Source organism: Streptosporangium sp. NPDC000563, from assembly GCF_040299985.1.
GTDB lineage: Bacteria > Actinomycetota > Actinomycetes > Streptosporangiales > Streptosporangiaceae > Streptosporangium.
Map to the genome: position 1 here is coordinate 57,672 of NZ_JBEPDA010000002.1, position 55,920 is coordinate 113,591.

The window sequence follows — 55,920 nt, forward strand, 5'->3', positions numbered from 1 at the left end:
CGCGCGCAGATCAAACCCGCCGGGCCGCAGGAGCGCATCAGGCCCCAGACGGGGGCGGGTGCGCCGTCGATGTGGCCCATCGCGCCGCGGAAGCGCAGCACGTCCTCCGGCAGGGTCCAGGTGTGGGTCAGGCCGAGCGGCTCGATGATCTGCTCGCGCAGCGCGGCGTCCCACACCTTGCCGGTGAGACGTTCGACGACGCGCCCGGCGATGACGAACCCCGAGTTGCAGTACGACTGGGTGGCGCCCAGGGGGTGGTTCTGCGCGAGGTCCGCGCAGGCCTCGACGTACTTCTCGACGCAGTCGTCGCCGCGGCCGGTGTCGAGGAAGAGGTCCCCGTCGATGCCGGAGGTGTGCGAGAGCAGGTGCCGGATGGTGACGGTCTTGGTCACCTCGGGGTCGGCGACCCGGAACTCCGGCAGGACCTCGGCGACCGGGGTGTCGAGCGTGAGCGCGCCCCGCTCGACGAGGAGCATGATCTGGGTGGCGGTCCAGACCTTGGTGACCGAGCCGATCTGGAAGAGCGAGTCGGTGGTCGCCTCCACCCCGGTCTCCACGTTGAGCACGCCCGCGGCGAACTCGTGCACCTCCCCCTCGTGCAGGAAGGCCAGGCCCGCGCCGGGTACCTCGTACTCGGTGATCAGCTCGGCGAGACGGGCGTGCCAGCGACCGGGATCCGCTGCTCCAGCCATTCGACGATCCTTTCTTCGTGGTCCACCCGAAGGCGAGGCATGTCCGAACGTTAAGCCCACCCGGGCTGCGCTTCTTCGGCCTTCACGACGAACCGGGCCCGATCCGTTGTGTCGTTCTCCAACCGCCTCGCGGGAGCGCCCGTTCTCCGGCCCCGCGCGAGGGGCGCCTCCGGCGAGGGCTCGAGACCAGTGGGACCCGGCGACGGCCCACGGCCCACGGCCCACGGCCCACGGCGAGGATGTGCCGTGAACGACGAAAACGGATGTGCCGCCGGAGCCGTGGTGGCTCCGGCGGCACATCCGTCGGGGAACCTTACTCGCCGGTCTTCTCCGCGAGGGTCACCGTGACGCTGTGGGGCTGCCCGTCCCGGACGTAGGTGATGCTCACCTGCTGGCCGGGCTTGAAGCCGCGGACGGCTCCGACCACGGTGGCGGCCTCGTCCACCGCCGTGTCGTTGATCTTGGTGATCAGATCGCCCTGCTGGATGCCCGCCTTGGCCGCGGGGCTTCCCTCGGTGACCTGGCCGACCAGGGCTCCGCCCGCGTCCCCGGTGGCGTCGGTCATGCTCACGCCCAGGAAGGCGTGGGAGACCTTGCCGCTCTCGATGAGCTGCTGGGCGACCTGGTTGGCGGTGGTGATGGGAATCGCGAAGCCGACGCCGATGCTGCCCTCCCCGCCGTTGGTGGCGATGGCGGTGTTGATGCCCACCACCTGGCCGGCCGCGTTGACCAGCGCACCTCCCGAGTTGCCGGGGTTGATCGCCGCGTCGGTCTGGATGGCGCCGCCGATGGTGGTGCCCGCGCTGCCGCTCTGCTGCTGCCTGCCCCAGCCGGGCGGGAGCTGCTGCCGGCCCTGGTCGCCGCCGACGGTCAGGGTACGGTTCAGCGCGCTGACGATACCGGCGGTGACCGAGCCGGACAGGCCGAGCGGGCTGCCGATCGCGAGGACGGAGTCACCGACCTTCAGCCGGTCGCTGTCGCCGAGCGATGCCTTGGTCAGGCCGGAGACCCCCTCCGCCTTGATGACCGCGAGGTCGGTGGCCGGGTCGGTACCGACGATCTTCGCGGTGGCGGATTTCCCGTCGCTGAACTTGACGGTCACCTGGCTGCCCGGACCCCCCTGGCCTCCGGCCTCCACCACGTGGTTGTTGGTCAGGATCAGTCCGTCCTCCGACAGCACCACCCCGGACCCCTCGCCCCCGCCGGCGGCGGTCCTGATCTCGATCGACACCACGGAGGGCTGGACGGCCTGGGCGATGTCGGCGACCGTGGTCACGTTGCCGACCTGGCTCACCACCGGGCCGGCCGACGAGACCTGGGCGACGGCGCCGCCGTTGAGACTCGTCGCGGCGAAGGCCCCCGCGACCCCACCTCCGACGGCCATGGCCGCCAGAGCGAGACCGGCGCCTACCTTCTGCCCGACGCTGAGTCTTCCTCGCTGCGGGGGGACCGCCCCCGATCCCCCGTACCCTCCGGCTCCTACCGGCGCCTCGGCGGCGAGCTGTTCCGGCACCGGGTGGATCAGCGTCGGCTGCGGTCCGGTGTCGGCGTCGGCGCGGTAGGCGCCGACGCGTGGCGGCACCTTGCCGAACTGGGTCCAGCCGTCGTTCCCGGGGGTCGCCTCGGCCGGTGTGCCCTGCTGCTCATTCCTGTTCGGGTCCATGTCTTCCCCCAAGTCCTACATCCCCCACGATTCGACGGGGCGGAGGCCGGTACTCACCGGTTAGGGAAAACAATGCCCGACCGCACGTAAGACCAGGTTAAGAGCCTGATCGCGTCGGGCGGGATCCTCTGACAACGGCTTTATCCGCCGTGCTCAGCGGGCACCCCGCGGCCCGGAGACCAACGTGAAGATCTTTTCCAGACTCGGCGCGCGGACGGGGATGCCGAGGACCACCCGCCTCTCCGGCCGGGAAATGCGGCGATCACCCGTGAGGACACCACCGGCATTTCGCCTCGCTCTCTTGTTCTCAGCCCATCTCAGCTCCATACTCATAAATATGAGTATTAATCACCATGACTGTGGTGGCTAGTCGATGGCCTTGCGACACGCGGTGCTGGCCGCGCTGCTGGACGGCGAGTACAGCGGTTACCAACTGACCAAGATCTTCGATGTGGGGGTCTCCAACTTCTGGTACGCCGCCCCCCAGCAGCTCTACGCCGAGCTGGCCAAGCTGGAGTCCGACGCTCTGGTGACGGGCCGCGAGGTCGTGCAACGAGGACGTCCCAACAAGCGGGTGTTCACCGTGACCGAGGCCGGGATGAGCGAGCTCGCCGCCTTCGCCGCGAGCCCGGTCAAGCCCCTGCTCATCCGCGACGACCTGGCCGTGAAGGTCCACGTGTCCGACCTGCTCGACCCCGAGATTCTGATCGCCCAGCTCCACGAGCGCGCGGAGGCGGCGGCGGCCAAGCTCGCGCTGTTCGGCAAGATGCTGGTGCGCCTGCGCGGCGACATGGACGAGGAGTCGTTCCTGCGCGAGGGGGAGCGTGTCGGCCCGTACCTCACCTGCCTGGGAGGGCTCCGGCTGGAGCGGGAGATGCGCGACTGGTGCCTGCAGACCGCCAGGACGCTGGGTGAACGCGCCGTACACAACGAGGGAAAGCCGACGTGAAGACCTACCACCGCTACGTCGCGCTCGGCGACAGCCAGACCGAGGGCCTCGGCGACGGCGACGACGTGAGCGGGTACCGCGGCTGGGCCGACCGGCTCGCCGAGCACCTGGCCGCCGCCAACCCGGACCTGCTCTACGCCAACCTCGCCGTACGCGGCCGCCAGGCCGCCCGGATCCGCGACGAGCAACTGCCGGTCGCCCTGGAACTGCGCCCCGACCTGGCCACGGTCGTGGCCGGCATGAACGACGTCATCCGGCCCGGATACCGGGCCGCCGAGGTCGCCGGCGCCCTGGAGGACATGTTCGCGGGCCTGACCGCCATCGGGACGCACGTGGTCACCTCGACCTTCCCCGACATCACCAGGGTGGCGCCGCTCACCCGCCCGCTCCTGCCCAGGGTGGTCGACCTCAACGAGCGCATCCGCGAGGCCGCCGCCCGTCACGGCGTCACCGTGGTCGACCTGTATCCGCTCGCGTTCGTCACGGATGCCCGGATGTGGCACGAGGACCGCCTGCACATCAGTTCCGTGGGGCACGCCAGGCTCGCCGCCGCCATGGCGCACGCCCTGAGCCTGCCGGGTAGCGATTCCACCTGGATGTCTCCGCTCCCCACGCTGCCCGTCCCCGCCGCCTGGCGGACCGCGGCGACGGAGCTGCGCTGGCTGGTCACCTTCGCCAGGCCGTGGATCGGCCGTCGTCTGCGTGGCCGATCCTCGGGTGACGGCCGCACGGCCAAGCGTCCCCTTCTCGCTCCACCGGCAAGGAACGATCAGCCGATGCCCGGCAGATCGGGCATCGGCTGATCGACGGGCTCGCCCCGCGGGTTCGGCGGGAGGTGCCCGTACGCGACCGGGCCGCGATCTCGCGGACGAGATCGCGGCCCGGCGGACGGTCAGGCCCCGCGCGGGGCCCGGCCGGATGGATCAGGCGTGGCTGTAGATGTTCTCCCAGCCACTCTGGTAGCCGTTGAAGTGGCCGTGGTTGCCCCGCCCCACCTTGACGTAGATGTGCTCGGCGTCCTTACCGGAGAAGGAGTAGAAGCCGGGCCGCTTGGAGCAGTTCTTGAAGCTCTTGAAAGTGGTCGAGCCGTCGAAGCCCACGACCTTGAAGGTCTCCCACGCGCAGAAGTGCCTGGGCTTGCCCCACCACTTGTGGTTGGTGAGCTTACTGTCGACGGTGTAGTGGTATGTGTCCTCCCACTTCCACGCGCGCTTCTTGAACCACTGCTTCACCCACTTGCACTTCTTCTCACCCTTGTACCAGGTGCACTTCTTGACGATCTTGTGATACTTCTTCCAGTACCACTTCTTCTCCGACTTCTTCTCCACGGTGACCTTGCCTTCGGCCTCCGCCTTCTTGTCACCGGAGTAGTACGGTCCCCAGCTGTCGGCGTAGAAGGGGTCCGCGGAGGTGGTCGCGGCGACGGTCTGGACGGGGGTCACGGTCTCGGCGTTGGCCATCGCCGGGGTAGCTGTGGCGAACAGGGCGGCGACACCGGCGCCCAGGAGGATTCGGCTGGCGAATCGCATTTCGAGGGTTCCTCTCGGGAGTGAGGATTTTGACACCCACGTTGTACGATGCGCCGATTGCCCGTAACTTTCACTTCACTTAAAAGGCGAGGCCACATCAATGATCAAATAAAACTACTTGCCGGATAAATCATAAAACAGGGGTAAATGATCAGTGCGACAATCCGGTCAGTTACGCGCGAGACGGCGGGCGACGGTGTCCCCCAGGGTCTGCACGAGTTGCACCACGACGACCAGCACGACAACGGTGACGATCATGAGCGTGGTCTCGAAGCGCTGGTAGCCGTAGCGGATGGCCAGGTCCCCCAGTCCTCCCCCGCCGATCGCCCCGGCCATCGCCGAGTACGAGATCAGCGCGACCACGGTCACCGTGAGCCCCGCGACCAGGCCGGGCATCGCCTCCGGCAGCAGGACCTTGCCGACGATGGTCACCCGCCCCGCCCCCATGGCCTGGGCCGCCTGCACCCTGTCCCTGCCGACCTCGCGCAGCGCGGTCTCCACCAGCCGGGCGAAGAACGGCGCCGCGCCGAGGGTCAGCGGGACCACCGAGGCGATGGTGCCGATGGTCGTGCCGACGATGAGCCTGGTCAGCGGGAGGATCGCGATCATCAGCACGATGAAGGGCAGCGAGCGGCCGATGTTCACGATCAGCCCGAGCACCCGGTTGAGCGCGGGCGAGGGGAACAGCCCGCCCCGGTCGGTGGCGACCAGCGCCACCCCGAGCGGGAGGCCGAGGATCACCGTGAACAGGGTCGACCACAGGACCATCTGGACGGTCTGGCCGGTCGACTCCAGCAGCAGCGGGAGCATCTCTTCCCAGGTCATCGGGCCTCCTCGACGAGCAGGCCGCGTCCGGCCAGGTAGGTGAGCGCGGCGGCGCGCTCGTCACCGGTGACGAGCAGGCGCAGCCGTCCCGTCGAGAGGCCCGCCACCTCCTCCAGCGCCCCGCCGAGGATGTTGACGTCGACGTCGAACTTGCGGACCACCTGCGAGACCACCGGCTCACCGGCCTGCCCGGTGAAGGTGATCGTGACCTGGCCCGGCTCCGGCTCGGGGAGAGGGAACAACTCGGCGGCGAGCCTGGAGCCGGGCCTGGAGATCAGCTCGGGGATGGTCCCCGACTCCTCGACCACGCCGTCCCGCATGATCGCGACCGAGTCGCAGATCGACTTCACGACGTGCATCTCGTGGGTGATCAGCAGGATCGTCAGGCCGAGCTCGCGGTTGAGGCGCTTGAGCAGGGCGAGGATCGACTGTGTGGTGCCCGGGTCGAGCGCCGAGGTGGCCTCGTCCGACAGCAGGACCGGAGGGCTTCCCGCCAGCGCGCGGGCGATGCCGACCCGCTGCTTCTGCCCGCCCGACAGCTGCGCGGGGTGCGCCCCCGCCTTGTCGGCCAGCCCGACCAGCTCCAGCAGCTCGGCCGTACGCCTGACACGCTCGGCCTTGGCCATCCCCATCACCTCCAGCGGGAAGGCGACGTTCCCGGCGACCGTACGGGAGGAGAGCAGGGCGAAGTGCTGGTGGATCATCCCGATCCGCTGCCGGGCCCTGCGCAGCTCACCCTCCTTCAGGCCGGTCAGCTCCTGCCCGGCCACCGAGACGGTGCCGGAGGTCGGCCGCTCCAGGAGGTTCACGCAGCGCAGCAGGGTGCTCTTACCGGCGCCGCTCTGCCCGAGCACGCCGAAGATCTCGCCCTCGCGGACGTGGAGATCCACCCCGTCGACGGCGACCACCTCTCGGCCCCGATCCTGATAGACCTTCCGCAGGCCCGACACATCGATCACAACCGGTTCCCAACGCGCCCGCTATTTACCTCATTCCCGACATGTTAGGTGAGATCAATCACTTGTCAGAAATATCGGCATATGGCGCCACCGACCACGACCGTACCCGGTCACGCCGAGGTCCGGCCGGGGCCGGTCATGCCGATACGGGTCCCGAAGGATCGTCTCGGTGAACGGCCCCGTGTCCGACCACCGGCTGGAGCACCGGTCAAGTAAGGACCAGGCGGTGTCCGGCCTTCGGGTGAACCGCGGGTCGCAACAGGTCGACCTGACCGCATCTGGTGTTGATCAACACTTTGTGCGGTTACCTGACCGGCTCCCTAGTCATGCCGGTACGGGTCCCGCAGGGGGGTGATCCGCTGGGCGAAGTCCTCCTTGATCACCCGCATCCTCTCCCCGGGCGCGTAGAAGCGGCCCTTGGTCTCCCCGTACGGCGTCAGCCAGCCCTTCGCCGCCAGATCGCGCAGGTCCCTGACCGCCTGTCCCTGGCTGAGCGACTCGTCCAGCTGGTATCTGCTCCGGCGCAGCCGTCGGTTGACGAACACCTCGTACAGCGCCGAGACCGTGCGGGGGTTGAGCCCGTCGGCGTCGATCCGCTCCTCCAGGAGCATCCACACCTCCCCCGCCTCCGAGAGTCTCCGTCGGACCTGCTGGGCCTGGAGGTGGTGGGCGCGCAGGCAGAAGCGCACCCAGTGCAGCGTGTCCTTGTGCGGACTCCAGGTGCGCCTGCCCACCGCGGCCAGCGTCCGGTAGTAGTCGACGGTGTTCTCGGCGCCCCCCAGCCACTCCTCGATGGAGGAGAACTCCGGGGTCGTGATCCGGTCCCTGCCGAGCACGAGCGTCTGGAGCGCCCGCGACATGCGGCCGTTGCCGTCGCGCCAGGGATGGATGCTCACCAGGTTGAAGTGGGCCATCGCCGCCCGCACGTAGCTCGGCGCATCCAGATCGCCCTCGTTGAGCCAGGCGACCAGCTCGGCCATCAGCTCCGGCACCCGCTCGGCGTCGGGCCCCTCGTAGACGACCTCCCCGGTGGCGGAGTTGCGGATGTAGATGACACCGGGCCGCACCGTGCCCGGGGTCTTGTCATGGTGATGACCGATCATCATGAAGTTGAGCGCGTGGAGCAGTCCGGCGTCGAACGCGAACACCGGGGCGCGGGAGAGCGTCTGGATGTAGGTGAGCGCCTGCTGGTAACCGGAGATCTCCCTGGCGACCGCACCGGAGGTCTCCAGCGGCTCCTCACCGGCCATGATCGACTCGATGTCCTCGACACTGGCTCGATAGCCTTCGATCGAGTTGGATCCCTGGATGGCCCGCGCCTGGAGCTGGCGCCGGAGCTGGCCGTCCCAGCGGTGGCTCTCCGCGAGACGGTATTTCAGGTCGCGGCGCATCTCCTCGATCTCGCCGAGCACCGCTTCGTCGACGGCCTCCAGGGAAGGCGTTCCGTACAGCATGGAGACCATGCCACCATGACCAGATCATTTGGTCAATCGACTTGATGATTCGTTCATTTATATTCGCTACGTCCGTTTCATCCGGGAATGACGCGGACGGCCCGCCCTCTCGTCGGAGAGAACGGGCCGTCTCGGGGAGCGCCGGTCAGGCGGCGGCGTGCTCGGCCACCTTGGCCGGGGTGAGCGCGATCTCCAGGACCTCGCGCACGTCGCTCACCGTGTGCACGGTGAGCTCGTCACGGACGGCCTGCGGGACGTCGTCCAGGTCGGGCTCGTTGCGCGCCGGGATCAGCACGGTCGTGATGCCCGCCCGGTGGGCGGCGAGCAGCTTCTGCTTCACCCCGCCGATCGGGAGCACCCGGCCGGTGAGGGAGACCTCGCCGGTCATCGCCACATCGGCGCGGACCTGACGGCCCGACAGCAGCGAGGCGAGGGCCGTGATCAGGGTGACGCCCGCGGACGGGCCGTCCTTGGGAACGGCTCCGGCCGGGAAGTGGACGTGCACCGAACGGTCCTTGAGGGAACCGACGGGCAGCTCCAGCTCCGCGCCCCGCGAGCGCAGGTAGGAGAGCGCGATCCGGGCCGACTCCTTCATGACGTCGCCGAGCTGACCGGTGAGGGTCAGACCGGTGTCGCCGGTCTCGGGGTCGGCCAGGGACGCCTCCACGTAGAGGACGTCGCCTCCCGCTCCGGTGACCGCGAGGCCGGTGGCCACGCCGGGCACCGCCGTACGCTGGCTGGACTCCGGAAGCGAGGACTCCGGCACGTTGCGCGGGCGGCCCAGGTAGGGGACCAGATCCTTCACCGTCACGGGCAGCTCGCTCTCGCCGAGCGCGACGTTCGCCGTCACCTTGCGCAGGATCCTGGCGATCGAGCGCTCCAGGGAACGGACCCCGGCCTCCCTGGTGTACTCACCGGCGAGCTTGCGCAGCGCGTCCTCGCCGACGGTGACGTCCTCCGCGGTGAGACCGGCCTTGTCGAGCTGGCGCGGAAGCAGGTGGTCGCGGGCGATGGCGACCTTCTCGTCCTCGGTGTAGCCGTCGAGCGTCACGATCTCCATGCGGTCCAGCAGCGGGCCGGGGATCGCCTCCAGCACGTTCGCGGTCGCCAGGAAGAGCACGTCGCTGAGGTCGAGCTCCACCTCCAGGTAGTGGTCGCGGAAGGTGTGGTTCTGCGCCGGGTCGAGCACCTCGAGGAGCGCGGCGGTGGGGTCGCCCCGGTAGTCGGAGCCGACCTTGTCGACCTCGTCGAGCAGCACGACCGGGTTCATCGAACCGGCCTCGCGGACGGCCCGGACGATCCGGCCGGACTGTGCCCCCACGTAGGTGCGCCGGTGACCGCGGATCTCGGCCTCGTCGCGCACGCCGCCGAGGGCGACCCGGACGAACTTCCTGCCCATCGCGCGGGCCACGGACTCGCCGAGGGAGGTCTTGCCGACCCCGGGAGGGCCGGCCAGCGCGAGCACGGCGCCGCTGCGGCGCCCGCCGACCACGCCGAGGCCCTTCTCCGCCCTGCGTCCGCGGACGGCCAGGTATTCGATGATGCGGTCCTTGACGTCGTCGAGGCCGGTGTGGTCGGCGTCGAGGACGGCGCGGGCCGCGGCGATGTCGTAGGAGTCCTCGGTCCGCTCGTTCCACGGGATGTCGAGGACGGTGTCGAGCCAGGTGCGGATCCAGCCGGTCTCCGGAGACTGGTCGGAGGTCCGCTCCAGCTTGTCGACCTCCTTGAGCGCGGCCTCGCGGACCTTCTCGGGCAGGTCGGCGGCCTCGACGCGGGAGCGGTAGTCCTCCTCCTCGGAGGCGGAGGTGTCACCGTTCAGCTCGGCGAGCTCCTTGCGGACCGCGGCGAGCTGCTGGCGGAGCAGGAACTCGCGCTGCTGCTTCTCCATGCCCTCCTGGACGTCCTTGCGGATCGTCTCGGCCACGTCGAGCTCGGCCAGGTGCTCGCGCGACCACTCGACCAGCTTCTCCAAGCGGTCGGCGGGGTCGGCGGTCTGGAGGATCTCGGCCTTGCGCGGGACGCTCAGCCAGGGGGCGTACCCCGAGTTGTCGGCGAGGATCGAGGGGTCGTCCATCTGGTTGACCGCGTCGACGACCTGCCAGGCGCCCCGCTTCTGCAGGATCGTGGTGGCCAGCGCCTTGTACTCCTTGGCGAGCTCGTGCGCGCGCTCGCCCGCCGCGACGGCGGGGATGCGGGTGGCCTGCACCCACAGGGCCGCGCCGGGGCCGGTCGTGCCGGTGCCCACGCGCACCCGGTCGACACCGCGCACCACGGCCGCCGGCTCGCCTCCGGGGAGCCTGCCCACCTGCTCGACGATCGCCCGCACGCCCACCGAGCCGTATCTGCCGTCGATCCGGGGAACGAGAAGGACCTCCGGCTTGTTGTCAGCGAGAGCCTGCGCCGCGTCGATCGCGGCCCGGACCTCGGTCTCCGACAGGTCAAGCGGGACCACCATGCCCGGCAGCACGACCTCGTCGTCGAGCGGCAGGACCGGGAGGATCAAGCTCTCACTCATGTGAACTCCAAGGGTTGAGTTATACACACTCAATTAATGGGAGTCCGATAATGTTCCCGGCGTTGAGCCTGTTCGCTGTGAGCGATCGTAATTGTGTAATCACGGCTGCTCGGACAACCCGGCCGCTTCAGGAGTGCGTGTACGCCGGACCACGTCGGCGAAGGGGTGAGGAAGATCGCGCCTCAGCGCCGGAGGACGGCCGATACGCCGCCGGGCGCCCCTCGGGAGGGGCGCCCGGCGGCGAGACGTCCGGCGCTGAGGCGCGGAGCCGTCTCACCGTCATCGAGCACGAGGCCGACGCGGGGCACGTCCGGTGCCCGCGCGCGGAGCCGTCAGGGGTGCGAGGGGTTCTGGGGCGAGACGACGGGGAAGACCGGAGGTTCGAAGCCGGCCCCGGTGAGCGGATCCCCGGTCGACTGGGTCAGCAGCAGGCGCGTGGTCTCCAGCAGATGATCGTGCATGGCCTGTGCGGCCCCCTGGTTGTCACGGGCCTGAATGCGCTCCAGGATGCGCTCGTGAACTCGCCAGATGTCGGCGAGCGTCCTGGTCTGGGTCGTGGACAGACCTCGGGCGGACATCTGGGCGCGTGTCGTCGCGACGCTCTGGGTCACCCGCTCGTTGCCCGCTCCTTCCAGGATCAGCTGATGGAACTTCACATCCTCCTCCTGGAAGAGGCGCTCGTCCCCGATCTCGACCGCCTTGCCCATCTTCTCCAGTGCCTCCGAGACCGATGCGATCTGGTCGTCGTTCATCGTGGTCGCGGCGCGATAGACCGAGGGGACCTCGAGCAGGAAACGGATCGAGTAGATCTCCTCGATGTCACGCGTCGTCATCTGGAGGATCCTGACACCGCGGCTGCGTTCGAAACTGACGACCCCATGGGTGGCGAGCTGGAGGAGAGCCTCCCGGACCGGCGTCCGGGACACTCCCAACTGGGCGGCGATCCCCACCACGGAGTGCAACGTGCCAGGTGCCAGCTCGCCCGTGAGGATGGCCCGGCGGATGACTTCGAACGTCTGAGTCGTCAGCGTTGTCTTATCCGTCGAAATCTGTTCCATCCGGCATGGCTCCTGGTGTTTTTGATCTACAGCGTCTGACGTGACGCTCAATGATGCCCCTGCTGATTCAGGGACGCATCCAGAGAGCGACATGCGGCGTGTGGCATGGCAACCGTTTCAGAGAAATGATAGATCGGCTCCCTCGGTGGCCGGGAGCACCGTCTGCGCGTACAGTCGCCGCCAGCCGCGTGCCGGCAGCTCGGGCGGGACGAAGTCCGCACGGCGCCGCTCCAGTTCGTCCTCGTCCACGAGCAGGTCGAGTCGCCGGGCCGCGACGTCCAGTCTGATGAGATCACCGTCACGGACCAGCGCGATCGGTCCCCCTGCCGCGCCCTCCGGGGTGCAGTGCAGCACCACGGTGCCGTAGGAGGTGCCGCTCATCCGCGCGTCGGAGACCCTGACCATGTCCCGGATCCCGGCGCGGGCCAGCTTGGCCGGGATGGGCAGGGCACCGGCCTCCGGCATCCCCGCGGCGACGGGTCCCGCGTTGCGCAGCACCAGCACGTGATCCGGCGTGACGTCCAGATCCGGGTCGTCCAGGATCCGGGCCGCGTCCTCCGCCGAGTCGACGACCAGCGCGGGTCCGGTGTGGTCCATCAGGTGAGGGCTCGCGGCGGCGGTCTTGATGACCGCGCCGCCCGGGGCCAGCGTGCCGTGCAGCACCGCCAGACTCCCCGCCGCTCCCAGGGGGTCCTTCAGCGGGCGGATCGTGGTCTGCCAGTCCTGCCGGGCGGGGGTCCGCTCGATCAGCGATCCCAGGGTGTTCCCCGAGACCCCGACCGTCTCCGGTTCGAGCATGGGCTCCAGGACCTTCAGCAGCGCCGGAAGTCCTCCGGAACGGTGGAAGTCCTCCAGGTAACCCGATCCGGCGGGCTTGCAGTCGACCAGGAGCGGCACCTCGGCGCCGATCGCGTCGAAGTCACCGAGGTCGAGCGGCACCCCGGCCCTTCGTGCCACGGCGGTCAGGTGGATCAGCGCGTTCGTCGATCCGCTCAACGCCGAGAGCACGCGGATGGCGTTGCGGAACGCCGCGGGGGTCATGATCTCCCTCGGCAGCGGGCCTCCCGACCGGCCGAGTTCGACGGCGCGGCGGCCGGTCTCGACACCGTGCCGGAGGCGGGCGCCGGTGGCGGCGGGCGGCGTCGCGCCTCCCGGCAGCATCATGCCGAGGGTCTCGGTGAGGCAGGCCATGGTGGAGGCGGTTCCCATGACCGCGCATGTTCCCGCGGTCGACACCAGTTCGTCGCGGACACCGGTGATCTCCGCCTCGTCGAGTTCACCACCGCGGTGCCTGCCCCAGAAACGCCGGCAGTCGGTACAGGCCCCGAGCCGCTCGCCCTGCCAGCTGCCCGTCATCATCGGCCCGACGACCTCGAGGAGCACCGGCTTGTCCGACGAGGCCGCGGCCATCAGCTGGGCCGGCACGGTCTTGTCGCATCCGCCGAGCAGGACCGCGGCGTCCATCGGAAGCGCGCGGATCATCTCCTCGGTGTCCATCGCGAGCAGGTTGCGGAACAGCATCGTCGTCGGGGACGTCAGGATCTCCCCGAGCGAGATGGTGGGGAACTCCATGGGAAGGCCGCCGGCCTCCAGGACCCCGCGCCTGACCGCCGCCAGCAGGGCGGGCATGTCGCGGTGGCAGGTGTTGTAGTCGGACTTCGTCACCGCGATCCCGACGATCGGCCGGTCCAGCGCCACGTCGTCGTACCCGCTGGAGGCCAGGAAGGCACGCCGGAGGTACTTGCTGAAACCGTCGTCACCGTATGACGTGCGAGCCCGGTCGATGACCGATTCGGTCGGGGGCGTCGTATTCATGGTGGGTGGACCTCCGGGGGTCAAACCGATCGGGGGGAAGGAAAAAAGGGGGCGTCAGTGTCGGAGAGGCATGGCGAGCGGACGCGTGGGAGCACCGGTCGCGCCACGGAGCTTCAGGGAGGCGGCGACGAAGGCGAATTCGTGGAGCCCGTCCGCCGAGAGCCGCTCGCAGTCGACCACCTCCATGATGGGGACGCCCGCCTCTCCCATGAGATAGGTGTGGACGACCTGCCAGTTCTCCTCGTCCGCGGCCGGCATCTGCTCCAGGGCGAGGGTGTCGCCGCCGATGACCGAGGCGCCGAGCCGGGCGAGGAACCGGGCCCCCTCCAGGTTCAGGCCGGGACTGTTGTCGATGTAGGCGTCGATCTTCGGCCAGGCACGCATCCGGCCCGTGCGCACCAGCGCCACGTCACCGGGCCGGAACTCGACGTTCTGACGTCGCAGCGCCTGGCGGAGGTCCTCCTCGCCGATCCCGTGGTTGTCGGGAAGCATGTCGACGTCGTACAGCGCGGCGACGTCGAAGAGCACGCCGCGGGCGATGATGGGAGGGATCTTGTCCGCACCACACCTGGTCCAGTGCCGGGAGCTGATGTGGTCCTGCGCGGAGAAGCCGTTCCAGATCCGGCCGTTGTACCCGAAGTGGTTCAACGTGTCGATGTGGGTTCCGCAGTGCGTGTACATCGAGATGGCGTCGCCGGAGTAGGAGACCAGTTCGTTCTGCTCGCGCCCCATTCCGGTGATGTCGTCCAGGACCGTACCGGCCGGGGTGTGCGTCATCCACTGCTGGAAGCCGGGGTCGCCCGCCTTCGTCCACGAGGGCATTCCGACGAAGTAGTCCACCGACAGGTCGATGGCACCGCCGCCGTCCGCCCGTCGCAGCACCTCGCGCGAGGCCTCGGGGGTGAGCAGGTTCAGCATGCCGATCTCGTCGTCGGGGCCGAATGGGCTACGGGTGACCTCTCGGAACGTGGCACAGTACGCCGCGATCTTGTCCCTGGTCGCCTCACTGATGAGCGCGGGCCCGCACATGGTGGTGTCCGCCTTCCTGTTCGCTTCGCTTACCGGCCCGGGGGCACCGGGCGGGTGATCTCGCCGTACATCTCGGGGCGGCGTCCGGAGAACACCGGGAGTTCGAACCGGCCGGGCTCGATGATCAGTCTCTTCGTCCGGGCGTCCCGCACGTCGATCTCCGCTCCGAACAACCCCTCCTCCTGCCCGGCGTCCACCAGCACCGCTCCGGAGGGCGCGATGATCTGGCTCCTGCCGATGAAGGGGGTGCCGGCCTCGGAGTCGGGGCGGTCGGCCACCGCGAGATAGGTGAGGTTCTCCAGCGCGCGCACCCGTGTCACGTGGTCGGCGAGGAAGTCCGACCCCGCGGGCCAGTTGGTGGGCATCGCGATGACGTCGGCGCCCTGGAGCGCGAGCTCGCGAGCGGACTCGGGGAACCTCAGGTCGAAGCAGATCATCACACCGACCCTGCCGAAGGGGGTGTCGACCACCCGGGGCTCGGTGCCGTCGCCCTGTTCGACGAAACGGTCCGCACCGAGGTAGGGCAGGTGTTGTTTACGGTAACGGCCGATGATCCCGGAGGGCCCGATCACCAGGGCCGAGTTGTGGACCACCCCGTCCGTCTCCTCCAGGAGACCGACCACCGCGTGGATGGAGTTCGCGCGGCAGGCGTCCACCACGCGGCCGATCCGCGGATCCGCGACGTTGAGCGCGGCGGCGTAGGTGTCGGCACGGGAGTCGAACAGGTAGCCGGTGAGCACGCATTCGGGGAAGACCACCAGCCGGTGCCCGGCCGTGGCGCCTGCCCGCAGGATCTCAACGACTCGATCGACGTTCGCCGCCGCATCCGTTCGGTCGACGCTCATCTGAGCCACGCCGATCGGGATGCCGGACCCCGTATCCAAACCGGGCAATGTGCACCTCTGATGTCCATGAGGGAGTGAACACGGCTCAGAGTTGCATGCAGCATGCTGCACGTCAAGCGCAGCATTCACCATTGACATGCAAAGTGCTGCATGCAATGGTGGCCCGACCTGATTCGGACATTGCACCTGAGAGGTAACGGTCATGCCAGAAGTAGTTGTCCTCGCCGGTGCCGTGGGCGGGATCGGCGCCGCGACGGCCCGCGAATGCGCGGCGGCCGGCATGTCCGTCCTACTGACGGATCAACGGGCCGAGCTCGCGGAGCGGCTCGCCGCCGAACTCCGCTCGAACGGCGCGGACGCGGTGGCACACGGACTGGACGTCACCGACGAGGAGGCCGTCGCCGGGACCGTGCGGATCGCTCTCGACCGGTGGGGCCGGATCGACGGCCTGGTGAACTGCGCCGCCACCATCGTGGCGAAACCGCTGGTCGACACCACACTCGCCGACTGGGAGCGGGTCATCACGATCAACGCGACCGGCACCTTCCTGCTGAACAAGCACGTGGTGCGCGCGATGCTCGCCCAGGGGTCACCGGGCTCCATCGTCAACCTCTCCTCGATCTCGGGGACCGTCGGCCTGGCCAACCAGGCCGCGTACTGCGCCTCCAAGGGTGCGGTGACGCAGCTGTCCCGCCAGATCGCCGTCGACTACGCCGCCGCCGGGATCCGGTGCAACGTGGTCAGCCCCGGGTCCGTGGTCACCGAGCAGCTGGAGACCTACCTCGGCTCCCAGCCCGATCCCGAATCGGCTCGGCGGCGCCTCATCGAAGGCCATCCGATCGCGCGTCTCGCGGAACCGCGGGAGGTGGCCAAGGTGATCCTTTTTCTGCTGAGCCCCGCCGCCGGCTTCATGACCGGGGCGGACGTGGCCGTAGACGGCGGCTACACCGCCGTCTGAGAGCACCGGCGTACCTCCCCCATCCCCGGCTCGCGCAGTTTCCAGAAAGGGAATCGGAAATGTCCCGGCATACGACCTTGCCGCCGACGAGGCGCACCGCTCCCGGTGGACCGATCGACCCGCGCCGCCTCCTGACAGGCCGGTTCTCCTCGATCTGGCTGATCACGCTGCTGCTCTTCGCCGCCAGCCCGCTGATCTCCCCCGGCAGCCTGTCCGGCTCCGCCGTCCTGTCGATGCTCCCGTTCGCCGCCGTGATGGCGATCGCCGCGCTCGGCCAGACCCTCGTCGTCTCCCAGGGCGGCATCGATCTGTCGGTGCCGGGGGTGATGGCGCTGGCCGCGGTCCTGGCGACCAAACTGCCGACGGTCACGAGTGTGCCGGTCTGGGCGGCGGTCGCGATGGGGATCGCGGTGGGCGCGGTGAGCGGTCTGGTCATCGGCATCGCCGTGGTGCGGCTGTCCATCGCCGCGTTCGTCGCCTCCCTCGCGGTGAACTCCATCCTCATCGGCGTCGTCCTGCAGGTCTCCAAGGGGTTCCCCGCCTCCGCCGCACCCGGCCTGAGCGCCTTCGCCGTCGGATCCGTGTGGGGCGTCCCCAACCTGCTGCTGGTCGCCGTCGTGGTGGTCACCTTCGCGCACTGGGGGGTCCGGCACACGGTGCTCGGCCGTCGCTTCGTCGCGGTCGGCGCCGGGCGGCCCGCGGCGCGGCTGCTCGGTCTGCCCACCGGCTCCTACGAGGCGGGTGCCTACGTGACGGCGGGTATCTGCTACTCGCTGGCCGGCGTCCTGCTCGCGGGTTACCTGCGGACTCCGGACATCCTGCTCGGGAACACCTACCTGCTCCCCACGATCGCGGCCGTCGTCCTGGGCGGAAGCCTGCTGTCCGGCGGCATCACCAGCCTGGCCGCCACCGCCGTCGCCGCCCTGTTCCTCACCCAGCTGGACCAGGTGGTCCTCGCCGCCGGCGCCTCCACCGCCACCCAGCTGCTCGTCCAGGCAGGCGTGCTCGCGCTGAGCGTGGTGTTCCGCGGAGTGCCCTGGGGCACCGTCCGCACGCGGCTGAGAACCCGTTCCCCCGCTACCCGATCCATGCCGTCATCACCGTGAACGGCGAGCTTCCTCCCTCCCCAAGAAGTGTCACCCCCGACAGGAGATCGCAATGCCTCCCACCAAACCTCGATTCCGGGCCCGCCACTCGGCCGCCGTTCTGGCACTCGCGCTCCTCGGCGCGGCGGGCTGCGCCGGCGGCCCGGGCGAGACGAAGGCCGCCGGCGGTGTCCAGGACGTCTACAGCGACGTGGCCCGGACCGGAGACGTCTCCCAGCTCCGCCCCATGACGGACTTCTGCGGCACCAAACCGGTGAAGGTCGCGCTCGCCGACGGTACCGGCGACAACGCCTTCAGGAAGACGGCCCGCGCCGAGTTCGAGGACGAGGCGAGCAAGTGTCCCAACATCACCGTGCTGCCGTACGCCGACGGTCAGAACAACCCGCAGAAGGCGATCAGTGACATCAAGGCCCTGGTCGCCCAGGGTGTCGAGGCCCTGGTCGTCTTCCCCGACGCGGGCGAGGCACTGCTGCCGACCCTGCGCGAGGCCTACAAGGCGGGCGTGCAGGTGGTGCCGTGGACGGCGAACCCGGGAGGCAAACCGGGCCAGGACTACACCACGTTCGTCGGCCACAACACGGTCAACGACGGCGTGACGTGGACGCGCTGGATGTGCGAGAACCTCGGGAGCAAGGGCGGGAACGTCGTCTTCCTCGGCGGTACCCCGGGCAACACCCAGAGCATCACCGAGATGGTCGGCATCGAGAAGGAACTCAAGGAGAACACCGCCTGCGCGGGCGTCAAGCTGCTGAACGAGCCCGGCAAGCCGATCGACACGAACTGGAACCCGGCCCAGCTGCAGAAGGTCGTGTCCGGACTGCTCACCAAGTACCCGACGATCGACGGTGTGATCACCGACTCCGGTGACGCGTCGCTGGGTGGCATCCGCGCCTTCCTCCAGGCCGGTCGGCCCCTGCCGTTGTGGACCGCCAACGACCTCAACGGCTTCGCCTGCGCCTGGAAGGAGAACTCGGCCAAGCAACCGACCTTCCAGACCGTGACCGTGTCCTCGCGTACCTGGATCATCCGCCTCGCACTGCGCAAGGCCGTCGCCGCTCACCAGGGCATCAAGAACGACGAGCCCGAGATCATCAACATCCCGATCTTCGAGAACACCCTGGACGAGACGAAGCCCCCCAAGTGCGACCCCGATCTTCCCGCCAGCGCGATCCTGTCCTCCGAGCTCACGCCGGAGCAGCTCAAGCAGGCCTACAACTGATCACTCGTTGTGCTCCGCCGGGCGCGCGCCCGGCGGAGCGCATTGAGCCTGAGTGAGGAGTGATCCTTCGCATGGCCGATTCGAACGCTGGACTGGTTCTCCGCGGGGTGACCAAACGCTTCCCCGGCGTCGTCGCGCTCGACGGCGTCGAGTTCCAGGCCCGTCCGGGCGAGGTGCACGCCCTGGTCGGAGGGAACGGCGCCGGGAAGTCCACGCTCATGGCCGTGGCCTCCGGCGCACTGGCACCCGACGCGGGCACCGTCGAGATCGCGGGCTCGCCGATGCGGCAGCGGTCCCCGATCGCCGCCCGGGAGCAGGGCCTGGCCATCGCCTTCCAGCATCCGGCGCTTCTCCCCGACCTCACGGTCACCGAGAACCTCCTGCTGAGCGTGCCGAAGCGGCTGCGGCCGTCGTTCGGCGACGCCCAGGACTGGGCTCGGAAACAGCTGCTCGTCATGGGGATGGACATCGACCCGGCCGTCGCGGCCGGGCGGTTGACCCTGGCCGAGAAGCAGGCGGTCGAGATCTGCGGTGCCTTCGCCTGCGAGCCCGGCGTCCTGATTCTCGACGAACCGACCGAGCCCTTCATGGCGGCCGAGATCGAGAGACTCTTCGAGCAGGTCAGGCTCGCCGCGGCCCGCGGCATGACGGTGATCTACATCAGTCATCGGCTGCCCGACGTGATGGCACTGTCCGACCGGCTCACGGTACTGCGCGACGGGCAGGTGCGCGGAACCTTCCTCTCCTCCGAGGTGTCCGAGCAGGAGGTCATCACCCGCATCGCGGGACGCGAGATCGAGGCGCTGTTCCCACCGCGTCCCTCGTCCGTCGGCGACGTCGTGATGGAGGTCAGGGACCTGCGCTCGGACCGGCTCCGGGGGATCACCACCACGCTGGCCCGCAACGAGGTTCTCGGCCTCGCCGGCGTGGAGGGCAACGGACAGCGCGACTTCATCCGGTCACTCGGCGGCGCCGACCCGGTGACCGGCGGCGACGTCATCGTCTCCGGTCGCCGGGTCGATCTCGGCAGCCCACGTCGTGCCCGGCGTGCCGGCGTCGTGCTCATGCCCCAGGAACGGCACGTCGAGGGCGTCGCGACCGTACTGTCGGTCAAGGAGAACCTGGGCGTCGCCGCCACGGGTGAGACGGCGGTCGCCGGTGTGGTGCGAGGCTCGGCGGAGAACTCGATCGTGGCCGAGGAGATCAGCCGGCTCGGCATCAAGGTGGCCTCGCCCGACTCCGCCGTGGAGCACCTGTCGGGAGGAAACCAGCAGAAGGTCGTGCTCGGCCGGGCCCTGCTCTCCGCGCCCAAGGTGCTGCTCTGCGACGAGCCCACCCAGGGCATCGACGTCGGTGTCCGCTCCGACATCTACCACCGGCTCCGCTCCACCGCCGAGTCTGGAACACCCGTCGTGGTGCTCAGCTCGGACAACGTCGAACTGGCCGGGTTGTGCGACCGGGTACTGGTCTTCTCCCAGGGGCGGGTCGTCCGCGAACTGACCGGCGACGAGATCTCCGACCATTCCCTCACCGAGGCGTCCCTGACGGCCGCGACCTCGGCGCGGACGGCGGAGTCCTCGGTACGGACACGAGGCACGGGCCTGTTCGGCGGAGTGCGGCGCCTGCTCTCCAGCGAGCAGGCACCCAGCGCGTTCCTCGCGATCGCGATCGTGCTGCTCGCCGCGGTGAGCGCGACCCGTAGCGACCGCTTCCTGTCCGAGTTCAACATCGCGAGCATGCTGGGACTGCTGGCACCGGTACTCTTCCTCGCCGCCGGCCAGCTCGTCGTCATCCTCACCGGGGGGATCGACCTCTCCGTCGGCCCCCTGAGCGGGGCCCTCGTGGTCATCGCGTCGTTCTACGTCCTCGACGGGTACGGGGCAGGCTGGTGGATCCTGGGCTTCCTGCTGATGATCCTCATGGCGACCGGTGTGGGGCTGGCCAACGGAGCGATGGTCAGATTCGCCAGGGTGACACCGGTGGTCGCCACTTTGGTCACCTACACCGCGCTCCAGGGATTCTCCCTGTTCATGCGGGACTCGCCCGGAGGCTCCATCGCCACCTCCGTCACCGAGGCGCTCAGCGCGCGCATCGGCCCGATTCCCTGGGCTGTGATCGTCGGTGCCGTTCTCCTCGTCCTGCTGGAAGTGATGTCCAGGCGCTCCATGACGGGGCTCAGGTTGCGGGGGGCCGGCTCGTCGGAACACGCGGCACGGAACCGGGGCATCCCGGTGGAACGCGTTCACCTGGTCGTCTATCTGGCCAGCGCGCTCTTCACCGTGTGCGGTGCCCTGCTGCTGATGGCGCAGATCGGCGTGGGCGACCCGACGGCGGGGATCAGTTACACGATGGCCGCCATCACCGCGGTCGTCCTCGGTGGGGCCTCGATCTTCGGGGGCAGGGGCAGCTTCGTCGGCGTCCTGTTCGGAGTCGTGCTCCTGCAGCTCATCCAGAACACCACGGTGTTCCTCGGTCTGTCGCAGTCGTGGCAGTACTGGATGCTGGGTCTCATGGCACTGGGCGCGACGGCGATCTACTCACAGGTCCGCACCGCGCGAGCGTGACAGGCGGGCGGTCACGCGCCTCCCGGCGGGCAGCCCGGATCACGGGTGCCCGACATCGCGACCGGCTGCCACCGGGACCACCGGGGCCCTCTTCGGCTTCCGGTCACGCTGTCGGGCACACCTTGACCGTTCAGAACGGACGTGTCATCAGACCGTTCTCTCCCTCACCCCCGGCTACACACGATCCCGTTGATCTGGAAGGCCGCCGGGGTGGGGTTGGCTCCGCCATGGGTTCCCTGGAAGCCGATGAGCCGGGACTGCCCGGGAGACAGGTCCTTGTTCCAGGCCAGGCTCTTGGCCGTCACCGCGGTCCCGGTCTGCGACCAGGTGGCCTCCCAGCCCGAGGTCACCCGCTGACCTGAGTCGGCGAAGGTGAACGTGAGCCGCCAGTCGGTGAGGGGGGTGGAGCCGGTGTTGGAGATCTTGATGTGCGTGCTCATTCCGGTGCTCCACGGCCAGGAGGTGTACTCCACCTCGCAGCTGCCGGTCGGCGTCGGCGTGGGGGGCATGGGGAGGTCGTTGTAGATCTTGACGGCCACCGTTCCGGACGGAGGGCTCACCTCGTTCAGGGGGTCGACGGCCACGACGTACAGGTGGTACGTCACCGACTCGACGCCGCGCGGGGGAAACGGAAGGTAGACCGTCCCCTCGGTCGCCGCGGACTGGAAGGTGGCCACCCTGACGGCCGTGCCGTTCCTGTCCTCGTACACGTAGTAGCAGGCGATGCCCTGCGGGTCGCTGGAGGCGGCCCAGCTCAGGCGTGCCGAGTTGAGCACGACGCTCAGGACCGTCGGCGTTCCCGGCGCGGTCGGCGGGCTGCTGGAGGGCGCCGGGGTCACCGGGCCCGTATGGCACGGAGGGGCACCGGACGGAGCGGGCGACGGCGCCGGTGCCGGTGCGGCCGTGGCGCTCCCTGCCGCCATGAGGACGAGAGCCGCGGCCGTCAATCCTCCGGTGACCCAACCGGCCAACCATGTCCTTACTCGCATCGACCTACCTCCCCGTACCGATCAGTCTTTTCCACGAAAATCACCCTCAGGATGGGAATGGTCAACGCCGCGCGACCACCACGCCCGGCTGTCCCTGATGAACGAGGTCGGCCGATGAAACGTTCAGCGAAGACGGGTGCCGACGGAGAGCCGGAGAAGATCCTCGGCCCGCGGTGAGGACACGGGAGCTACCAGGGCAAGGCCACCGCTCCGGGTGGACCGCTCTTCCGAAAGACCCCGGGTGGTTCCTGCGGGTGATGCCGGGATCTCGCCCCACGGTGGCCGAGTGGCTCCTGCGGGTGATGCCGAGGTCTCACCCCACGGTGGGACGCGGAGTGGGCCCCACCCTGCCTAGGCTGTTCCGGTGATCTCCAGCTCCGCCCGGCGGTTCCTCTCGCGACGTACGTGGCGGGTGCGGGAGATCGCCGTACCGCTGGTCCGGCCGCTCACCGAGGCGCTGGTGACCGGGGTGTCCGACCCGGCCCGTCCTCGGTCGCGCCGCCTCGCTCCCCGGATGCCGGGAGTGCTGGGACTGCTGCCCTTCCGCAGGGTGGACCTGGTCCTGCTGGGTGACCTGCTGCTCGCCTTCCTGTTGTTCAATCTGGCCCTGTCCGACCTCCAGGACCGGGTGGTCGCGACGCGCTCTCCCCTCGATCCCCAGGGGATCGTGTTCGCGGCCCTCGCCTTCTCCCTGCCGCTCGCGCTGCGCGACCGGTGGCCGCTGGCGGCCTGGCGGTCGGCCTTCCTTCTCATCCCGCTGGGAACGGTCGTCTCGCGGCAACTCCTCATCGGCATCCCCTACACCGCGTCCACCACGTTCATGTACACGCTCGTGGTCTACGCGGTCGCGGTCCGCTGCGAGCGGCACATCACCATCGGTGTGTGGATCGCCTCGGTCCTGGGCTCCTGGATGATCCATCCCGACTCGGTGACCGTCATCACCGGCATGGTCACGGTGACCGTCCTGTTCGGCCACAACGTGCGCGCCCGGCGGCTGGCCGCCGGACTGCTGGCCAGGGAGGAACGGCGCAGCGAGCGCGCCCTCGCGGCCCAGGCCGCCCTTGAGGAACGGGCCAGGATCGCCAGGGAGCTCCACGACGTCGTCGCCCACCACATGTCGGTGATCGCCATCCAGGCCGAGGCCGTCCCGATGCAGGCTGCCGGGGACGCGCGGCGCCTGGAGGACGGGCTGAGGGAGATCCGGGCGCTGTCCCTCTCGGCGATGACCGAGATGCGCCGCGTGCTCGGCGTCCTACGGGAGGGGGACGAGCACGCCGACACCGCGCCGCAGCCGGGCCTCGGCCGCCTGGAGGAACTCGTCGACACCGCGCGCTCCGCCGGGCTCGACGTGACGCTCAAACTGGCCGGCAACCTGATCGAGCTGCCCACGGCGGTGAGTCTGTCCGCCTACCGGATCGCCCAGGAGTCTCTCAGCAACGCCATGCGGCACGCCCCCGGCTCCGCCGTCTCGCTGCGCATCGCCCGATACCGTTCCGAGCTGCACATCCACGTGACGAACAACACCGGATACCGCTCCCCCAGGCAGCGAGGGGCCAAGGGGCATATGGGACACGGCCTGATCGGGATGCGCGAACGGGTGTCCATGCTCGGCGGGAAACTCTGGGCCGGTCCGACCGGGACGGGCTTCGCGGTCACCGCCATACTGCCGATCACCGAGGACGTATGAACCCTTCCCTCAAAGGCTCCCCGCTCAAGGAGATGCGATGACGATCCGGGTGCTCATCGCCGACGACCAGGGCATGGTGCGGACCGGTTTCACGGTGTTCCTGAGCTCGCAGCCCGACATCGAGGTCGTCGGCGAGGCCGCCAACGGCGCCGAGGCCGTGGCACGGGTGGCCGAGTTGCGGCCCGACGTGGTGCTGATGGACGTGCGGATGCCGGTGATGGACGGCCTGACCGCCACCCGCCACATCCTCACCCCCGGAACCTCTTCTCCTCCCGCCCCTTCCTTACGGGCGAGCTCCGGGCTCGCCGCACCCACGCACTCCTCCGTACGGCCGGACTCCCCCGCCTCCCCCGGCCCGCCCGACGATCCCGGCGCGCGTCCTTCCCTGCCGAAGGTGCTGATCCTGACCACGTTCGACCTCGACGACTACGTGTACGAGGCGCTGCGCGCGGGGGCGAGTGGCTTCCTGCTCAAGGACGCCTCCGCGCAACAACTCGCCGAGGCGGTCCGGGTGGTGGCGGCCGGGGAGGCGCTGCTGGCACCTTCGGTGACCCGGCGGCTGATCGCGGAGTTCGCCCGCGTCGGCCCGAGCCGCCCGCGCGGGCGACTGGACGACATCACCGAGCGGGAAACGGAGGTGCTCGCGCTCATCGCGCGCGGCAGGTCCAACCAGGAGATCGCCGAGCAGCTCATGCTCTCGGAACAGACGGTCAAGACCCACGTGGGCCGGATCCTCGCGAAGCTGAACCTGCGCGACCGCGCCCAGGCGATCGTCCATGCCTACGAGACGGGCCTGGTCCGCCCCGGCGAGTGACCCCGGGATCGGTCCCTTCGTGCCCGAGGGGGACGGGGAAGGTGACCGCCTCGGGGTGACGCGGGTTAGGGGCTGTGATTCCTAGCGTTCTGTCTGGTTCTTCAGACCGGACAGGAGGCTCGCATGTTCCGCCGTACGCTCGCCGTGGTCGCCGCCGCGGCGTTCGCCTACGTGACGGTTCCGCCGCCGGCGGGCGACCGGGTGGTGCAGGTCTACGGCGACCTCGGCACGGCCGAGCTCGTCGCGGTCATCGTTCCCGGCACCGACACCACGGCCGCCACCTTCGACGGCGGCCGGGCGAGGCCGTACAGCACGCCGGGGGGCGGGGCGCGGGCGTTGCTGGCCGAGGCGCGGGCGCTGGATCCGGGGGCGCGGCTCGCGGTGGTCGCCTGGCTCGGCTACGACAGCCCGGCGATGCTCAGCCTGCGCGCGGTGACCGGCGAGGCCGCGGAGCGGGGCGCGGTGGAGTTGCGGCGGTACGTCACCGGGGCACTCGGCGGGAAACGGGTCAGCCTGCTGTGTCACAGTTACGGATCGGTGGTGTGCGCCGGGGCCGTGCCCGGTTCCGGGGTCGCGGACACGGTCGTGTTCGGCAGCCCTGGGCTGGGCGTCTCGTCGGCCGCCGAGCTGGGCGGCACCCGGTTGTGGGCGGGCAGCGGCACCCGCGACTGGATACGTGAGGCGCCCAAGCTCAGGATCGGGCCGCTCGGATTCGGCCCCGACCCCGCCGGCCCGGCCTTCGGCGCCCGCCTGTTCGGTACCGGTTCCGCAGATCACAGCGAGTATCTCCGGCCGGGTGGCGAGTCTCTGCGCAACCTGGCCCTGATCGCGCTCGGCCGGGTCGGCGAGGTGTCCCGTGGCTAGCCTCGCGGCCCGGATCGGGGCGACCACCCCCGAGGGCAGGGATCGTGGGGTGGACGCGCTTCGGGCGCTCGCGATCGTGGGTGTGGTGCTGGGGCACTGGCTGGTGACGGCGTGGGATCGGGGCGCGGCGGGGGCCGTTCACCTGTCCAGTCCGCTCGCCCACCTGCCGGAGTTCACGCCGATGTCCTGGGTGTTGCAGACGCTGGCGGTGTTCTTCCTCGTCGGCGGCTACGCGGCGGCCCGCGGCCTCCGCTCGGCGGCCCGCGTCCCGGGGAGCCGCCCCCGAAAGGTGCATGGACCGGTGCCCCACGAACCGGAGATCCACAGACCGGAGACCCGCGGACCGGACTCCCCGTCGCACGCTGCGGATCCCGTGGCGGCGCGCGGTCCGCGTCGGGGGACGGCGAGCGGTGCGTACCCGTCGGGGAGCTGGGTGCGGGCCAGGATGGGGAGACTGCTGGGGCCGGTGGTGCCGCTGGTCCTGGTCTGGGCGGGGATCTCGGTGGGGATGGCGCTGCGCGGGTCCTCGGCGGGAACGATCAGGGTGATGGTGCTCCCGGCGATCGGGCCGCTGTGGTTCCTCGCCGTCTTCGCCCTGCTGACCGCGGCCACCCCGCTTCTCCTGCGCGCGCATCCGGTCTTCGTCGCCGCCGTGGCGTTCGCGGTCGTGCTCGGGGTGGACCTGGCCAGGTTCCGGTTCGGCGCCCCGGCCTGGACGGGATGGGCGAACCTGACGGCCGGGTGGCTGGTGCCGTACGCGCTGGGGATCGCCTGGGCGGGCGGGCTGCTCGCCTCGCGGCGGGTGGCCGCGGCGCTGCTGATCGGCGGCGTGGCCGGGGCCGCGCTGCTGGTCGGCGCGTTCGGGTATCCGGCGAGCATGGTGGGCGTGACCGGGGACGCGGCCTCCAACCTCAGCCCGCCCAGCCTGGCCGTGGTCTGCTTCGGACTCGCCCAGGTGGGGGTGGCGCTGCTCGTACGCGCGCCGCTGGCCCGGTTGATGCGGCGCCCCCGGTTGTGGGCGGTGGTCGCGCTGGCGAACCTGTCGGCGATGACGCTCTTCCTGTGGCATCAGAGCGCGGTGAGCGCGATCGCCGTCGCCGCCCTGCGTTTCGGCGACGTACCCGGCCTGCTGGCCACACCCGACGAGCCTGTCTGGTTGCTGCACCGGCTGGCCTGGATACCGGTGTTCGCGGCCGTTCTCGCGCTCGCCTGCCTTCCCGGATCAACTCGGGGGCGATTTAATGACAGGGTGTCGTCATCGGCTTGACGATGTGGCGCGATTTTTGTGACACTGTGTCATGAAAGTGTCCCTCGTCGCGGAGTGATCATGAGCGATTCGCCCTTCTCCGAAGTCCTCAGGAACGCCACCTGGGGTGACCACGAATCCGCCGAGGACGAGAGCTACCTCAAGGCCCTGATGGCGGGCCGCCTCAGCCCCGAGGCGTACGGCGAGATGGTCGCCCAGCACTACTTCGCCTACGTCGCCCTGGACGGCGCCTCGCGTTCGCTCGCCGAGGACCCCGTCGCGGCACCGTTCGTCCTCCCCGAGCTCTACCGGGAGGAGGCCCTGGTCCGCGATCTGGAGACGATCTACGGCTCCGGCTGGCGCTCCAGGATCGAGCCCTCCAAGCCGACCCTTACCCTGGTCGCCCGGATCAACCAGGTCGCCACCTGGCCCGCCGGCTACATCGCCCACCACTACACCCGCTACATGGGCGACCTGTCCGGCGGCCAGTTCATCCGGATGGAGCTGCAGAAGATCTACGGCTACCAGCCGGGGGGCGGCGTCGACTTCTACCTGTTCGACGAGATCGGCAGCCTGCCCCGGTTCAAGAACGAGTATCGGGCCCGGCTGGACGCGCTGCCCCTGGACGAGGCGGAGAAGCAGCGCCTGATCCGCGAGACCAAGCTCGCCTACCTGCTCAACACCGAGGTCCTGGGCGAGCTCGGCCGGGTGGCGAGGGCCGAGGTCGCCGCCTGAACCCGGCCCCTCCACGCCATCGGTGGACGCTCCGGCACGCATGTACCCGTGCCGGAGCGTTTCGCGGGTCGATGACCGGCTGATACCCGCTCTTGCTGGAGTACGGATGTCCCCGCGCCGGAGCGTTCACCCGTCCGGCGTCAATCCTCCGGTCCCGGAGAAAGTCCCGAGAGGCGTACGGCACTCAGAAGGCGTACGGCCCGAAACGCCCCCAGGCCACGAAGGCGGCCAGCAGGAGAAGGATCACGTTCATCACAAGCGCCGAATACTCGTTGCGCCTGACGTGCACGACGATGGCGCCGATCATCGTGATCACCAGGCCGGCGGCGGCGAGCGGGGTCAGCACGGGCAGGATGCCGGAGACGGCGGGCAGAACCAGCCCGATCCCGGCCAGCACCTCAAGCACACCGATGCCCTTGATCTGAGCGGCGGAGAAATCCTCCACCCATCCCCCCAGTTTGGGGATGAGCTCCTCGCGCGGCTGGGTGGCCTTGGTGAGACCCGCGATGAGAAACATCCCGGCGAGCAGGATCTGCACGGCCCAGAGGGCAATATTCATCAGGAACTCCGAAAACAGGTAAAGGCACGGCTTCGTTCGCCGCCACCGTAGCGCGGGCGCTGAAGGCGCCCGACCGGGGATCGGCCCAACCCTCGACGCCCGCCGCGCCTACCACGCCGGACCCACGTTCCCGCCCACTCCCGCCCTGCTCCACGGGGTTCCGATTCCGCCCCTGCCAGAAGGCGGGGTCTCCTCGGAGATATTCGATGACCCGCGTCTCGCCATGGACCCGGGCAACGCCCGACCCCGAAACGACCTGACAGCCGGGGACGGCATTGTGCGACCATGGGGCCATGCCCCGGATTTCGGCCGCGACCATCGGCGAGCACCGCGCCCAGACTCAGGATCGCATCCTGCGGGCCGTCTCGCGTCTCTCGCGTGACCAGGGCATCGACGCCATCTCCATGACCGACGTGGCGAGCGAGGCCGAGATCACCCGCACCGTGCTGTACAACTACTTCCCGGACAAGGCCGCGCTGCTGCTCGCCTTCACCGAGCGGGTGACGCACTACTTCATCGACAGCTACGAGCGGGAGCTGCCCGACCGGGCATCGCCCGCCGAGCGCCTGCGGGTCTTCGTCAGGCTCCAGCTCGACGGGTTGCTCGCCCACCCGCACCCCGGCCCCGCCGACCTGTCCGCGGCGCTCGGCCCCGACGCCTACCAGCGCCTGGCCGACCACGTCGAGCCGATGCAGCGCATCCTGACGGGCATCATCGAGAGCGGTGTGTCATCGGGTGACTTCCAGACCCCCGACGTGGCCGCCGCCGCCCGGATCATCCTCGCCGTCATCGGCGCCGAGCGGGTCCCGCTGCTCAGCGGTGAGGTGACGCCCGAGGAGGCCGAGAGGATCGTCTCGGGTTTCGTGCTCCGCGGCCTCGGTTGCCCGAGCGCCCCCGCCCCCGCCCCCGAGCCCGAGGACGGTATCTGAGCCGCAGAGTCCTCGTATCTCTCCGGGCTCCCCGGGCTCCCCGGGCTCCCCGGGCTCCCCGGGCTCCCCGGGCTCCCCGGGCTCCCCGGGCTCCCCGGGCTCCCCGGAACGGTATCCGACCTTCCCGGAGACCGCCGGACCCTCCGCTCAGCCCGGCGGCAGGAGGGCGGGAATGCGCTCAAGGACTCCCCCGGCGAAGACGTCGTACAGGCCGGTCGTCTCCAGGTGCACGTAGCCGATGTGGCAGTCGCACACCGCCACCGGGCACGCCGCGGCCCTCGGGGCGAACGTGCCGTCGTAGAGGTTGCCGAGCACGGCCGGGACGAAGTGGCAGCGCCGCACGGTGCCGTCGCCGTCGACGGAGATCACGCTGTCTCCGGTACGGCAGGGCAGGCCAGCGCTCCGGTGCGGGGTCCTGCTGTGCTGGAACAGCGGGTCGATCTCCGTCCAGGCGTCCGCCTCGTCGTCGGTGTAGACGGTGCCCTCCGCGGCGTTCACCCAGAGGTACACCTCCGGCGGCAGGTCGGCCCGGAGACGGCGAGCCTGGCCGAGGTGCTCGGGCAGGCCGACGACGCCGACGCTGAAGCGGACCCCCCGCTCGAGGAGGTCACGGCAGCGGCCGAGGAAACGCTGGTAGGTGACCTGTCCGGGGTGGTAGGTGACCCAGAGGGCGAGCGTGTCCAGGTCGGCCTCGGCCAGCCAGCCGGACCGGCAGCTGAAGTTGGTCTGGATGGCGACCCGCCGCACGTGGGGCAGGTGGCTCAGCTCGACCATCGCCCGGCGGTACCACGAGCGGACCAGGCCCTCGCCCCAGGGGGTGAACAGCACCGAGACCGGATGGTCTCGCCCGGCCACCCACGCGGTGAAGCGCTCCAGCGCCACCCGGTCCCGGCTCAGCTGCTCCGGGTTGTCACGCCGCTTGGCGAACGGGCAGTAGGGGCAGTCGTAGTCGCAACTCGCCAGCGGCCCCCGGTAGAGGATCGTCAACTCACCGTGCTCCCTGCCGGGCATCGCCGGACGGTCGCGCTCCCGGTCGAGGATCGTCAGATGATCGCGCTTCCGGCCGCCGGTGCGTGTCTCCCCCGCGCCTTCCCCATGCGGTGCGCTCGGTCCGCCCGGCTGTGTCCTCATCAGTCATCACCGATTCTCGTATCGGGCCATCAGCGCGCGGACCCTGCCGGAGAACAGGGCGGGGCCGATCGCGTCGGAGTGGGCCAGGCCCTCCGCGGTGAGCCGGAGCCATCCGGGCCCGGCACCCCCGGGCGGTGGGGCGTCGCGCTCCAGCAGGCCCCGCTCCGCCAGACGCTCCAACTCCTCGCCGAAGTGGGTCTCCACCTCGGCACCGAAGCGGTCTCGGTAGACGGCGCGATCGAGACCCTCCGCCTGGAGGAGCGACTGGATGAGGTGGCGGCGACGGCGATCGTCGTCGTCCAGCCGGAATCCCACGTTGGCGACCGCGAACTCCTCCGGGGCGAGACGCACGTAGTCGTCGATGATCGCACGCACCTGACCGGCGCCGACCGCGTACTCGTAGGAGTAGTGCAGGCCGGAGGTGTAGGAGCGGGCGCCGCAGCCGAGGCCGACCATGCCGTCGCTCTGGCAGGTGTATTCGGCCGGGCCGGCTCGTCCCGGCAGCCGGAACATCCGCATCGAGACCTGCTCGTACCCGGCGGCGAGCAGGTGGTCGCGGCCCTGGCGGTAGAGGGTGAGGCGGTGGTCGTCCCAGTCGCGGGCGCGGCGCCCGAGGCCGGTGAGCGGGCGGACGTACAGGGGGTAGAGGTAGATCTCCTCCGGCTTCCAGGCGAGCGCGGCGTCCAGTGAGTAACGCCAGGACTCCTCCGTCTGCCCGTCGATGCCATAGATCAGGTCGATGTTGAGCGCCTCGAACCCGGCCTCGCGGATCCGGCCGAGCGCCGTCTCGACCTCCCGCCGCCGCTGCGGTCTCACCGCCGCGCGCGCCTCGGCGTCGACGAAGCTCTGCACGCCGATCGAGACGCGGGTCGCGCCCCGCTCGGCGAGGACGGCGAGCCGCTCGGCCGTCGCGGTCGCCGGGGAGGTCTCCACCGACATCGGGACGGCCCGCAGGTCGGCGCCCGTGATCCGCTCGGTGAGGTCGAACATCCGGGTGAGCTCGGCGGCGCTCAGGTAGGTCGGCGTGCCGCCGCCGACGGCGGCCGCCGTGAAGCGGGGATCGTCCAGCGCGTCCCGTACGGCACCCGCCTGGCGTTCCAGCGCGTCGAGGTAGGCGGCGACGAGCTCCTCGGGGGCACCGGTCCTGGTGAACAGGTTGCAGAATCCGCAACGCATCTCGCAGAACGGGATGTGCAGGTAGAGGAAGAGGCGCCCGGTGGGCTCACCCGCCCACACCTCCGCCAGCGACGGCCGCGGCTCCAGCGGCCGATAGGCCGTCTTGTGCGGGTACGCGTAGACGTAGCCCTGGTACGGTCCCGCGCCGGTGGACGGGGACGAGGGCCGGGACGAAGAGGGAAGCAAGGGGAGCGCGGGAAGCGCAACCCGCCCGCCGCCCGCCGCCTCCGGCACCCGGCCGGAATCCGGAGTCACCGCCATCGCCCCCGCTCCATCGTGAACTCCCCGTAGGGCACGGTCCAGACGACCTCGTGGCCGATCCTGTGCCCGATGTATCCGTCTTCACCGTAAGCGGTGCCGTGATCGGAACAGACGATCGCGAACCCCGGCCGCCGCTCGCTCATCAGCGCGAACAGCCTGCCGATGTGCCGGTCGACGTATTCGAGGGCGGCGGCGTGGCTTTCGCGGCTGTCGCCGTGCTCGCGGGTGCCTTCCGGCAGGTGGAACCAGTTGGGCTGGTGCAGCGCCGAGACGTTGACGAACAGGAAGACCGGCCGGTCGGCTCCCGCCGCCGCCCGCTCCGCGCGGGCGATCTGCGCCTCGAACGAGGCGGGCGCGGTGACCCCGAACCCCGGCTCCCAGTGGCTCTCGGCGAACATCCCCGGCAGTGCGGACCCGAGCGGTGTCAGCTTGTTGAAGAACCCGACTCCCCCGACGCAGACCGTGTGATATCCCGCCTTCGCCAGTCCTGAAGGCAGGTCGGGGGCGTCGAACACCCAGGTGCCGGGGGTCGTGGTCTCGCTGCCGGGGAACGCGGCGGCGAACGGGCGCGGATGCGGTCCCGGCTCGGCGGGGGTCGGCAGGAAACCGGCGAGGATCGCGGCGTGCGCGGCGTAGGTGAAGCTGCCGGGGCTGTGCCGGCGCTCCCAGCGCCCGCCGGGAAGCGCCCGCGCCAGGGTGGGCAGCCGCCCGGCCGCCATCAGCTCCTCCGCCACGTCGTAGCGGAGGGTGTCGAGCGTGACCAGCAGCAGGTCGTGGCTGCCCACGATCTCGTTCATGTCACGCACCGGCTCTCCTCCCTCCGCTCCCCCTTCGAGGTTTCCGCTCTCCGGCCGAGACTCCGCGCTCCCGTCGAGACCTCTGTCCTCCCGCCTAGGGCGTGACGGGCGAGAATCGCGCGGACCTGGGCGCCGTAGGTGTCGAGCCCCTCGGCTCCGCCACCCGGCAGCCCCTCCAGCCCGGGAAGCAGGTCTCCAAACGCGTTCACCTCGGCCACCGCGAACTCCCGCCAGTCGACCCCGATCATCAGGTCGACCCCGACGGCGAGGCTCCCGGGGAAACGGGCCGCCGTCCGCGCGCATATCTCCAGGACCGTCTCCCACCCCCGAGGGCCGAGAGCGGCCTCGACGGCACCCAGATCACCCCGTACGCCACCGAGGTGGAGGTTCGTCATCGGGCTACGGCTCGCGCGGACGACCGCGTGGGTGGGCGTGCCGTCCACGACGACCACCCTCAGGTCGATCGCGCACCCTTCGAGGCTAGCCTTGGGGAACCAACGCTCGACGTGCAGGCCGTCCGCGGCCAGCAGGTCGACGATCGCCGCCACCTCGGTCTCGTCCTCGTAACACCTGACCCGCAGCGAGTTACGCAGCCCGCCGGAGACCCGCTCCGCCGAGGTCACCGCCCTCACCCGGCGCCCCCACGCGTGCAGGGCGACGACGCCGGAGGCCGACGAGCCGTGGGCCGGTTTGACGAACACCCGGCCCCAGCGGGCCTCACCCATCCGCTCGCGCAACTCGGCGTAGCCACCGATGGGCCCGGCGAGTGCCGGAGGCACCGGCACCCCGGCCGCCGACAGCCTGGCGTGACAGCGCCGCTTGTCGAACATCACCGAGACGTCCTCGACGTCGGCGAGCAGCGCGGCCCCCGGCGTCGCGGCCGCCGCCCGAAGGACCCTGGTGATCCCGGCGACGAACCCGGCGTACCAGCGGGCGCCCCCGCCGACCCTGGACGGCTCGCCGGGGCCGCGCAGCAGTGCGTCCGCCTCGGCGTCCTCCCCCGGCGAGTCGATCCTCACGAGCGTCCCCGGCGCGATCCGGATCTCCCCGCCGCGCAGCACGGACGTCCACGGCACGACGACGGGCTCGTCCAGCCCCTGCCGGACGCAGGCGTCGGCGAACATGGTCACCCGCCGGTCGCCCGGCGTGCCGACGACGGCGAGCGCCCTCACTCGGCGACCGCGACGTAGCGCCACTCGTCGTCGGGCTCCTGCTGGTCGGACACGTCGAGCCAGATGCCGGAGAACGTCGCGGTGAGGCGCTCGACCATGGCGTCGGTGAGGTAGTGGTGGTGCAGGTCCAGGCGCTTGAGATGGGTGAGGGACACCCCGGAGAGCAGGGCCTCGGCCCCCTCGTCGGTGAGCACCCCCATCGACAGGGAGAGCGACTCCAGCCGGGCCACGACGGGGGCGGAGGCGACGAGAGCCGCGACCTGATCCTGGATCTCGCTGTCCTGCAGCCCCAGGTGCCTGAGGGCGGGCAGCCGCTCACCGGACAGGATGTTCTCCAGGTCGGCCCCGGTGGTCTCACCGCCGTACTCACTCGTGCCGAGCCAGAGCTCCAGGTATTCGAGCGCGGGGAACTCGCTCATGCCGACCGCCCTGACCACGGAGGCGGGCAGCCCGCCCGTCTCGAAGCGCAGTATCCTGAGGTGCTCGTGCCTGACCGGCCGCAACTCCAGCCCCGTCCCGCCCCGGACCTCCAGCCGCTCCAGCAGCGGGAAGGACTCCAGCAGCGGGGTGACGTCGCTCTGCTGGATCCAGGAGATCTCGCACTCCTCCTGCGGCATCGCGGCGAAGAAGAGCGAGCGCAGGGCGGGGAAACGCTCCGCGTTCTCCGCCAGCAGCCGGATGGGCCCCGAGGCGTCCTTGTCGTAGGCGTCGGCCCAGCCACCGATGATGAGCGCCCTCACCTCGGTGGTGTCGACGGTCTCGGTGAAGCGCGCGAAGTGCTCCTCGAAGGTCTCCTTGGCGTCGTAGACGCGGACCGAGACACGCCACGCGGCCTCCCCCGCGCCGGGCATGGGGGCGCCCGGGGGGCGCAGGCCCACGATGGGCAGGCCCGCGTATTCTCCTCGGTAAAGACCGTCGACGTCGTCGTTGAACTCGCTGTAGTCCATCGGAGGCTCCCCGTCAGGCTCGACTGTGACAAGGACCGTCCTATCAGAGGCACGCGACACTTCGGGCCCCGCTCCCGGGGTCGCGGACGCGGTCGGACAGGTGCGGGAGGTCGGCGATGATGAGCGGCATGGACAACGGTCACATTCGCTTCACCTCAGCGACGGGTCGCTGGGTCCTCCTGACCACCGTACTCGGCTCCGGCATGGCCATGCTGGACGGTACGGTCGTCAACGTGGCCCTGCCCGCCCTCGGCGCCGATCTCGGCGCCGACATGGCGGGCCTGCAGTGGACGGTCAACGCCTACACCCTCACACTGGCGGGCCTGATCCTGCTGGGCGGATCGCTCGGCGACCGGTACGGCAGGCGCAAGGTCTTCCTGATCGGCGTCGTCTGGTTCGCCCTCGCCTCCGCCCTGTGCGGCCTCGCGCCCAACGTGGAGACGCTGATCGCCGCCCGTGCCCTGCAGGGCGCCGGCGGGGCGCTGCTCACCCCGGGATCCCTCGCCATCATCCAGGCGTCCTTCGACCGCGACGACCGGCCCAGGGCGATCGGGGCGTGGTCGGGCCTGGGCGGGGTGGCCGCGGCCATCGGCCCGCTGCTGGGCGGCTGGCTGGTGGAGACGGCCGGGTGGCGCTGGGTGTTCCTGATCAACCTGCCGCTCGCGGTCCTCGTCGTGGCGGTCGCCCTACGGCACGTCCCCGAGAGCAGGAACCCCTCTGCCACCGGAAGGTTCGACGTCCTGGGCGCGGCGCTCGCGGCGTTCGCGCTCGCCGGGATCACCTACGGCCTGATCGACCTCGCGATCGTCCCGATCGCGGTGGGCGTGCTGCTGGGCGCGGCGTTCGTCTGGCTGGAGATCAGGCGCTCGCCCGAGGCGCTCGTACCGGTCGAGGTCTTCTCATCGAGGGTGTTCAGCGCGGTCAACGTCGTCACCTTCATCATGTACGCCGCGATGGGCGTGGTGTTCTTCCTCCTCGTCGTCCAGTTGCAGGTCTCTGCGGGCTTCTCCCCGCTGGTGGCCGGGACCGCGATGATCCCGGTGACGATCCTGATGCTGCTGCTGTCGGCGCGGGCGGGTGAGCTGGCCAGGCGCCTGGGGCCCCGGCTGCCGATGACGGCCGGCATCCTGGTCTGCGCCGGCGCCCTGCTGCTGATGTCGCGGATCGGCCCCGGCTCGTCGTACGTGGTGGACGTGCTGCTTCCGGCGACCCTGTTCGGGCTGGGCCTGTCGGCCGCGGTCGCGCCGCTCACCGCGACGGTGCTCGCCACCGCCGCCGAACGCCACGCGGGGGTGGCGAGCGGCGTGAACAACGCCGTCGCCAGGACCGGCGGGCTGCTCGCGGTGGCCGCGATCCCCCCGCTCGCCGGGCTGACCGGCGACGCCTTCGCCTCCCCCGTGATCTTCACCGCGGGATTCCACACCACGATGCTGGTGAGCGCGGTGATGATGGGATTCGCGGCGCTGATCACCTTCCTCACCATCAGGGAGAACGTCCTCGTCCCGGACGAGCCGAAGCTGAGCTGCCCGGTGACGACTCCCCAGCCCGGCAAGTGACCGTGGCTCAGGAGCGCCTCAGAAGGTGAACGCCTGGCTGCGGACGCTGTTGTCGAAGTTGGACACCAGCAGCTCGGGCTCGCCGACCGAGCGGATCTCCGGCAGCCGGGTGAACAGCTCGCGGAACATCGCCCTGATCTCCTGCCTGGCGAGGTTCGCGCCCAGGCAGAAGTGCGGCCCCGGACCGCCGAAGCCCACGTGGGGCTTGGTGTCACGGGTGATGTCGAACCGGCCGGCGTCGGGGAAGACCGTCTCGTCGCGGTTCGCCGAACCGTAGAAGAGCACGACCTTGTCACCGGCCTTCAGGTGCAGGCCGCGCAGGTCGTAGTCCTCGGTGACGGTGCGGCGGAACTGCATGATGGGTGAGACGTAACGGACCATCTCCTCGATCGCGCCGCCGATGTGGGCGTCGAAGTCGTCCGCCAGCAGGCGTCGCTGCTCGGGATTGTCGGTCAGCAGCTTGATGCCGTGCGCCATGGTGTTGCGGGCCGTCTCGTTGCCCGCCACGAGCAGCAGCGTGAAGAACGATCCCAGCTCACGGTCGGTCAGTCTCTCGCCGTCGACGTTCGCGGTGACGAGCGCCGAGACGAGGTCGCCGCGCGGCGCCTGGGCACGTTCCTTGCCCAGGTTGATCACCAGCCGCTGCAGGGCGAGCAGCGCGAGCGTGTTCTGGGCGGCCATCCTCACGGTGTGCGCCAGGCTGGGCCGCACGCCGGAGTAGGCGGTGGAGATGTCGACGTGCTGGTGGACCTTGGCCCGCACGTCGTCGGGGACGCCCATCATGTCGCAGATGACGTGGATGGGAAGCTTGGCGGCCACCTGGCCGACGAAGTCACCGGGTCCTGCGGCCGTCACGTCGTCGACGATGCGCGCGCACGCGGCGTCGATGTCGCCCTGCAGACCGGCCAGCATCTTCGGGCTGAACGCGCGGGAGACGATGCGGCGCAGCCTGGCGTGCCGGGGGTCGTCCATGTTGACCATGGACTCGCCGAACACGTGCTTGACCCAGCCGGGCGGCTCGGGGCTGGTCACGCCGGGCTCGCTGGAGAACACCTTGGCGTTGCGGCTCGCCTCCACCACGTCGGCGTGGCGGACCAGTGCGTAGAAACCCTTGCCCGAGCGGAGCAGCGGGACCCGCTTCTCCTCGAAGAACACCGGCTTGTCGAGATCCCGAAGCCGCGCGAACGCCTCATGCCGCTCCTTGAGCGGCCGCCGCCAGAATCCCAGGTCGGCCAGGTCGATTTCCATGGCGTCAATCCTGGCATGTTCTTTACGCGTACCGGCCACGTGAATTTCATGTCCCGGTGGGCCGCGTGTCCGAATCACCGGAAACCATCACAGGTATGAGAGCCGCGCTCCTCACCTCCGCAGTCCTCACCTCCCTGCTGGTCCCCCTGTTGGTCTCCGCCTCCCCTCCCGCCGTCCACGCCTCGGCCGCCGCCTGCTCCGGCGTACCCTCCGACTTCGACGGCGACGGACGGGCCGATCTCGCGGTCGCCGCGCCCTACACCCGCTCCGGCGGCCACGCCCGCGCGGGATCGGTCACCGTCCTGTACGACCTGCGCGACCCCGTGGAACTCACCCAGGACACGCCCGGGGTGCCCGGCGAGAGCGAGACCGGGGACTCGTTCGGCTCGGCGCTCGCGACCGGTGACTTCGACGGCGACGGCTGCGCCGACCTCGCCGTGGGCGTCTCCGAGAAGAACCGCTCCCGGCCGGGAGAGGACCGCCACGGTGTCGTGCAACTGTTCCACGGCTCGCCTGACGGCCTGCGGCCCGGCAAGGCGATCGACGCCGGGGACCTGGGCCGCGAAGGTGATCCCGGCCGGTTCGGTGCCGCGCTCGCGGCGGGGGACCTGGACGGCGACGGCGACGACGAACTGGTGATCGGCGCCCCCGGGCTGGGCGGCGGCGCGGTCGGGGTGTACGGCCTCAAGGGCCGCAAACCGTACATGATCACGCAGGAGACCCGCTGGGTGGGGCAGCGCGAGCGGGAGACCGACCAGTTCGGCGCGGCGCTCGCCACCGGCGACTTCGACGGCGACGGCCGGGCCGAGATCGCCGTGGGCGCGCCCGCGGACACGGTGCTGAAGAACGGCCAGGGCTCGGTCACCGTCCTCGACGTCCGGCGCCGGAAGGCGACCATGCTCACCCAGGACAGTCCCTGGATCAGCGGCCTCGCCGAGGCCTGGGACTTCTTCGGCAGCGCCCTCGCCGTCGGTGACTTCAACGCCGACGGACGCGACGACCTGGCGATCGGGGTGCCCGGCGAGGGACTGAGTGAGAACCAGCGGGCGATGGACTACGGCGACGGCACCGTCCACGTCGTCTACGGCTCCCGTTCAGGACTGCGGACGGCGGTCTCCGAGGCCTGGTCGCAGCGCTCCCTGAAGGGCGAGCCGCGCTACTTCGACCGCTTCGGCGCCGCCCTCGCCGCCGGGGACCTCAACGGCGACGGCGACGACGAGCTGGTGATCGGGGCGCCGGGTGAGAACGCCGTCCACGTGCTCGCGGGAACCCGTTCCGGCGGCCTCACCAGGAACCACAACCTGCTGATCACCGGTGCGGGCGGCGACTTCGGCGCGGCCCTGGCCACGGTCGCCGGGCGCCGCCTCGTCGTCGCCGCCCCGGGCAGCGGCAGGCTCACCCTGCTGCGCGGAAGCGTGCGGAAGGGCTCCTACCCGGGCATCCGCCCGTCGACGGCGAAACCTCTCGTCGGCGCTCCCAAGGACACCCTGTTCGGCTACACCTTCGCGAGCCCGTCCTCCCCGCGGTAGCGGCCTGCGAGGGAGCGGGCCGCACCGGTGGTGGCAGGCCCCCGATCGTCGGCGAGGTCGTCACCCACCTGGGTGGCGGACCGGCCGGTCTGACGGCCGGGACCGATCGTGGGGCCGAAAGGGGTCCGCGCGCGTCTTCTGCGCCGGACCGGGGGTGCACCCCGCGCCCGGCGCCGGAAAGAGGGCCCGGGTTCAGCGGATGCGCGTGCTGGCCTTGATCTTGCGGCCGATCTCCTTGCGGAGCTTGCGGATGTCGGCGTCCGCGTTGGATGTGGCGATCACGCCGAACGCGGCGGTGGCGACGCCCCGGCGTGAGCCGGCCCAGGCGCGGATCCGCACGGTCGTCGAGTCGCCCTTGTCCAGGGAGGTGATCCAGCACGACAGGCTACGGCCCTTGACGGAGCATTTGACGCTGCGCGGCTTGGAGACCACCCGGATCTTACGGAAACGTTTGGAGAAGTCTCCGGTGAGTGCCACGTAGTGCTGGCCCTTGGCCTTCCTGTTGCGGACCTTGACGGAGTAGACCAGGGATCCGCCCCGTTTGACATGCTTGGGGAAGGTGATCACGTACCCGAAGGCGGAGGGCGCCGCGGCGGCGGGCGCGACCGCGGGCGCGGCCGGTAACGCGGGTAACGCTGACAGGGCTGATGAGGCTGTGGCGGGGGTCGGGGACAGGAGGGCGCCGCCCACCGCTGCGGCGAGAGCCGCGGCGGTGAGCCTCGTGGTGAGGGGACTCATAAGCGGCATCATCCAATAAATCAGTCCGAATTCCTCTCACGTTTCAGGTTAGTGCCGACTGTCCTGACGGCACGGTGAACCGTGCGCCGGTCTTCGCGGGGGCGCCACGCCTGCTGATGTAGTCGAGCGTGCGGAAGTCCGCCTGCAGCTCCTCCGGGGTGAGTCGGCAGACGATGTAGCCGCGCCGCTGGTCAAGGTAGGAGATATGCGGATTCTCCGCGATCGTCCCGGAGATCCGGCCCTCGTCGCGGTAGCCGTCGCCGTCACTCGCGATCGAGGAGGTGACGAGCTCCACCGCCACCCGGGGAGAGTCGGGGTCGTCGAAGTCGAGCTTCAGGTCCGCCGCGTGGTGCATGTGCGCGTCGCCGGTCAGCACGACCGGGTTGGACGCGCCCGAGTCGCGGAAACCGGTGAGCAGGCGGGTGCGCTCTGCGGCGTAGCCGTCCCAGGAGTCCATGTTGACCTCGACTCCCGGCCCGACCTTGGAGTCGCGCTGGGCCATCAGGATCTGCTGGCCGACCAGGTTCCAGCGGGCGCCGGAACTCGCGAGACCGTCCAGCAGCCAGCGCCGCTGGTCCTCGCCGAGCAGGGTGCGTCCGGTCGCGAGCCGCTCGTCGCAGCCGGACCTGAGCCCGTCCTCGCACGCCTGGTCGTCGCGGAACTGCCGGGTGTCGAGCAGGTGGAAACGGGCGAGCGGCCCCCAGTCCACCCGGCGGTGGACCCGCATCGACGCGCCTCCCGGCACGCTCGTCCTGCGCAGCGGCATGTTCTCGTAGTACGCCTGGAAGGCGTTCGCCCTGCGCCGGGCGAAGGCCGGGGCGCCGGTGCTGGAGACGTCCCCCGCCCAGTTGTTCTCGATCTCGTGATCGTCGAAGGCGACCAGCCACGGCGCGACCGCGTGCGCCGCCTGCAGGTCGGTGTCGCTCTTGTACTGCGCGTGGCGCATCCGGTAGTCGGCCAGCGTGGCGCACTTGCCCCAGGTGTGCTGCCGGACGCTCCCGCCCAGCGCCGTGTACCCCCGGGGGGCGTACTCGTACATGTAGTCGCCCAGATGCACGACCAGCTCGGGGTCCTGCTCGGCCAGCCTTCTGTACGCCGTGTAGAAGCCGTGCTCGTAGTGGGCGCAGGCGGCGACGGCGAAGGTGAGCGGGGACGACGAGGACGACGAGGGCACCGCGGACGGTGCCGTACGGGTGCGGCCGGTCGGCGACAGGTGGCCCTCGGCGCGGAAGCGGTAGAAATACTCCCGCCCCGGCTCCAGGCCGTCGACCTCGACGTGGACGCTGTGCGCCTGCTTCCAGCGCGCGGTCTCGGTGCCCTCGCGGACCACCTTGGAGAACCGCTCGTCGGTGGCGAGCTGCCATTCGACGTCCACGTCCCTCACCGGCATGCCGCCCCGGCCGTTCAGGCCGAGCGGGTCGAGGGCGAGCCTGGTCCACAGCACGATCCCGTCCTTGGACGGGTCTCCGGAGGCGATGCCGAGGGTGAAGGGATCACCGGCGAGGGTCCGGGAGGGGCCGAGCCCCGCCCCGGTCAGCAACAGGCCGCCCGCACCCGCGGCGGCGAAGGAAAGGAACACTCTGCGTGACGGCTTCTGCTCCACCCCATCAGTGCAGCCTTTTCAGCTTTCCCTGCCGTGACCTGCGAATCAAGGCGAGATGAACAGCCGTCGCACAGACAGGCGCCTTACCCACCGTGATTGAACGACGGCCGACCTTGGGACGACATCACGGCGAAGGGCCGGCCTCGCGCCGGTGGCCGCGCGGCACGGACGGCGACGACGGCCCGTGACCGCGAAGGATCGGAGCCCACGGTGACCGACACGTCCGGTGGGTGCGGGCGAACGCCTTCAGGACGGAGCCGACAGATCTCGTCAAAGGCACTGTGGCCGGTCAGAGCGGGGGGTGCCCGCCGTCAGCGCAGGTAGGGCTTGAGATGGGGGGTGAGGGCACCGCAGCCCAGGTATTTCTCCACGGTGTGGAAGTCGATCCAGTCGAGGTTGACGATGACCTCCTGGTCGACCCCGGTGAAGCAGGTCCGCAGCGCCGGAGGGATCGCCGCGATGTCGTCCTTGTCGGCGATGTTGACCCACCGCTTGACCTTGCGGGGTCGCTCGCCCCAGTTGTTGACCGGGGCGGGCACCAGGCGCTCGAAGATCACGTTGCGCATGCCGAGCGGGCTGCCGAGGGTGATGAGCAGGTCGACCTCCAGGTCGGGGTTGGCCCAGAGCGTCTCGTACGTCACCACGCTGCCCAGCGAGTGGGCGATCACCACCTTGGGGCGGTTGCGCCTGATCACCTCGGCCACGGCCGCCCGGGCCTTCGCCCTGGCCTCGCCCCCGGCGGCCATGTAGGCGGCGACCTCGGGGCAGAACAGCCTGGCGAACTCGGCGGCGTTGACCTCCAGCCGGTCCAGCAGCCAGCCGGTCATCCGGTACAGGGCGCCGGTCAGCCCCTCCCCCACCGCGTCGATCTGCCTGGCCCAGGCGACGAAGACCTCCTGGGCACCGACGTCCATGGTCCGCACCGCGCGTACGGACTCGTCCTTGCTCTCGCCCAGCAGGTGGGCGTAGTAGGCGATCTCGGTGACGTAGCGCTCCTTGGCGTGCGGCTTGCCGCCGGTGAGGCCCTTGTGCAGGTAGCGGTCCCACTTGTCGCGCATCGCGACGGCCGCGCCGCTGACCGAGTTACCCGCGTCACGGTAGTAGCGGTACTTGCCGATACCGTGCACGCCGACGATCGTGTCCATGCTCCCCGCCCTCTGAAGCCCTGTTTCCCGGGTGTCGTACGCCCCCGGGCAACTGTGGCGGAAGCGAGCACCGCGCCACAAGGCCGCGGCGGCACCCGCCGGAGGAGGCCGTGATCGCTCGCGTCGCCCCGGGGAGAGAGGGAGCGCATGCTAGCATCAAAGCTTGCGTACAGACGGTGATGATCTCTTCGACGTGCAGCCGCAGAGCCTGCTGATGACGACTTTCGGGGCCTTCCTGGAGCCCCGCACGGCGCCGGTGTGGTCGGGCGGCCTGGTCACTTTGCTCGACTATTTCGGGATCACCACCGCGGCGGCCCGCATCGCGTTGGCGCGCCTCGTCCAGCGCGAGCTCGCCGAGCGGCACCGTAAGGGGCGGCACGTCTACTACACGCTGACCAGGCGGAGCGTGCATCTGCTGGAGGACGGCGACGAGCGGATCTCCTCGCTCGGTAAGCGCCCCGGCGCGGCCTCGACCTGGACGCTCGTCTGGCACACGCTGCCCGACAGCCGCAAGGCCGAGCGGTCCAACTTCGTGCGCCAGCTCCGCTTCCACGGTTTCGGGCTTCTGCAGGACGGTATGTGGGTCTCGCCACGCGACTACGTGGCGGAGGTGACCGACCTGGTCGACAAGCTCGGCATCGCCGACGCCGTCACGATCTTCCGGGCCTCGCCCTCGGGAGACGTCGCCTCGGGGCCGCTGCTCGGGCATCTGTGGCAGCTCGACCAGGTCGCCGAGCGCTATCGCCACTTCGCCTCCAGATACGCCCCGCTGACCCGGCCGCCGCGGATGTCGCCGCGGGAGGCGTTCGTCACCTGCACCGAGATGATGCAGTCCTTCCGCTCGTTCGCCGACATCGACCCCGAGCTGCCCGAGGAGTGGGCGACCCACGCGGGGGCGCGCGAGGAGGCGATCGCGGTCTACTGGGAGGCGCTGGGCCGGCTCAGGGAGCCGGCCGCGACCCACTTTCGCGAGCTGACCCGCACCTGAGGCGGGCGGACCGGGCGTGTCCGCTCAGGCGGGCTCGCCGGACGCCAGCCGGTGGTAGCGGCTGTTGAAGAACAGCAGCGGCGTGTCGTGCTCGTGGTGGGTGCGCACGACCTGGCCGATGACGATCACATGGTCGCCCTTGCGCTGGGTGGACTCGACCTCGCACAGCATGCCCGCGAGCGCGCCGCGGATCACGGGCAGGCCGTCCACCAGCTCGAAGGCGGGGTCGTCCATGGTCGGCTGCGATCCGGCGAAGCGCCGGGAGTGCTCCTCGTGCTGCTCGGCGAGCACGCACACGCTGAACCGGCCGTTGCGCTCGATGGCCGCGCAGGTGTTCGAGCCGATCTTGAGACAGACGAGGATCAGTGGCGGTTCCAGCGACACCGACGTCAGCGAGTTGACCGACGCGGCATAGGGCCGCCCCTGGTCCACCGTGGCCACGATCGCCACACCGGTGGCGAAGCGGCGCATCACCTCGCGCAGCAGGGCCGAATCGACGGGGACGGAGCCGAGCCCGGGGGGCGGCATGCCCATCCGCGCCTCCTTTCGCAGTGGCCCCTCGGGGGGCGCGTCAATAGATTACAAGTCAGCATTGTGCACTGTCTACCATCGTGGCTAGGCTGCGGAATGTGTCAAATCCCCGCATCGCCTCGCTACGACGGCTGCTCGCGGCGTACTACCGGCCGGAAGGACTCCGCCTGGGCATCGTGCTGTCGAGCGGGTGCGCCGACGAGGACGTCACCGCCGCCGCCGACACCCTCGCCGCACACGGCCAGCCACCCCCGCGCCGGCTCGCGCGGTTGCACCCGCGCCCGGGAGAGCCCGACACCCGCCCGGCCGACGTCGCGGACTTCCTGCGCAGGTACGGCCACGAGTACGCCACCGTGTGGCTGCCCGCGCCCGCCGACGAGGCCGACCTCGCCTCCGTCACGGTCGCGGCCAGGGGCGCCGGCTGCGCGATCGGCTGGGACCTGACAGGCGGCGCGCATCCCGGCCCCGGCCTCGCGGACGGCGAGGCCCGGCTGCGCGCGTGGGGGGTGGACTTCGCGCTCTGGTCGGCTCCGGCAGACCCGGCGGGCGAGATACGCGTCTACACCCGCGGGCCCTCCGCGTGGCTCAGCCGGTGAACTCGCCGCCGGTCATCCAGACCGTCTGCCCGGTGACCTGGTCGAACTCCGGTGAGACCAGCGCCACGACGGTACGCGCGACCTCACGCGGCGCCGGAAAGCGCGGCAGCGCCATCCGCCGGCGCAACGCCTCCGACAGCTCCCGCAGCGCGGGATCGTCCGGTTCCCCTGCGTCCGGCTCGGCCACCCGGCCCGGGGCCACCACGTTGGCCGTGATCCCGTACCGTCCCTCCTCGGCGGCGACGTAACGCGTCAGTACCGACGCCGCCGCCTTCGCCGCCGCGTACGCCCCCATGCCCGGCATGGGGCGGGCCATCAGTGCCCCGGAGACGAACACGATGCGGCCGAAACCCGCCGCCCGCATACCGGGCAGGACCCGCCGGCACAGTTCGTGGTGGGCGCGCACGCCGTCGAGATGACGTTCCAGCGTGCCCGGCTCGATGTCGGCCACCGCCGCGACGCCCGCCGCTCCGGCCGGTTCCGCGGCGTTGACGAGGATCGTCACCGGTCCCAGTTCGGCCTCCACGGTGGACACAAGCCGGTCGGCGGATCGCGGCCCCGGCAGTGCCGCGCACACGGCCAGGCCACCGCCGCACTCCCGCACGATCTCGGCGGCCCGGCCCGCGGAGCGGTGGCAGTGCACGGCCACCGCCGCGCCCGCCGCGGCGAGCCCGGTGGCGACGTGTCTCCCGATCGCGCCGGTCCCTCCCGCGACGAGCGCCACCCGTCCCGCCAGCGGCCCCGCGGTCATCCCGCCCCCCGGGCGCGCAGGGTGGGCAGCACACTCTCACCGAAGATCCGCATCGCGTGGGTGAGGTCGGGGCCGAGCGGCGGCCCGAAGGAGATGTGCCGGGCTCCCGCGGCGAGCAGCGCCTCGCACTGCTCCAGCACGTCACGGGCCCCGCCGACGATGCCGAGGCTGAGCATCGACGACGAGGAGAGCACCGCCCCGGTCGCCTCGTCCAGGCGCCCGTCGTCCACGAGCGCCTGGGTCCGGGCGAACTCCTCGGGGTCCAGACCGTGGGCGGCGAGCGCGTCGGCCGACAGCGAGCCGCTGTAACGGGCGATGAACCTGGCCAGGGCGTGGCGGGCCTGTTCACGATCCTCGTCGAGCGAGCACCAGACACACGCGGCGATGTCCAGTGCGGCCACATCGCGGCCCTGCGCCTGTGCCCCGCGTCCGATCTGCTCCATCGCGTCGAGGACCTGGCCCGGCGGCAGGCACAGCGGCAGCGCGCCGTCCGCGTGCCGCCCGGCCAGCTCCAGCATCTTCGGCCCCATCGCGCCGATGTAGATCGGCACCGGTCGCGGCGACTCGATGCGGGCCTGCTCGTGCCAGCCCTCGCCCGCGCCCGGCAGTCCGGCGGGGCTGTGGCCCTCGGTGAGCGCGCGGATCGCCACGATCGCCGTACGGGTACGCGGCACCGGACGCGGCGCCACGATTCCGGCGCGGCGGAAGAAGACGTCGGAGCCGGCGCCCAGGCCGAGGATGAACCGGCCACCCGACAGCTCCTGATAGCCGGAGGCGAGCTGGGCGAGCTGGACGGGATGGATCGACACCGGGTCGAGCACCGCGGAGCCGACCTTGATCCGGTTCGTCGCCCCGAGCATCGCGGCCAGAGTCGCGATCCCCGGTCCGCCGAACAGATCGTTGCCGGTCCACACCTGGTCGAAGCCCATCGCCTCGGCGCGCACCGCGTGCTCGGTGATCTCCGCGATGCCACCCCCGCCGACCCGTACGCTGAAGATCGGTCCCTCATGCTCGGTCATCGTCGTCCACCTTCTCCAGACGCATGATCAGGTTCTCCGGCGGGTCGGGGCACGCGGCGAGCGGGCGCCCGGCCAGCCAGGCGTCCCCGCCCGGCGCGGCGAGCCGCCCGTTGAGCAGTGAGGTGGCCGAGGCGATGGCGTAGAAGCAGAAGTGCCCGCCCGGCGGCAGCGACACCCCCTCGGGGCCGACCTCGAAGTAGTCGCCGACGCGCAGCCCGCACGCCGAGTAGTTCATGAACTCAACGGTGCAGCGCACCCCGCGGCCCGCGCTCACTGTGCTCCTTCCGTCCCCGCCGCCCGGTCCACCCGCTCCAGACGCATGACGACGGCGTCGGCCGGGTCGGGACAGCAGATGAAGGGCTTGCGCTCCAGCCAGTGGTCGGCGGGCAGGTCCGACAGCCGGGACTCCAGGATCGGGAAGACCGCGGCCATGGCCTGCAGGCAGAAGGGCCTGCCCTGAGGCAGGGTCAGCGCGGTGCCCTCGACCTCGAAGTGATCACCGATGGCCAGGCCGCACCGCGGAGAGTCCGCCCGCTCGACCACGACCCGCACCCGCGGCGGCGCGGTCACGGCGCGGCGCCGAACAGGGTCGGCCCGCCGGCCGGGTCGTGCAGCACCTTCTCCGCCAGGGAGCCCCAGTGCACGCGCTTGGCCCCGACGTGCGCGAGCGCGCTCCAGGCGTCGCGCAGCACGCGCTGCATGGGATCGTCGTCGAAGAGATAGTGCGATCCATACAGCTCCAGGCACAGATCGAGCACGCGGCGCAATGTCTCGGCGGCCATGGTGTTGGTCGCGATCAGCCGGTGCTCCTGCGTCGGGGTGAGCACCCTGCCGGGGGTGAAGACGATCTCGTCGGTGCGCTTGGCGATGTCGGTGATCCCGGCGAGCAGCATGTCCACCTCGGCGCACGCCTGGCCGAGCACCCGCCTGGTCGTCACGTCGGCCACGCCCGCGGGCCCGAGCCTGCGGCGTACGGCCGTCAGCGCCAGGTCCAGCGCGTGCTGCGCCACACCGACGCAGACCCCGGTCAGGCCGAAGAACGCGAGCGTGACGTGTTTGTTGAGCGGGTCGGCGTCGGGGTTGGCGAGCGCCTCCCTGTCGAAGGAGTACCGCTCGGGGACGAACACCGGCTCGGTGATCGAGTAGGACGAGCTCCCCGAGCCGCGCACGCCGAGCGTGTGCCAGTTGTGGGCGTGCACCACCGCCTCGCGCGGCAGCCACAGGCCGAGGGTGAGCTGCTTGCCGTTCGGCCCGATCACCGGCTCGTCGCCGTCGAAGACCAGGCAGCCGCCGATGATGTGCTCGGCGACGTAGCTGCCGCTGCCCCAGTCCCACCGCCCGGTGACCAGGTAGCCGCCTTCGGTCACCTGCGCCCGGCCCTTGGGATGGAACGCGCCACTGGTGGGCATGTCGCGGGTCGGGTACAGCTCGTGGTACGCCTCGTCGCCGAGCCGCCCGGCGTAGAAACCGGTGGCGTTGAGCACCGCGACGTTCCAGGCCGTGCCCGCGTCCACCCTGGCGATTTTGGCGACGACGGCCACCTGGTCGGCGAGGGGCACCTCCATTCCGCCGAGGCGCGCGGGAAAGCCCATCTCGAACAGGCCCGCCCGGCGCAGCGCCAGCGCCGCCCGCTCGCTGAGCCGCCCCTTGGCGTCGCCGTCGGCGGCCTCCTCCGCGACGAGGTCGAGCACCGCGTCCGCGTTGGCCGGCACCGCCTCCGCGGCCACCGGCGTACGCGACACACTCCCGGCGGGCAGTTCGTTGGTGGTGGTCATGATTCTCCTATCGGCCCCATCGGCCTTCTTCTTCGGTTCTCGGCGGTCAGGACGCGCGGTCATCGCAGCACGGCCGACAGGAACGCGCGGCTGCGTTCGTGCCGGGGGTTGCGCAGCACCTCGTGCGGCGGGCCCTGCTCGACGATCCGGCCGCCGTCCATGAACACCACGCGGCTCGCGACCTCGCGGGCGAAACCCATCTCGTGCGTCACGACGATCATCGTCATCCCGCGCGTCGCGAGATCGCGCATCACGTTGAGCACCTCGCCGACCAGTTCCGGATCGAGCGCGCTGGTCGGCTCGTCGAACAGCATCACCTTCGGGCGCATCGCCAGCGCCCGCGCGATGGCCACGCGCTGCTGCTGACCGCCGGACAGGCGCGAGGGATGCTCGCCGGCCTTGTCGGCCAGTCCGACGCTCTCCAGCAGCTCCAGCGCGTGGGTACGGGCGGCGGCCTTGTCCTCGCCGCGTACCCGCACGGGCGCGAAGGCGACGTTCTCCAGAGCGGTGAGGTGCGGGAACAGGTTGAAGTGCTGGAACACCATGCCGACCTGCGTACGCTGGCGGCAGGCCGCGTTCTCCCGCAGCTCGCGCAGCCTGCCGCGGTGCACGCGGTAGCCGACGAGCGAGCCGTCCACCAGCACCAGGCCGCGGTCGATGTCCTCCAGGTTGTTGACGCAGCGCAGCAGGGTGCTCTTGCCGCATCCCGAGGGCCCGATCAGGCACACCGTCTCGCCCGCGGCGACGGTGAGGTCGATGTCGAAGAGGACCTGGCGGTGCCCGTACGACTTGCTGATGTTCTCGATCGAGACCATCGGCCGCGCGTCGCGCGGCTCCGGTTCTGCGGTCATCGTTCCGCGATCCTTCGTTCGAGGATGTACTGACCGGCCGTGAGCAGGGCGATCACGGCGAAGTACCAGACGGTCGCGACCAGCAACATCTCGATCGTGCGGTAGTTGGAGCCGGAGATGGCCTGCGCGACGGTGAGCAGGTCGCCGCCGCCGATCACCGACACGATCGCGGTCGCCTTGAGCATGCTGATCAGCTCGTTTCCCATCGGGGGCACGATCACCCGCAGCGCCTGCGGCAGGACGATGAAGCGGGTGGTCCTCAGCGAGTTGAGCCCGAGCGCCTTGGCGGCCTCGCGCTGGCCTCGGCCGATCGCGAGCAGGCCGCCGCGTACGATCTCGGCCATGTAGCCGGAACCCGCGAGCGTCAGCCCGATGACCGAGGCCGCGAACGGCGTCAGCACCTCCTGCACCGGGCGGCTGAACACCTGCAGGTCGGTGAACGGGATACCGACGGTGATCCGGTCCACGAACAGTCCGAGGTTGCCGACGAAGATGAGCAGCAGGATCAGCGGGATACCGCGGAAGACGAAGATGTACGCCGCCGCGGTCGCGCTGATGATCCTGCTCGGTGACATCCGCATCAGCGCGACCACCACCGCACCGATCACGGAGAACGCCATGCCCATCGCGGTCATCAGCAGCGTGCGCGTCAGGCCGGCCATGATGTCGGGGTGGAAGAGGTACTCGCCGACGACCGGCCACTCGATCTTGGGGTTCGCGGCGAAGGCGTAGGCCGTCATCGCGACGACCGCCACCACCAGCACGGCGACCGCGCCGCGCCCGTAGTGCCGCACCGGCACGGCGTCCTGGCGGGCGAGCGGCGAGACGCCGTCCGCGAGGCCGGGAGCCCGGGATGCCTGCTCTGTCATCACGACCGCTCAGGACGCGGGGGTGGCCGAGGCACCCTGCCCGGCGGGCAGGCCGGTGTAGCTGTTCACCTTGATGTCCTCGGCGGGCAGCGCGGCGTCACCGGAGTCCCACCTGTCCATCACCTTGCGGTACTCCCCTGATCGCGCGAGTTGGCCGAGCGCTCCGGCCAGCGCGTTCGACAACCCGGGGTTCTCCTTGGAGATCGCGATCGCCACGTCGCGCTCCATGTACGGGTCGATCTGGTCGTCCGGCAGGGACACGTTCTCGAAGGCGGTGCCCGACTCCTTGGCGATGACCCGGACGGAGACCGTCACATCCATCCAGGCGTCCACGGTGCCACCCTTGATCGCGACGATCGCGCCCTGCGCGCCCGGGTAGCCGATCGGTGTGATCGCGGGCTTGCCCTGCCCGACGCAGAACTTCTCGCTGTTGCCCTTGACCACGGCCTCCTGCTGGCTGCCGCTCGGCACGCCGATCTTCAGGCCGCAGGCGTCCGAGAGGCTCTTGATCCCGTGCGGGTTGCCCTCCTTGACGAGCACGGACATCGGGGAGCGGTAGAAGCCGACGAGGTCGATCACCTGCTCGCGTTCCTTGCCGTCGCTGACCTGCCCGAACAGGGCGTCGACGTTGCCGCTCTGCAGTCCGGGCAGCTGCGCCGGCCACTGCAGGTTCTTCCACACCGGCGTCACGCCCAGGATCTCGCCGAGCGCGACCGCGAGGTCCGGGGTGATCCCGACCGGCTTGGAGGTGTCACCGGGCTCGATCCCGATGATCGGCGGTGTCTCCCACAGCGCGCCGAACACGATCTGCTTGCTCTGCTTGATCCGGTCGGGCAACTGATCGTGCAGCGCCTGGTCGAACGCCGAGGCCGCGGACGACTCCGGGGTCGTGGACGACGCCGAGGCCTGTGCCGGTCCGCCCTCGGATGAGTCGCTCCCGCAACCCCCGACGCCCACTACCAGGGCGACGGTGGCGGAACACGCCACCAGGGCGCGCACCGAACCACGTTTTGCGATTTGCACTGTTTTAGCGACCGGCACGGCTCACTCCTTCCTAAAGGTGACCTTTCGGGCACCGAGAGCTGAGACATTACATAGGAGTCAGCTGCACTGACAAGCATTTGCGACGGAACGTTCCCGGCGAAAAAGAACGGCCGCTCGTGCCACGTCGCCCTCACATTCGAAGCAGGCCGGTGTGAGGGCGGCCAGGGCGATGCCGGACGAGAATCTCCAGGCCACGGTCATCGACGTCCGCGCCCACCTGCGCCTTCCCCGTCCGAAAATCCTCGTCCCGGCAGCGGCGAGCCGAGCCGGGCCAGGTCGAAGGACCGGAAGATCACCGGCCGCAGGGACCGTGCACCGCTTCACGACTCATCGACCATCGAGGAACGGGGCATAAAAGCAGTTGATCCATGCTTGTCACTCCTCGGTACCCTGAGATCACGCCCCACCATGAGAAGGAAGTCACCGTCATGCCCGGTCCGCTCCAGATCAGCGGCTCGGTCTCGGTCCCCGAGGCCGAGCTCGGCTGGCGGTTCTCCCGTTCCTCCGGCCCCGGCGGCCAGGGGGTCAACACCACCGACAGCCGGGTCGAGCTCAGCTTCGACCTCGCCGCCACCGAGGCGCTGGGGCCCGTCTTCAAGGCCCGCGCCCTCGAACGCCTCGCTCCCCGCCTGGTGAACGGGGTGATCACCGTCGCCGCCTCGGAGTTCCGCTCCCAGCTGCGCAACCGCGAGGCCGCCGAGATGCGCCTGGCCCAGATCCTGCGCGAGGCGATCGCCCCGCCGCCCAAGAAGCGCCGCCCGACCAAGCCGAGCAGGGGCGCGATCGAGCGGCGGATCACCGCCAAGAAGCAACGTTCCGACCTCAAGCGCCTGCGTGGGGACCGCTACTGACCCGCTCTTCGCACACGCCGCGGGCGGCCATGTCCGATCCGACGCGGTGAGCGATCGCCCCAGGCAGGTCGGGGGCGGGTGCGGAACACAGGATCGGCCGACCCCGTTTTCGGGAGGTGGTCGGCCACCCGGGTCGCGAAGAAATCCCGCCTCCCCGGCTCGGATGCGGACCGTGTCGCCGGGGCGGTGACAGAATGGCCGCATGTCCGTCGTGCCGAGCGTCCGCGCCGTACTTCTCGACGAGGACCGTCTGGTGGTGTTCCGGCGCACGGTTCCCGGCAGGGAGCCGTACTGGTCCGTTCCGGGCGGCCACGTCGAGCCCGAGGACGCCTCCCTTGAGCACACCCTGCACCGCGAGGTCATGGAGGAGCTGGGCGCCGTGGTCTCCGCTGTCACCCCGCTCACGACCCTGGAGTGCCTTCGCGACGGGGGAATCAAGACCCAGCATGTCTACGGCTGCCGCCTCGTCTCCATGGACCCCGCGCTGCGCTGCGGCCCGGAGTTCGACGATCCCGCCCGCGGCGAGTACGAGGTGGTGCGGCTCCCGCTGGATCCGGCCGAGATCTCCGCCATCAATCTCGTCCCCCCGGAGCTCGGCGTCTACCTCACCGGCACCGTCACCCACCTGCCCGCCCTGATCGCCTGACCTTCCGCGTCTTCCGCACACGAGGGCCTCACGCGCTTTCGCCGGGCTCGCGTGGTCAGCGCCGTTCGCGGACGTACAGGGCGAACCAGGAATACCCGAAGTCGTCGGTGGACTTCAGGGTGAAGTCGCGGTCGGCCATGAGGGCCAGATAGCGCTCGTCGTCCTCCACGAAGGATCTGTCCTTGCGCTTCCTGCCGCCGCTGACCAGCCAGACACGCTCGACCCCCTCCAGCGCGGCCGTGAACTGCGCGGCGGTCCTGGGCTCGCGTCGGCCGGGAGCGTAGGTGAGGTCGCGCAGGTCACGGTAGGCGTCCTCGTAGACGGCGACGAACAGGCGCCTGTTCTTCGTCACGTAGAGCACGGCGTCGCCGGGACGCTGCCTGGCCAGCAGCGTGGCCGCCATGTCACGCAGATCGTCCGGCCGCGTGTCCGGCTCGCGGATCGTGAGGTGCGTCGGAACGGTCAGCGCCGCGACCAGGAGCACTCCGATCCAGCCCAGCGCCCGGGGCCGCAGGGCGTTCAGACCGGCCCCGGCGAGCAGCGCCGTCGCGGGGACGGCGAAAAGCACGTATCTGGGCTGGAAGACCGGGTAGACCACGGAGATCGTCATGGACACGAACGGCAGCAGCGCCCAGGGCAGCGCGACCGCCGTCAGCCGCCCACCGGAGAACGCGCCGATGAGCATGAGGGCGACCAGGAGCAGCGCGACCCATCCGGTGCCCGCCACCTCCTCTCCGAACCAGACGACGTCGGTGAGCTTCGACGGCTTCAACCACGACAGCTGAGCCTCGCGCTGACCTGCCGCCAGGAGCGCGAGCGGGACGATCCCGGCCGCGGCCACGGCGAGCGCACCGGCGAACCTCGCGATCTCGGACCGGGACACCGGCACCGACGCGGACGGGGGCTCCGACGCGGACAGGGACGGGGAGGAGGGCGCCGACCGGGGCGCTTGACGCCACCACAGCACCGTCACCGCGTGCGCGACGACCAGGAGGAGGGCGTAGACGTGAAACCAGCCGAGCAACACCAGGCAGGCCCCGTAGGCCGCGTACCATCGGCGGCTCGACCGCCTCGCCGCCTCGATGAGCACCCAGGTGGCCAGGACGGCGACCGCCGTCACGATCGCGTAGCTGCGCGCCTCCTGGGCGTACCGGCTCACCATCGGCAGCACGGCGTAGAGCGATCCCGCGAGAAGACCGGCCCCCGGGGTGGCGAGCCTCCTGCCCAGGACCGCGATGCCGTACGCGGCGGCGGCCGTGGCGATGGCCGAGGGCAGGCGCATGGCCAGCTCGCCGGTCGAGAACGCGGCGAACGGCCGGAGCAGGAGATAGTAGAGCGCGTGCACCCGGTCGATGCTGCCGAGCAGGTGCCACAGGTCGTCGATGGGCATCGAGGCGGCCAGGACGCTGACCGACTCGTCGCGCCAGAACGAGGGCGTGGTGATGCCCCACAGCCCGATCAGCATCGCCGCCACCGCGGGGATCGCCTCCGGCAGACGACGCCGGACCCTGCCCTTCTCCGCAACACCCATCACATCGCGCTATTTCACACCATGAAGGCGATCAACGCGACGGTACGGCCGGGCCCGGCCGCGGGTGGGGGCACCAAACCTAACGACGATCCCCCTTATACCGATATTTCCGGCATTGCGGATGAGGTGGGCACTGCCGTGTCGGCCCGGCGGCGCCCGGTCGATCCCTAGTCGATCAGGTCGATCAGGTCGGCGACCGAGTCGACCACCATGGACGGACGGAACGGGTAACGATCGATCTGGTCCCTGCTGACGACCCCGCTGAGCACCAGGATCGTGTGCAGCCCCGCCTCCATGCCGGAGACGATGTCGGTGTCCATCCGATCGCCGATCATGGCGGTGCTCTCGCTGTGGCCGTCGATGGCCCGCAGCGCGCTGCGCATCATCATCGGGTTGGGCTTCCCCACGAAGTAGGGCTCCACCCCCGTCGCCTTGGTGATCATCGCGGCGACCGCGCCGCACGCGGGCAGCGACCCCTCGTTCGAGGGACCGACCGGGTCGGGGTTGGTGGCGATGAACCGGGCACCGCCCTCGATGAGGCGGATCGCCCGGGTGATCTGGGTGAAGCTGTACGTGCGGGTCTCGCCGAGGACCACGTAGTCGGGGGCGATGTCGGTCAGGACGTAGCCGACCTCGTGCAGGGCGGTGGTCAGCCCCGCCTCCCCCACCACGTACGCCGAGCCGCCGGGACGCTGGCCGTCCAGGAACCTCGCCGTGGCCAGCGCGGAGGTCCAGATCGACTCCGGCGGGATCTCCAGACCGGCCGCGCGCAGCCGTACGGCCAGGTCGCGCGGGGTGTATATCGAGTTGTTGGTCAGCACGAGAAACCGCTTGCCCGACTCGCGCAGGCGTCGGATGAACTCGTCGGCGCCGGGCACCGGATGTCCCTCGTGGACAAGGACCCCGTCCATGTCCGACAGCCAGCACTCGATCTGCTTGCGCTCGTCCACCGTTCTCCTCTGTTCCCGTGTTCCCGCCGGGTACGTATCGGAACCAAGGATGACAGGACCGGGCCGATCCCGCGTCACCAGACCCGTACATCCGGGCATCTCGGAGGTGAAAAGACCGGCCACGCGAGACCTCCGGCCGCCACGCGGCCCACCGCGGCCGTCGCCACCCGGCTCCCCGTACACGAGACCGGACTCCCATACGCGGGACCGGACTCCCGCTCAGGGCGCGAGTGCCTCCAGTGCCTCCAGCGCCCTGCGCATCGACTCCTCGGGGTCGGCGTCGGGCGATCCGATCTCCGGATCGAAGTTGAGATCGTGGAAGACCTCGGTGACCCCCTTGGCCTCGAGTTCCTCGACGTCCCGCCTGATCTCCTCGAACGAGCCGGTCAGCGCCTCACGGCCGGACGCTCCCGCGGGACGGACCCGGGTGACGCCCCGGGTGACGAAGCGCAGCGCCTCGGGATCGCGCCCGGCGGCACGCGCCGCCTCCTTGACGACGGCGATCCTCTCCCCGATGCCGCCGAGGTCCTCGCGGCTCGAACTGATCCAGCCGTCCGCCAGCCGCCCCGCGCGCCTCAGCGCCACCTCCGCGGAACCGCCCAGCAGGATCGGCGGCACCACAGGCGGTTTCGGATCCTGGTGCGCCGGGGGCACCTCGTAGAACTCGCCCCTGTGCGCCACGGTCTCCTCCGTCCACAGGCGCCGCAGCAGCGGGACGTACTCCTCCGCGCGCCGGCCGCGCCGCTCCATCGACACCCCCGAGGCGGCGAACTCCTCGGGCAGCCACCCCAGGCCGAACCCCGCGTCCAGCCGCCCGCCGGAGACCGCCTGCAGGCTCGCCAGCTGCTTCGCCATCAGCGCGGGCGAGGCGAACGGCAGGTTGAGCACCGCCACCCCCAGCCGGACGCGGCTCGTCAGGCCCGCCAGGTAGGCGAGGGTGACCACCGGGTCGTGCACGCTGCGATAGGTCGGGCCCATGGTGTGACCCCGCGGGTAGAGCAGGCGCTGGAAGGTCCACAGCTCGTGATAGCCGAGCCTCTCGGCCTCCCCGGCGACCCGCGCCATGTTGTCCGGCGTCGCCCAGGATCCCGAGACCGGCACCGCGAAACCAATCCTCATGCCTCGCACTTTATTCCGCCGGTGCGCGGGGCCGTTGACCGGTGGTTCACTTGCCGGGTGGACAGCGAGGATCCGATCGACGAACTACTCGGG

53 protein-coding genes and 1 pseudogene (2 of these 54 running past the window's edge) are annotated in these 55,920 nt (G+C 70.4%); 19 read left to right on the forward strand and 35 right to left on the reverse strand.

The genetic code is table 11. The annotated features are described in order from the left end of the window. Both ABT352_RS08670 and ABT352_RS08675 read right to left on the reverse strand, forming a co-directional pair. Positions 1-692: the 5' portion of a serine hydrolase gene (locus ABT352_RS08670; RefSeq protein WP_350943654.1), read on the reverse strand. It extends 634 nt beyond the left edge of the window; 692 of the gene's 1,326 nt are visible here — the first part of the coding sequence; its start codon is at positions 690-692; the stop codon falls past the left edge of the window. Between the two features lie 313 nt (positions 693-1,005). Continuing rightward, complete coding sequence (locus ABT352_RS08675) at positions 1,006-2,355, reverse strand: S1C family serine protease (protein ID WP_350943656.1); 1,350 nt, start codon at positions 2,353-2,355, stop codon at positions 1,006-1,008. 373 nt (positions 2,356-2,728) lie between these two features. Between ABT352_RS08675 and ABT352_RS08680 the strand changes: the two genes are divergently transcribed. Both ABT352_RS08680 and ABT352_RS08685 read left to right on the forward strand, forming a co-directional pair. Next, on the forward strand, positions 2,729-3,304 hold the full coding sequence (locus tag ABT352_RS08680) for a PadR family transcriptional regulator (protein WP_350943657.1): 576 nt from the start codon (positions 2,729-2,731) through the stop codon (positions 3,302-3,304). Then, positions 3,301-4,107, forward strand: coding sequence for an SGNH/GDSL hydrolase family protein (locus ABT352_RS08685; protein ID WP_350943659.1), 807 nt, complete (start codon positions 3,301-3,303; stop codon positions 4,105-4,107). The genes ABT352_RS08680 and ABT352_RS08685 overlap by 4 nt, the downstream gene beginning before the upstream one ends. A 120-nt stretch (positions 4,108-4,227) precedes the next feature. On the opposite strand, the gene ABT352_RS08690 is transcribed toward ABT352_RS08685, so the two are convergent. The 10 genes and pseudogenes from ABT352_RS08690 to ABT352_RS08735 form a co-directional block, all read right to left on the reverse strand. After that, positions 4,228-4,833, reverse strand: a complete 606-nt coding sequence (locus ABT352_RS08690) for a ubiquitin family protein (RefSeq protein WP_350943660.1) — start codon at positions 4,831-4,833, stop codon at positions 4,228-4,230. Positions 4,834-5,001: 168 nt separating this feature from the next. Continuing rightward, complete coding sequence (locus ABT352_RS08695) at positions 5,002-5,658, reverse strand: methionine ABC transporter permease (RefSeq protein WP_350943662.1); 657 nt, start codon at positions 5,656-5,658, stop codon at positions 5,002-5,004. After that, positions 5,655-6,617, reverse strand: a complete 963-nt coding sequence (locus ABT352_RS08700) for a methionine ABC transporter ATP-binding protein (protein ID WP_350943664.1) — start codon at positions 6,615-6,617, stop codon at positions 5,655-5,657. Before ABT352_RS08700 ends, ABT352_RS08695 begins: the two co-directional genes overlap by 4 nt. A gap of 320 nt (positions 6,618-6,937) precedes the next feature. Continuing rightward, positions 6,938-8,080 (reverse strand): Fic family protein, encoded by a 1,143-nt coding sequence (locus ABT352_RS08705; RefSeq protein WP_350943665.1) that lies wholly within the window; start codon positions 8,078-8,080, stop codon positions 6,938-6,940. Between the two features lie 136 nt (positions 8,081-8,216). Then, positions 8,217-10,586 (reverse strand): endopeptidase La, encoded by a 2,370-nt coding sequence (lon, locus tag ABT352_RS08710; protein WP_350943666.1) that lies wholly within the window; start codon positions 10,584-10,586, stop codon positions 8,217-8,219. Between the two features lie 332 nt (positions 10,587-10,918). Continuing rightward, positions 10,919-11,419, reverse strand: a complete 501-nt coding sequence (locus tag ABT352_RS08715) for a GntR family transcriptional regulator (RefSeq protein ID WP_350944236.1) — start codon at positions 11,417-11,419, stop codon at positions 10,919-10,921. 18 nt (positions 11,420-11,437) lie between these two features. Next, a pseudogene (locus ABT352_RS08720) lies at positions 11,438-11,737 on the reverse strand (GntR family transcriptional regulator); the annotation flags it as partial. A gap of 24 nt (positions 11,738-11,761) precedes the next feature. After that, the gene (locus tag ABT352_RS08725) at positions 11,762-13,459 is read right to left on the reverse strand and encodes a dihydroxy-acid dehydratase (protein ID WP_350943667.1); all 1,698 of its coding nucleotides are present in this window, start codon (positions 13,457-13,459) and stop codon (positions 11,762-11,764) included. Positions 13,460-13,513: 54 nt separating this feature from the next. After that, positions 13,514-14,488 carry a cyclase family protein gene (locus tag ABT352_RS08730; protein WP_350943668.1) on the reverse strand — a complete coding sequence of 325 codons (975 nt, stop codon included), beginning with the start codon at positions 14,486-14,488 and terminating at the stop codon, positions 13,514-13,516. Positions 14,489-14,517: 29 nt separating this feature from the next. Beyond that, positions 14,518-15,615, reverse strand: coding sequence for a carbon-nitrogen hydrolase family protein (locus ABT352_RS08735; protein ID WP_350943670.1), 1,098 nt, complete (start codon positions 15,613-15,615; stop codon positions 14,518-14,520). On the opposite strand from ABT352_RS08735, the gene ABT352_RS08740 reads away from it, so the two are divergent. The 4 genes from ABT352_RS08740 to ABT352_RS08755 all read left to right on the forward strand — a co-directional run bounded on the left by ABT352_RS08740 (position 15,536) and on the right by ABT352_RS08755 (position 21,180). Next, entirely contained in the window at positions 15,536-16,291 is a 756-nt protein-coding gene (locus tag ABT352_RS08740; protein ID WP_350943671.1) for an SDR family NAD(P)-dependent oxidoreductase, read from the forward strand. The genes ABT352_RS08735 and ABT352_RS08740 overlap by 80 nt on opposite strands. A gap of 59 nt (positions 16,292-16,350) precedes the next feature. After that, complete coding sequence (locus tag ABT352_RS08745) at positions 16,351-17,397, forward strand: ABC transporter permease (protein ID WP_350943672.1); 1,047 nt, start codon at positions 16,351-16,353, stop codon at positions 17,395-17,397. A gap of 52 nt (positions 17,398-17,449) precedes the next feature. Continuing rightward, on the forward strand, positions 17,450-18,616 hold the full coding sequence (locus tag ABT352_RS08750) for a substrate-binding domain-containing protein (protein ID WP_350943673.1): 1,167 nt from the start codon (positions 17,450-17,452) through the stop codon (positions 18,614-18,616). A gap of 71 nt (positions 18,617-18,687) precedes the next feature. Beyond that, a complete protein-coding gene (locus ABT352_RS08755; RefSeq protein ID WP_350943674.1) occupies positions 18,688-21,180 on the forward strand; it encodes an ATP-binding cassette domain-containing protein in 2,493 nt (830 codons plus the stop codon). Between the two features lie 164 nt (positions 21,181-21,344). On the opposite strand, the gene ABT352_RS08760 is transcribed toward ABT352_RS08755, so the two are convergent. Next, entirely contained in the window at positions 21,345-22,019 is a 675-nt protein-coding gene (locus ABT352_RS08760) for a cellulose binding domain-containing protein (protein ID WP_350943675.1), read from the reverse strand. A 514-nt stretch (positions 22,020-22,533) separates the two neighbouring features. Between ABT352_RS08760 and ABT352_RS08765 the strand changes: the two genes are divergently transcribed. The 5 genes from ABT352_RS08765 to ABT352_RS08785 all read left to right on the forward strand — a co-directional run bounded on the left by ABT352_RS08765 (position 22,534) and on the right by ABT352_RS08785 (position 27,515). Continuing rightward, on the forward strand, positions 22,534-23,856 hold the full coding sequence (locus ABT352_RS08765; RefSeq protein WP_350943676.1) for a sensor histidine kinase: 1,323 nt from the start codon (positions 22,534-22,536) through the stop codon (positions 23,854-23,856). Positions 23,857-23,893: 37 nt separating this feature from the next. Then, entirely contained in the window at positions 23,894-24,670 is a 777-nt protein-coding gene (locus tag ABT352_RS08770) for a response regulator (protein ID WP_350943678.1), read from the forward strand. A 123-nt stretch (positions 24,671-24,793) separates the two neighbouring features. Further along, positions 24,794-25,534, forward strand: a complete 741-nt coding sequence (locus ABT352_RS08775) for an alpha/beta hydrolase (protein WP_350943679.1) — start codon at positions 24,794-24,796, stop codon at positions 25,532-25,534. Beyond that, positions 25,527-26,801: an acyltransferase family protein gene (locus tag ABT352_RS08780; RefSeq protein ID WP_350943680.1), complete on the forward strand. Its 1,275-nt coding sequence runs from the start codon at positions 25,527-25,529 to the stop codon at positions 26,799-26,801. The genes ABT352_RS08775 and ABT352_RS08780 overlap by 8 nt, the downstream gene beginning before the upstream one ends. A gap of 60 nt (positions 26,802-26,861) precedes the next feature. Beyond that, positions 26,862-27,515: a biliverdin-producing heme oxygenase gene (locus ABT352_RS08785; RefSeq protein WP_350943681.1), complete on the forward strand. Its 654-nt coding sequence runs from the start codon at positions 26,862-26,864 to the stop codon at positions 27,513-27,515. Between the two features lie 184 nt (positions 27,516-27,699). Here the strand turns inward: ABT352_RS08785 and ABT352_RS08790 are convergent, their stop codons facing one another. Then, positions 27,700-28,074: a DoxX family protein gene (locus tag ABT352_RS08790; RefSeq protein ID WP_350943682.1), complete on the reverse strand. Its 375-nt coding sequence runs from the start codon at positions 28,072-28,074 to the stop codon at positions 27,700-27,702. Positions 28,075-28,367: 293 nt separating this feature from the next. Between ABT352_RS08790 and ABT352_RS08795 the strand changes: the two genes are divergently transcribed. Then, positions 28,368-29,003 carry a TetR/AcrR family transcriptional regulator gene (locus ABT352_RS08795; RefSeq protein WP_350943684.1) on the forward strand — a complete coding sequence of 212 codons (636 nt, stop codon included), beginning with the start codon at positions 28,368-28,370 and terminating at the stop codon, positions 29,001-29,003. A gap of 147 nt (positions 29,004-29,150) precedes the next feature. Here the strand turns inward: ABT352_RS08795 and ABT352_RS08800 are convergent, their stop codons facing one another. The 5 genes from ABT352_RS08800 to ABT352_RS08820 all read right to left on the reverse strand — a co-directional run bounded on the left by ABT352_RS08800 (position 29,151) and on the right by ABT352_RS08820 (position 34,487). Beyond that, entirely contained in the window at positions 29,151-30,014 is an 864-nt protein-coding gene (locus tag ABT352_RS08800; RefSeq protein WP_350944238.1) for an STM4011 family radical SAM protein, read from the reverse strand. 126 nt (positions 30,015-30,140) lie between these two features. After that, positions 30,141-31,571: an STM4012 family radical SAM protein gene (locus tag ABT352_RS08805; RefSeq protein WP_350943685.1), complete on the reverse strand. Its 1,431-nt coding sequence runs from the start codon at positions 31,569-31,571 to the stop codon at positions 30,141-30,143. After that, a complete protein-coding gene (locus ABT352_RS08810; protein ID WP_350944240.1) occupies positions 31,562-32,368 on the reverse strand; it encodes an STM4013/SEN3800 family hydrolase in 807 nt (268 codons plus the stop codon). The genes ABT352_RS08805 and ABT352_RS08810 overlap by 10 nt, the downstream gene beginning before the upstream one ends. Further along, on the reverse strand, positions 32,365-33,564 hold the full coding sequence (locus ABT352_RS08815; protein ID WP_350943687.1) for an STM4014 family protein: 1,200 nt from the start codon (positions 33,562-33,564) through the stop codon (positions 32,365-32,367). The genes ABT352_RS08810 and ABT352_RS08815 overlap by 4 nt, the downstream gene beginning before the upstream one ends. Then, positions 33,537-34,487 (reverse strand): STM4015 family protein, encoded by a 951-nt coding sequence (locus ABT352_RS08820; protein ID WP_350943688.1) that lies wholly within the window; start codon positions 34,485-34,487, stop codon positions 33,537-33,539. Before ABT352_RS08820 ends, ABT352_RS08815 begins: the two co-directional genes overlap by 28 nt. A 128-nt stretch (positions 34,488-34,615) precedes the next feature. On the opposite strand from ABT352_RS08820, the gene ABT352_RS08825 reads away from it, so the two are divergent. Next, complete coding sequence (locus tag ABT352_RS08825) at positions 34,616-36,043, forward strand: MFS transporter (RefSeq protein WP_350943690.1); 1,428 nt, start codon at positions 34,616-34,618, stop codon at positions 36,041-36,043. 18 nt (positions 36,044-36,061) lie between these two features. Here ABT352_RS08825 and ABT352_RS08830 read toward each other — a convergent pair whose 3' ends face one another. Further along, the gene (locus tag ABT352_RS08830) at positions 36,062-37,291 is read right to left on the reverse strand and encodes a cytochrome P450 (RefSeq protein WP_350943692.1); all 1,230 of its coding nucleotides are present in this window, start codon (positions 37,289-37,291) and stop codon (positions 36,062-36,064) included. A 95-nt stretch (positions 37,292-37,386) separates the two neighbouring features. Here ABT352_RS08830 and ABT352_RS08835 point away from each other — a divergent pair, with 95 nt between their 5' ends. Further along, positions 37,387-38,820 (forward strand): FG-GAP and VCBS repeat-containing protein, encoded by a 1,434-nt coding sequence (locus ABT352_RS08835; RefSeq protein ID WP_350943694.1) that lies wholly within the window; start codon positions 37,387-37,389, stop codon positions 38,818-38,820. A 192-nt stretch (positions 38,821-39,012) separates the two neighbouring features. On the opposite strand, the gene ABT352_RS08840 is transcribed toward ABT352_RS08835, so the two are convergent. The 3 genes from ABT352_RS08840 to ABT352_RS08850 form a co-directional block, all read right to left on the reverse strand. After that, entirely contained in the window at positions 39,013-39,558 is a 546-nt protein-coding gene (locus ABT352_RS08840) for a hypothetical protein (protein WP_350943696.1), read from the reverse strand. Between the two features lie 43 nt (positions 39,559-39,601). Then, on the reverse strand, positions 39,602-41,161 hold the full coding sequence (locus ABT352_RS08845; protein WP_350943697.1) for an alkaline phosphatase D family protein: 1,560 nt from the start codon (positions 41,159-41,161) through the stop codon (positions 39,602-39,604). A gap of 311 nt (positions 41,162-41,472) precedes the next feature. Beyond that, positions 41,473-42,306: a hypothetical protein gene (locus ABT352_RS08850; protein WP_350943698.1), complete on the reverse strand. Its 834-nt coding sequence runs from the start codon at positions 42,304-42,306 to the stop codon at positions 41,473-41,475. Positions 42,307-42,469: 163 nt separating this feature from the next. On the opposite strand from ABT352_RS08850, the gene ABT352_RS08855 reads away from it, so the two are divergent. Next, complete coding sequence (locus ABT352_RS08855) at positions 42,470-43,294, forward strand: PaaX family transcriptional regulator (protein WP_350943699.1); 825 nt, start codon at positions 42,470-42,472, stop codon at positions 43,292-43,294. A 24-nt stretch (positions 43,295-43,318) separates the two neighbouring features. Here the strand turns inward: ABT352_RS08855 and ABT352_RS08860 are convergent, their stop codons facing one another. Then, positions 43,319-43,828 (reverse strand): flavin reductase family protein, encoded by a 510-nt coding sequence (locus ABT352_RS08860; RefSeq protein ID WP_350943700.1) that lies wholly within the window; start codon positions 43,826-43,828, stop codon positions 43,319-43,321. Between the two features lie 95 nt (positions 43,829-43,923). Between ABT352_RS08860 and ABT352_RS08865 the strand changes: the two genes are divergently transcribed. Next, positions 43,924-44,421, forward strand: a complete 498-nt coding sequence (locus ABT352_RS08865) for a hypothetical protein (RefSeq protein WP_350943701.1) — start codon at positions 43,924-43,926, stop codon at positions 44,419-44,421. On the opposite strand, the gene ABT352_RS08870 is transcribed toward ABT352_RS08865, so the two are convergent. The 8 genes from ABT352_RS08870 to ABT352_RS08905 are packed head-to-tail and all read right to left on the reverse strand — an operon-like array spanning position 44,411 to position 50,685. Continuing rightward, positions 44,411-45,172: an SDR family NAD(P)-dependent oxidoreductase gene (locus ABT352_RS08870; protein WP_350943702.1), complete on the reverse strand. Its 762-nt coding sequence runs from the start codon at positions 45,170-45,172 to the stop codon at positions 44,411-44,413. The genes ABT352_RS08865 and ABT352_RS08870 overlap by 11 nt on opposite strands. Next, positions 45,169-46,191 carry an LLM class flavin-dependent oxidoreductase gene (locus ABT352_RS08875; protein ID WP_350943703.1) on the reverse strand — a complete coding sequence of 341 codons (1,023 nt, stop codon included), beginning with the start codon at positions 46,189-46,191 and terminating at the stop codon, positions 45,169-45,171. Before ABT352_RS08875 ends, ABT352_RS08870 begins: the two co-directional genes overlap by 4 nt. Continuing rightward, the gene (locus ABT352_RS08880; protein ID WP_350943704.1) at positions 46,178-46,465 is read right to left on the reverse strand and encodes a TIGR04076 family protein; all 288 of its coding nucleotides are present in this window, start codon (positions 46,463-46,465) and stop codon (positions 46,178-46,180) included. Before ABT352_RS08880 ends, ABT352_RS08875 begins: the two co-directional genes overlap by 14 nt. Next, the gene (locus ABT352_RS08885) at positions 46,462-46,761 is read right to left on the reverse strand and encodes a TIGR04076 family protein (RefSeq protein WP_350943705.1); all 300 of its coding nucleotides are present in this window, start codon (positions 46,759-46,761) and stop codon (positions 46,462-46,464) included. Before ABT352_RS08885 ends, ABT352_RS08880 begins: the two co-directional genes overlap by 4 nt. After that, positions 46,758-47,966: an acyl-CoA dehydrogenase family protein gene (locus ABT352_RS08890; RefSeq protein ID WP_350943706.1), complete on the reverse strand. Its 1,209-nt coding sequence runs from the start codon at positions 47,964-47,966 to the stop codon at positions 46,758-46,760. The genes ABT352_RS08885 and ABT352_RS08890 overlap by 4 nt, the downstream gene beginning before the upstream one ends. A 59-nt stretch (positions 47,967-48,025) precedes the next feature. After that, positions 48,026-48,817, reverse strand: coding sequence for an amino acid ABC transporter ATP-binding protein (locus tag ABT352_RS08895; protein ID WP_350943707.1), 792 nt, complete (start codon positions 48,815-48,817; stop codon positions 48,026-48,028). Next, a complete protein-coding gene (locus tag ABT352_RS08900; protein WP_350943708.1) occupies positions 48,814-49,686 on the reverse strand; it encodes an amino acid ABC transporter permease in 873 nt (290 codons plus the stop codon). Before ABT352_RS08900 ends, ABT352_RS08895 begins: the two co-directional genes overlap by 4 nt. A 9-nt stretch (positions 49,687-49,695) precedes the next feature. After that, entirely contained in the window at positions 49,696-50,685 is a 990-nt protein-coding gene (locus ABT352_RS08905; RefSeq protein WP_350943710.1) for a transporter substrate-binding domain-containing protein, read from the reverse strand. 473 nt (positions 50,686-51,158) lie between these two features. On the opposite strand from ABT352_RS08905, the gene arfB reads away from it, so the two are divergent. Beyond that, a complete protein-coding gene (gene arfB, locus ABT352_RS08910; RefSeq protein WP_350943712.1) occupies positions 51,159-51,581 on the forward strand; it encodes an alternative ribosome rescue aminoacyl-tRNA hydrolase ArfB in 423 nt (140 codons plus the stop codon). 202 nt (positions 51,582-51,783) lie between these two features. Continuing rightward, positions 51,784-52,227 carry an NUDIX hydrolase gene (locus ABT352_RS08915; protein WP_350943714.1) on the forward strand — a complete coding sequence of 148 codons (444 nt, stop codon included), beginning with the start codon at positions 51,784-51,786 and terminating at the stop codon, positions 52,225-52,227. A gap of 55 nt (positions 52,228-52,282) precedes the next feature. Here the strand turns inward: ABT352_RS08915 and ABT352_RS08920 are convergent, their stop codons facing one another. The 3 genes from ABT352_RS08920 to ABT352_RS08930 all read right to left on the reverse strand — a co-directional run bounded on the left by ABT352_RS08920 (position 52,283) and on the right by ABT352_RS08930 (position 55,827). Next, positions 52,283-53,758: a glycosyltransferase family 39 protein gene (locus ABT352_RS08920; protein WP_350943715.1), complete on the reverse strand. Its 1,476-nt coding sequence runs from the start codon at positions 53,756-53,758 to the stop codon at positions 52,283-52,285. Between the two features lie 167 nt (positions 53,759-53,925). After that, positions 53,926-54,708 carry an HAD-IIA family hydrolase gene (locus tag ABT352_RS08925; protein ID WP_389772385.1) on the reverse strand — a complete coding sequence of 261 codons (783 nt, stop codon included), beginning with the start codon at positions 54,706-54,708 and terminating at the stop codon, positions 53,926-53,928. Between the two features lie 219 nt (positions 54,709-54,927). Continuing rightward, positions 54,928-55,827, reverse strand: coding sequence for a TIGR03619 family F420-dependent LLM class oxidoreductase (locus ABT352_RS08930; protein WP_350943717.1), 900 nt, complete (start codon positions 55,825-55,827; stop codon positions 54,928-54,930). 57 nt (positions 55,828-55,884) lie between these two features. Between ABT352_RS08930 and ABT352_RS08935 the strand changes: the two genes are divergently transcribed. Beyond that, positions 55,885-55,920 carry the start of a phosphotransferase family protein gene (locus ABT352_RS08935; protein ID WP_350943719.1) on the forward strand. It continues 879 nt past the right edge of the window, so the window shows 36 of its 915 coding nt (coding positions 1-36); it begins with the start codon at positions 55,885-55,887; its stop codon lies off the right edge, out of view.

Excerpts from the sequence above, each read along its gene's own strand:
- lon (WP_350943666.1), bottom strand. The coding sequence starts at position 10,586 with ATGAGTGAGAGCTTGATCCTCCCGGTCCTGCCGCTCGACGACGAGGTC.
- arfB (WP_350943712.1), top strand. The coding sequence starts at position 51,159 with ATGCCCGGTCCGCTCCAGATCAGCGGCTCGGTCTCGGTCCCCGAGGCC.
- ABT352_RS08725 (WP_350943667.1), bottom strand. The coding sequence starts at position 13,459 with ATGAATACGACGCCCCCGACCGAATCGGTCATCGACCGGGCTCGCACG.
- ABT352_RS08830 (WP_350943692.1), bottom strand. The coding sequence starts at position 37,291 with ATGGAAATCGACCTGGCCGACCTGGGATTCTGGCGGCGGCCGCTCAAG.
- ABT352_RS08875 (WP_350943703.1), bottom strand. The coding sequence starts at position 46,191 with ATGACCGAGCATGAGGGACCGATCTTCAGCGTACGGGTCGGCGGGGGT.
- ABT352_RS08820 (WP_350943688.1), bottom strand. The coding sequence starts at position 34,487 with ATGGACTACAGCGAGTTCAACGACGACGTCGACGGTCTTTACCGAGGA.
- ABT352_RS08770 (WP_350943678.1), top strand. The coding sequence starts at position 23,894 with ATGACGATCCGGGTGCTCATCGCCGACGACCAGGGCATGGTGCGGACC.
- ABT352_RS08695 (WP_350943662.1), bottom strand. The coding sequence starts at position 5,658 with ATGACCTGGGAAGAGATGCTCCCGCTGCTGCTGGAGTCGACCGGCCAG.
- ABT352_RS08740 (WP_350943671.1), top strand. The coding sequence starts at position 15,536 with ATGCCAGAAGTAGTTGTCCTCGCCGGTGCCGTGGGCGGGATCGGCGCC.
- ABT352_RS08715 (WP_350944236.1), bottom strand. The coding sequence starts at position 11,419 with ATGACGACGCGTGACATCGAGGAGATCTACTCGATCCGTTTCCTGCTC.
- ABT352_RS08915 (WP_350943714.1), top strand. The coding sequence starts at position 51,784 with ATGTCCGTCGTGCCGAGCGTCCGCGCCGTACTTCTCGACGAGGACCGT.
- ABT352_RS08920 (WP_350943715.1), bottom strand. The coding sequence starts at position 53,758 with ATGGGTGTTGCGGAGAAGGGCAGGGTCCGGCGTCGTCTGCCGGAGGCG.
- ABT352_RS08745 (WP_350943672.1), top strand. The coding sequence starts at position 16,351 with ATGTCCCGGCATACGACCTTGCCGCCGACGAGGCGCACCGCTCCCGGT.
- ABT352_RS08870 (WP_350943702.1), bottom strand. The coding sequence starts at position 45,172 with ATGACCGCGGGGCCGCTGGCGGGACGGGTGGCGCTCGTCGCGGGAGGG.
- ABT352_RS08850 (WP_350943698.1), bottom strand. The coding sequence starts at position 42,306 with ATGGACACGATCGTCGGCGTGCACGGTATCGGCAAGTACCGCTACTAC.
- ABT352_RS08755 (WP_350943674.1), top strand. The coding sequence starts at position 18,688 with ATGGCCGATTCGAACGCTGGACTGGTTCTCCGCGGGGTGACCAAACGC.
- ABT352_RS08790 (WP_350943682.1), bottom strand. The coding sequence starts at position 28,074 with ATGAATATTGCCCTCTGGGCCGTGCAGATCCTGCTCGCCGGGATGTTT.
- ABT352_RS08690 (WP_350943660.1), bottom strand. The coding sequence starts at position 4,833 with ATGCGATTCGCCAGCCGAATCCTCCTGGGCGCCGGTGTCGCCGCCCTG.
- ABT352_RS08705 (WP_350943665.1), bottom strand. The coding sequence starts at position 8,080 with ATGGTCTCCATGCTGTACGGAACGCCTTCCCTGGAGGCCGTCGACGAA.
- ABT352_RS08735 (WP_350943670.1), bottom strand. The coding sequence starts at position 15,615 with ATGCCGGCCGCCGCGCATTCGCGGGCCGTCGCGGCGCCGATCCCGCCC.
- ABT352_RS08810 (WP_350944240.1), bottom strand. The coding sequence starts at position 32,368 with ATGAACGAGATCGTGGGCAGCCACGACCTGCTGCTGGTCACGCTCGAC.
- ABT352_RS08800 (WP_350944238.1), bottom strand. The coding sequence starts at position 30,014 with ATGCCCGGCAGGGAGCACGGTGAGTTGACGATCCTCTACCGGGGGCCG.
- ABT352_RS08805 (WP_350943685.1), bottom strand. The coding sequence starts at position 31,571 with ATGGCGGTGACTCCGGATTCCGGCCGGGTGCCGGAGGCGGCGGGCGGC.
- ABT352_RS08890 (WP_350943706.1), bottom strand. The coding sequence starts at position 47,966 with ATGACCACCACCAACGAACTGCCCGCCGGGAGTGTGTCGCGTACGCCG.
- ABT352_RS08930 (WP_350943717.1), bottom strand. The coding sequence starts at position 55,827 with ATGAGGATTGGTTTCGCGGTGCCGGTCTCGGGATCCTGGGCGACGCCG.
- ABT352_RS08895 (WP_350943707.1), bottom strand. The coding sequence starts at position 48,817 with ATGACCGCAGAACCGGAGCCGCGCGACGCGCGGCCGATGGTCTCGATC.
- ABT352_RS08840 (WP_350943696.1), bottom strand. The coding sequence starts at position 39,558 with ATGAGTCCCCTCACCACGAGGCTCACCGCCGCGGCTCTCGCCGCAGCG.
- ABT352_RS08795 (WP_350943684.1), top strand. The coding sequence starts at position 28,368 with ATGCCCCGGATTTCGGCCGCGACCATCGGCGAGCACCGCGCCCAGACT.
- ABT352_RS08775 (WP_350943679.1), top strand. The coding sequence starts at position 24,794 with ATGTTCCGCCGTACGCTCGCCGTGGTCGCCGCCGCGGCGTTCGCCTAC.
- ABT352_RS08835 (WP_350943694.1), top strand. The coding sequence starts at position 37,387 with ATGAGAGCCGCGCTCCTCACCTCCGCAGTCCTCACCTCCCTGCTGGTC.
- ABT352_RS08825 (WP_350943690.1), top strand. The coding sequence starts at position 34,616 with ATGGACAACGGTCACATTCGCTTCACCTCAGCGACGGGTCGCTGGGTC.
- ABT352_RS08860 (WP_350943700.1), bottom strand. The coding sequence starts at position 43,828 with ATGGGCATGCCGCCCCCCGGGCTCGGCTCCGTCCCCGTCGATTCGGCC.
- ABT352_RS08675 (WP_350943656.1), bottom strand. The coding sequence starts at position 2,355 with ATGGACCCGAACAGGAATGAGCAGCAGGGCACACCGGCCGAGGCGACC.
- ABT352_RS08785 (WP_350943681.1), top strand. The coding sequence starts at position 26,862 with ATGAGCGATTCGCCCTTCTCCGAAGTCCTCAGGAACGCCACCTGGGGT.
- ABT352_RS08680 (WP_350943657.1), top strand. The coding sequence starts at position 2,729 with ATGGCCTTGCGACACGCGGTGCTGGCCGCGCTGCTGGACGGCGAGTAC.
- ABT352_RS08730 (WP_350943668.1), bottom strand. The coding sequence starts at position 14,488 with ATGTGCGGGCCCGCGCTCATCAGTGAGGCGACCAGGGACAAGATCGCG.
- ABT352_RS08750 (WP_350943673.1), top strand. The coding sequence starts at position 17,450 with ATGCCTCCCACCAAACCTCGATTCCGGGCCCGCCACTCGGCCGCCGTT.
- ABT352_RS08900 (WP_350943708.1), bottom strand. The coding sequence starts at position 49,686 with ATGACAGAGCAGGCATCCCGGGCTCCCGGCCTCGCGGACGGCGTCTCG.